Source organism: Sphingobium sp. D43FB, from assembly GCF_002312805.1.
Taxonomy (GTDB): domain Bacteria; phylum Pseudomonadota; class Alphaproteobacteria; order Sphingomonadales; family Sphingomonadaceae; genus Sphingobium.
Genome location: NZ_NMUA01000004.1, coordinates 1 through 55,551 on the forward strand (window position 1 = coordinate 1; position 55,551 = coordinate 55,551).

General features: G+C 64.1%; 54 protein-coding genes, 1 tRNA gene and 1 pseudogene (1 of these 56 only partly in view). 30 read left to right on the top strand and 26 right to left on the bottom strand.

The window, feature by feature from the left end:
• The 4 genes and pseudogenes from SxD43FB_RS04810 to SxD43FB_RS04825 all read left to right on the top strand — a co-directional run.
• A pseudogene (locus SxD43FB_RS04810) lies at window positions 1-133 on the top strand (IS5/IS1182 family transposase); the annotation flags it as partial.
• Between the two features lie 477 nt (window positions 134-610).
• Window positions 611-2,053, top strand: a complete 1,443-nt coding sequence (locus tag SxD43FB_RS04815; protein WP_255245601.1) for a hypothetical protein — start codon at window positions 611-613, stop codon at window positions 2,051-2,053.
• A 25-nt stretch (window positions 2,054-2,078) separates the two neighbouring features.
• Complete coding sequence (locus SxD43FB_RS04820) at window positions 2,079-2,585, top strand: hypothetical protein (RefSeq protein WP_141249456.1); 507 nt, start codon at window positions 2,079-2,081, stop codon at window positions 2,583-2,585.
• The gene (locus tag SxD43FB_RS04825) at window positions 2,582-4,621 is read left to right on the top strand and encodes a 3'-5' exonuclease (RefSeq protein WP_217988775.1); all 2,040 of its coding nucleotides are present in this window, start codon (window positions 2,582-2,584) and stop codon (window positions 4,619-4,621) included. Before SxD43FB_RS04820 ends, SxD43FB_RS04825 begins: the two co-directional genes overlap by 4 nt.
• Before the next feature lie 116 nt (window positions 4,622-4,737).
• Here the strand turns inward: SxD43FB_RS04825 and SxD43FB_RS04830 are convergent, their stop codons facing one another.
• On the bottom strand, window positions 4,738-5,337 hold the full coding sequence (locus tag SxD43FB_RS04830; RefSeq protein ID WP_096061222.1) for a thiamine phosphate synthase: 600 nt from the start codon (window positions 5,335-5,337) through the stop codon (window positions 4,738-4,740).
• A gap of 23 nt (window positions 5,338-5,360) precedes the next feature.
• Here SxD43FB_RS04830 and SxD43FB_RS04835 point away from each other — a divergent pair, with 23 nt between their 5' ends.
• Window positions 5,361-6,095, top strand: a complete 735-nt coding sequence (locus tag SxD43FB_RS04835; RefSeq protein ID WP_096061223.1) for a YggS family pyridoxal phosphate-dependent enzyme — start codon at window positions 5,361-5,363, stop codon at window positions 6,093-6,095.
• On the opposite strand, the gene SxD43FB_RS04840 is transcribed toward SxD43FB_RS04835, so the two are convergent.
• Together SxD43FB_RS04840 and pdeM are read right to left on the bottom strand one after the other, a co-directional pair.
• A complete protein-coding gene (locus SxD43FB_RS04840) occupies window positions 6,073-8,874 on the bottom strand; it encodes a TonB-dependent receptor (RefSeq protein ID WP_096061224.1) in 2,802 nt (933 codons plus the stop codon). The genes SxD43FB_RS04835 and SxD43FB_RS04840 overlap by 23 nt on opposite strands.
• 188 nt (window positions 8,875-9,062) lie before the next feature.
• The gene (pdeM, locus tag SxD43FB_RS04845; protein WP_096061225.1) at window positions 9,063-9,722 is read right to left on the bottom strand and encodes a ligase-associated DNA damage response endonuclease PdeM; all 660 of its coding nucleotides are present in this window, start codon (window positions 9,720-9,722) and stop codon (window positions 9,063-9,065) included.
• 67 nt (window positions 9,723-9,789) lie between these two features.
• Between pdeM and SxD43FB_RS04850 the strand changes: the two genes are divergently transcribed.
• Window positions 9,790-10,614, top strand: coding sequence for a rhodanese-related sulfurtransferase (locus SxD43FB_RS04850; protein WP_096061226.1), 825 nt, complete (start codon window positions 9,790-9,792; stop codon window positions 10,612-10,614).
• Between the two features lie 79 nt (window positions 10,615-10,693).
• Here SxD43FB_RS04850 and SxD43FB_RS04855 read toward each other — a convergent pair whose 3' ends face one another.
• The 4 genes from SxD43FB_RS04855 to SxD43FB_RS04870 are packed head-to-tail and all read right to left on the bottom strand — an operon-like array spanning window position 10,694 to window position 12,747.
• Window positions 10,694-10,954 carry a hypothetical protein gene (locus tag SxD43FB_RS04855; RefSeq protein WP_069065623.1) on the bottom strand — a complete coding sequence of 87 codons (261 nt, stop codon included), beginning with the start codon at window positions 10,952-10,954 and terminating at the stop codon, window positions 10,694-10,696.
• A 5-nt stretch (window positions 10,955-10,959) separates the two neighbouring features.
• Window positions 10,960-11,676 (bottom strand): SprT family zinc-dependent metalloprotease, encoded by a 717-nt coding sequence (locus SxD43FB_RS04860; protein ID WP_096061227.1) that lies wholly within the window; start codon window positions 11,674-11,676, stop codon window positions 10,960-10,962.
• Window positions 11,657-12,094 (bottom strand): YcgN family cysteine cluster protein, encoded by a 438-nt coding sequence (locus SxD43FB_RS04865; protein WP_037472073.1) that lies wholly within the window; start codon window positions 12,092-12,094, stop codon window positions 11,657-11,659. The genes SxD43FB_RS04860 and SxD43FB_RS04865 overlap by 20 nt, the downstream gene beginning before the upstream one ends.
• Window positions 12,082-12,747, bottom strand: a complete 666-nt coding sequence (locus tag SxD43FB_RS04870) for an SCO family protein (protein ID WP_096061228.1) — start codon at window positions 12,745-12,747, stop codon at window positions 12,082-12,084. The genes SxD43FB_RS04865 and SxD43FB_RS04870 overlap by 13 nt, the downstream gene beginning before the upstream one ends.
• Window positions 12,748-12,813: 66 nt before the next feature.
• On the opposite strand from SxD43FB_RS04870, the gene SxD43FB_RS04875 reads away from it, so the two are divergent.
• The gene (locus tag SxD43FB_RS04875) at window positions 12,814-13,401 is read left to right on the top strand and encodes an ankyrin repeat domain-containing protein (RefSeq protein WP_255245602.1); all 588 of its coding nucleotides are present in this window, start codon (window positions 12,814-12,816) and stop codon (window positions 13,399-13,401) included.
• A gap of 151 nt (window positions 13,402-13,552) precedes the next feature.
• Here SxD43FB_RS04875 and SxD43FB_RS04880 read toward each other — a convergent pair whose 3' ends face one another.
• From SxD43FB_RS04880 to SxD43FB_RS04930, 11 genes are all read right to left on the bottom strand, one after another.
• Window positions 13,553-14,047, bottom strand: a complete 495-nt coding sequence (locus tag SxD43FB_RS04880; protein WP_037472470.1) for an MmcB family DNA repair protein — start codon at window positions 14,045-14,047, stop codon at window positions 13,553-13,555.
• A 110-nt stretch (window positions 14,048-14,157) separates the two neighbouring features.
• Window positions 14,158-14,829 (bottom strand): cell wall hydrolase, encoded by a 672-nt coding sequence (locus SxD43FB_RS04885; RefSeq protein ID WP_096061229.1) that lies wholly within the window; start codon window positions 14,827-14,829, stop codon window positions 14,158-14,160.
• 179 nt (window positions 14,830-15,008) lie between these two features.
• On the bottom strand, window positions 15,009-15,356 hold the full coding sequence (locus SxD43FB_RS04890) for a DUF1491 family protein (protein WP_096061230.1): 348 nt from the start codon (window positions 15,354-15,356) through the stop codon (window positions 15,009-15,011).
• Window positions 15,349-15,846, bottom strand: coding sequence for a PaaI family thioesterase (locus tag SxD43FB_RS04895; RefSeq protein WP_096061231.1), 498 nt, complete (start codon window positions 15,844-15,846; stop codon window positions 15,349-15,351). Before SxD43FB_RS04895 ends, SxD43FB_RS04890 begins: the two co-directional genes overlap by 8 nt.
• Window positions 15,806-16,273 carry a PTS sugar transporter subunit IIA gene (locus SxD43FB_RS04900; protein WP_096061232.1) on the bottom strand — a complete coding sequence of 156 codons (468 nt, stop codon included), beginning with the start codon at window positions 16,271-16,273 and terminating at the stop codon, window positions 15,806-15,808. Before SxD43FB_RS04900 ends, SxD43FB_RS04895 begins: the two co-directional genes overlap by 41 nt.
• 129 nt (window positions 16,274-16,402) lie before the next feature.
• Window positions 16,403-17,008 (bottom strand): ribosome-associated translation inhibitor RaiA, encoded by a 606-nt coding sequence (gene raiA / locus SxD43FB_RS04905; RefSeq protein WP_037472063.1) that lies wholly within the window; start codon window positions 17,006-17,008, stop codon window positions 16,403-16,405.
• A gap of 68 nt (window positions 17,009-17,076) precedes the next feature.
• Window positions 17,077-17,778: a DNA polymerase III subunit epsilon gene (gene dnaQ, locus SxD43FB_RS04910; RefSeq protein WP_096061233.1), complete on the bottom strand. Its 702-nt coding sequence runs from the start codon at window positions 17,776-17,778 to the stop codon at window positions 17,077-17,079.
• A 33-nt stretch (window positions 17,779-17,811) separates the two neighbouring features.
• On the bottom strand, window positions 17,812-18,405 hold the full coding sequence (coaE, locus tag SxD43FB_RS04915) for a dephospho-CoA kinase (protein ID WP_096061234.1): 594 nt from the start codon (window positions 18,403-18,405) through the stop codon (window positions 17,812-17,814).
• Window positions 18,405-19,229 (bottom strand): shikimate dehydrogenase, encoded by an 825-nt coding sequence (aroE, locus tag SxD43FB_RS04920; protein WP_096061235.1) that lies wholly within the window; start codon window positions 19,227-19,229, stop codon window positions 18,405-18,407. Before aroE ends, coaE begins: the two co-directional genes overlap by 1 nt.
• A complete protein-coding gene (locus tag SxD43FB_RS04925; protein WP_096061236.1) occupies window positions 19,226-19,831 on the bottom strand; it encodes a Maf family protein in 606 nt (201 codons plus the stop codon). The genes aroE and SxD43FB_RS04925 overlap by 4 nt, the downstream gene beginning before the upstream one ends.
• Before the next feature lie 10 nt (window positions 19,832-19,841).
• Window positions 19,842-20,669, bottom strand: a complete 828-nt coding sequence (locus SxD43FB_RS04930) for a pyruvate, water dikinase regulatory protein (RefSeq protein ID WP_096061237.1) — start codon at window positions 20,667-20,669, stop codon at window positions 19,842-19,844.
• A gap of 296 nt (window positions 20,670-20,965) precedes the next feature.
• Between SxD43FB_RS04930 and hemE the strand changes: the two genes are divergently transcribed.
• Window positions 20,966-22,021 (top strand): uroporphyrinogen decarboxylase, encoded by a 1,056-nt coding sequence (gene hemE / locus SxD43FB_RS04935; protein ID WP_096061238.1) that lies wholly within the window; start codon window positions 20,966-20,968, stop codon window positions 22,019-22,021.
• Window positions 22,021-22,461, top strand: a complete 441-nt coding sequence (locus tag SxD43FB_RS04940) for a CopD family protein (protein ID WP_069065635.1) — start codon at window positions 22,021-22,023, stop codon at window positions 22,459-22,461. Before hemE ends, SxD43FB_RS04940 begins: the two co-directional genes overlap by 1 nt.
• Window positions 22,462-22,637: 176 nt before the next feature.
• On the opposite strand, the gene panC is transcribed toward SxD43FB_RS04940, so the two are convergent.
• A complete protein-coding gene (panC, locus tag SxD43FB_RS04945; RefSeq protein ID WP_096061239.1) occupies window positions 22,638-23,483 on the bottom strand; it encodes a pantoate--beta-alanine ligase in 846 nt (281 codons plus the stop codon).
• A gap of 111 nt (window positions 23,484-23,594) precedes the next feature.
• Here panC and SxD43FB_RS04950 point away from each other — a divergent pair, with 111 nt between their 5' ends.
• From SxD43FB_RS04950 to SxD43FB_RS05005, 12 genes are all read left to right on the top strand, one after another.
• Window positions 23,595-24,401, top strand: a complete 807-nt coding sequence (locus SxD43FB_RS04950; protein WP_096061240.1) for a division plane positioning ATPase MipZ — start codon at window positions 23,595-23,597, stop codon at window positions 24,399-24,401.
• Complete coding sequence (locus SxD43FB_RS04955; protein ID WP_096061241.1) at window positions 24,401-24,823, top strand: molecular chaperone DnaJ; 423 nt, start codon at window positions 24,401-24,403, stop codon at window positions 24,821-24,823. The genes SxD43FB_RS04950 and SxD43FB_RS04955 overlap by 1 nt, the downstream gene beginning before the upstream one ends.
• Window positions 24,820-26,193 (top strand): phosphomannomutase/phosphoglucomutase, encoded by a 1,374-nt coding sequence (locus tag SxD43FB_RS04960; protein WP_096061242.1) that lies wholly within the window; start codon window positions 24,820-24,822, stop codon window positions 26,191-26,193. The genes SxD43FB_RS04955 and SxD43FB_RS04960 overlap by 4 nt, the downstream gene beginning before the upstream one ends.
• Window positions 26,194-26,582: 389 nt before the next feature.
• Window positions 26,583-27,881: an outer membrane protein transport protein gene (locus SxD43FB_RS04965; protein ID WP_096061243.1), complete on the top strand. Its 1,299-nt coding sequence runs from the start codon at window positions 26,583-26,585 to the stop codon at window positions 27,879-27,881.
• Between the two features lie 179 nt (window positions 27,882-28,060).
• Window positions 28,061-29,221, top strand: coding sequence for a flavodoxin-dependent (E)-4-hydroxy-3-methylbut-2-enyl-diphosphate synthase (gene ispG / locus SxD43FB_RS04970; protein WP_096061244.1), 1,161 nt, complete (start codon window positions 28,061-28,063; stop codon window positions 29,219-29,221).
• An 8-nt stretch (window positions 29,222-29,229) separates the two neighbouring features.
• Window positions 29,230-30,138: a DMT family transporter gene (locus SxD43FB_RS04975; RefSeq protein WP_096061370.1), complete on the top strand. Its 909-nt coding sequence runs from the start codon at window positions 29,230-29,232 to the stop codon at window positions 30,136-30,138.
• The gene (locus SxD43FB_RS04980; protein WP_096061245.1) at window positions 30,135-30,620 is read left to right on the top strand and encodes a GNAT family N-acetyltransferase; all 486 of its coding nucleotides are present in this window, start codon (window positions 30,135-30,137) and stop codon (window positions 30,618-30,620) included. Before SxD43FB_RS04975 ends, SxD43FB_RS04980 begins: the two co-directional genes overlap by 4 nt.
• Window positions 30,621-30,880: 260 nt before the next feature.
• Window positions 30,881-33,205 carry a DNA translocase FtsK gene (locus SxD43FB_RS04985; protein ID WP_096061246.1) on the top strand — a complete coding sequence of 775 codons (2,325 nt, stop codon included), beginning with the start codon at window positions 30,881-30,883 and terminating at the stop codon, window positions 33,203-33,205.
• Window positions 33,206-33,306: 101 nt separating this feature from the next.
• Entirely contained in the window at window positions 33,307-33,942 is a 636-nt protein-coding gene (locus SxD43FB_RS04990) for an outer membrane lipoprotein carrier protein LolA (protein WP_096061247.1), read from the top strand.
• A 244-nt stretch (window positions 33,943-34,186) separates the two neighbouring features.
• Complete coding sequence (xth, locus tag SxD43FB_RS04995; protein WP_037477125.1) at window positions 34,187-34,984, top strand: exodeoxyribonuclease III; 798 nt, start codon at window positions 34,187-34,189, stop codon at window positions 34,982-34,984.
• Complete coding sequence (ribA, locus tag SxD43FB_RS05000) at window positions 34,984-36,045, top strand: GTP cyclohydrolase II (RefSeq protein WP_096061248.1); 1,062 nt, start codon at window positions 34,984-34,986, stop codon at window positions 36,043-36,045. Before xth ends, ribA begins: the two co-directional genes overlap by 1 nt.
• Window positions 36,042-36,545 carry a L,D-transpeptidase family protein gene (locus SxD43FB_RS05005; RefSeq protein ID WP_096061249.1) on the top strand — a complete coding sequence of 168 codons (504 nt, stop codon included), beginning with the start codon at window positions 36,042-36,044 and terminating at the stop codon, window positions 36,543-36,545. The genes ribA and SxD43FB_RS05005 overlap by 4 nt, the downstream gene beginning before the upstream one ends.
• On the opposite strand, the gene SxD43FB_RS05010 is transcribed toward SxD43FB_RS05005, so the two are convergent.
• A complete protein-coding gene (locus SxD43FB_RS05010; RefSeq protein WP_096061250.1) occupies window positions 36,542-39,304 on the bottom strand; it encodes a [protein-PII] uridylyltransferase in 2,763 nt (920 codons plus the stop codon). The genes SxD43FB_RS05005 and SxD43FB_RS05010 overlap by 4 nt on opposite strands.
• A 9-nt stretch (window positions 39,305-39,313) precedes the next feature.
• Window positions 39,314-41,956 (bottom strand): DNA mismatch repair protein MutS, encoded by a 2,643-nt coding sequence (gene mutS, locus SxD43FB_RS05015; protein ID WP_096061251.1) that lies wholly within the window; start codon window positions 41,954-41,956, stop codon window positions 39,314-39,316.
• Window positions 41,957-42,079: 123 nt separating this feature from the next.
• Here mutS and SxD43FB_RS05020 point away from each other — a divergent pair, with 123 nt between their 5' ends.
• The 4 genes from SxD43FB_RS05020 to SxD43FB_RS05035 all read left to right on the top strand — a co-directional run bounded on the left by SxD43FB_RS05020 (window position 42,080) and on the right by SxD43FB_RS05035 (window position 47,212).
• Complete coding sequence (locus tag SxD43FB_RS05020; RefSeq protein ID WP_037477139.1) at window positions 42,080-44,341, top strand: NADP-dependent malic enzyme; 2,262 nt, start codon at window positions 42,080-42,082, stop codon at window positions 44,339-44,341.
• A gap of 40 nt (window positions 44,342-44,381) precedes the next feature.
• Entirely contained in the window at window positions 44,382-44,879 is a 498-nt protein-coding gene (locus SxD43FB_RS05025; RefSeq protein ID WP_037477142.1) for a flavin reductase family protein, read from the top strand.
• Window positions 44,880-45,020: 141 nt separating this feature from the next.
• On the top strand, window positions 45,021-46,001 hold the full coding sequence (locus SxD43FB_RS05030; RefSeq protein ID WP_096061371.1) for a hypothetical protein: 981 nt from the start codon (window positions 45,021-45,023) through the stop codon (window positions 45,999-46,001).
• On the top strand, window positions 45,998-47,212 hold the full coding sequence (locus SxD43FB_RS05035; RefSeq protein WP_096061252.1) for a carboxylate--amine ligase: 1,215 nt from the start codon (window positions 45,998-46,000) through the stop codon (window positions 47,210-47,212). Before SxD43FB_RS05030 ends, SxD43FB_RS05035 begins: the two co-directional genes overlap by 4 nt.
• Here SxD43FB_RS05035 and SxD43FB_RS05040 read toward each other — a convergent pair.
• Both SxD43FB_RS05040 and SxD43FB_RS05045 read right to left on the bottom strand, forming a co-directional pair.
• Window positions 47,181-47,732 carry a phosphotyrosine protein phosphatase gene (locus tag SxD43FB_RS05040; protein ID WP_096061253.1) on the bottom strand — a complete coding sequence of 184 codons (552 nt, stop codon included), beginning with the start codon at window positions 47,730-47,732 and terminating at the stop codon, window positions 47,181-47,183. The genes SxD43FB_RS05035 and SxD43FB_RS05040 overlap by 32 nt on opposite strands.
• Before the next feature lie 26 nt (window positions 47,733-47,758).
• Window positions 47,759-47,850, bottom strand: a tRNA-Ser gene (locus SxD43FB_RS05045).
• Between the two features lie 226 nt (window positions 47,851-48,076).
• Between SxD43FB_RS05045 and SxD43FB_RS05050 the strand changes: the two genes are divergently transcribed.
• Window positions 48,077-48,853 carry a DUF1134 domain-containing protein gene (locus SxD43FB_RS05050; protein WP_096061254.1) on the top strand — a complete coding sequence of 259 codons (777 nt, stop codon included), beginning with the start codon at window positions 48,077-48,079 and terminating at the stop codon, window positions 48,851-48,853.
• Window positions 48,854-48,859: 6 nt separating this feature from the next.
• Here SxD43FB_RS05050 and dinB read toward each other — a convergent pair whose 3' ends face one another.
• From dinB to SxD43FB_RS05065, 3 genes are read right to left on the bottom strand one after another with little or no spacing between them, the layout of a single operon-like run.
• Window positions 48,860-49,948, bottom strand: a complete 1,089-nt coding sequence (dinB, locus tag SxD43FB_RS05055) for a DNA polymerase IV (protein WP_096061255.1) — start codon at window positions 49,946-49,948, stop codon at window positions 48,860-48,862.
• Between the two features lie 53 nt (window positions 49,949-50,001).
• Complete coding sequence (locus SxD43FB_RS05060) at window positions 50,002-50,532, bottom strand: DUF177 domain-containing protein (protein ID WP_096061256.1); 531 nt, start codon at window positions 50,530-50,532, stop codon at window positions 50,002-50,004.
• Window positions 50,529-51,056 carry a ubiquinol-cytochrome C chaperone family protein gene (locus SxD43FB_RS05065; RefSeq protein WP_096061257.1) on the bottom strand — a complete coding sequence of 176 codons (528 nt, stop codon included), beginning with the start codon at window positions 51,054-51,056 and terminating at the stop codon, window positions 50,529-50,531. The genes SxD43FB_RS05060 and SxD43FB_RS05065 overlap by 4 nt, the downstream gene beginning before the upstream one ends.
• A gap of 164 nt (window positions 51,057-51,220) precedes the next feature.
• Here SxD43FB_RS05065 and bamE point away from each other — a divergent pair, with 164 nt between their 5' ends.
• The 4 genes from bamE to SxD43FB_RS05085 form a co-directional block, all read left to right on the top strand.
• Window positions 51,221-51,733 carry an outer membrane protein assembly factor BamE gene (gene bamE, locus SxD43FB_RS05070; protein WP_037479027.1) on the top strand — a complete coding sequence of 171 codons (513 nt, stop codon included), beginning with the start codon at window positions 51,221-51,223 and terminating at the stop codon, window positions 51,731-51,733.
• 203 nt (window positions 51,734-51,936) lie between these two features.
• Window positions 51,937-54,789 (top strand): monovalent cation/H+ antiporter subunit A, encoded by a 2,853-nt coding sequence (locus SxD43FB_RS05075; RefSeq protein WP_096061372.1) that lies wholly within the window; start codon window positions 51,937-51,939, stop codon window positions 54,787-54,789.
• Between the two features lie 2 nt (window positions 54,790-54,791).
• Window positions 54,792-55,154, top strand: a complete 363-nt coding sequence (locus SxD43FB_RS05080) for a Na+/H+ antiporter subunit C (RefSeq protein ID WP_069066933.1) — start codon at window positions 54,792-54,794, stop codon at window positions 55,152-55,154.
• Window positions 55,151-55,551, top strand: partial view of a monovalent cation/H+ antiporter subunit D gene (locus tag SxD43FB_RS05085; protein WP_096061258.1) — the 5' portion only. The gene runs 1,111 nt beyond the window's last position; 401 of the gene's 1,512 nt are visible here — the first part of the coding sequence; its start codon is at window positions 55,151-55,153; its stop codon lies off the right edge, out of view. Before SxD43FB_RS05080 ends, SxD43FB_RS05085 begins: the two co-directional genes overlap by 4 nt.

Below are 55,551 nucleotides of genomic sequence, written 5' to 3' on the forward strand. Positions count from 1 at the left end.
CTGCTTCAAGCTGCTTGGTCAGCGCGTCATGGCCCGCACCTTCGAGCGTCAGATAACCGAGCTCAAAGTCCGTGCTGCAATCCTCAATCGCTTCTCGCAAATCGGCACACCAAATACTGTCCGCGTCTCGTAGTAATCTCAAATAAAGCCCGCAGCAAACCTATCAGGAGTTATGCAACAAAGCCCTTCTCAGCGGCCACCTGGCCGTTATCCAGTCGATTATCAAGGAAAAGTAAAGTGGCCCGGACCTCGGTATTGGTCGACTGGCGAAAATCAATTTCCTCGACTTATAAAATCAAATCGAGTCTGGCCGACAATAAATAGCTTGAAGTATATTCGTTTTCTCGACGATTTTCCGGTCATGCCGATCTCAAATTATTGGGATGATGTAAGTAGTGGTGCCAGTGCGTCAGACCCAAAAATTTACGTGGTTCAGACGACTGCTAGAATCATTCAACGGTGCATATTATTAGCAACCGATCCGGGTGATCTAGTCTTAGACCCCACTTGTGGGTCAGGGACTACCGCCTTTGTTGCTGAACAATGGGGCCGCCGGTGGATCACCATCGATACCAGCCGCGTTGCACTGGCGCTGGCGCGTGCGCGGATCATGGGGGCGCGCTATCCCTGGTATCTGCTCGCCGACTCACGCGAAGGGCAGGTGAAGGAGGGCGAGGTGACGCGCGTCGTTCCCGCCGATACGCCCACCTACTGCCGCATCCGGCAGGGATTTGTTTATAGACGCGTTCCCCGCATTGGTCTCAAATCCATCGCCAACAATGCCGAGATCGACACGATCTGGGAAAGCTATCAGGTGAAGCTGGAACCGCTGCGGCAGGCGATCAACGCCGCGCTGGGAACGGACTGGCAGGAATGGGAAATCCCGCGTGAATTGACAGACGCGCAAGCCAAAACCCCCGTTCGCCCTGAGCGTGTCGAAGGGCTTCCTTTCTCTGCGTCTGTCGAAGAGCAGAAGGACGGGGCTTCGACAGGCTCAGCCCGAACGGTTGAGGGGTTGCACGCCGCCTGGTGGCAACAGCGCATCGCCCGCCAGCGCGAGATCGACGCGTCGATCGCGGCCAAGGCGGACACCGAATATCTCTACGACCAACCCTATGAGGATAAGAGCCGCGTCCGCGTCGCTGGTCCCTTCACGGTCGAAAGCCTGTCACCGCACCGCGTCCCCGCGATGGACGTGGACGACAGCCTGTTCGACGAACTGGAGGCGGCCGAGGGTCGGCGTCAGGCGGGTGCAGCCGCCGAAAGCGTCGATTTCACCGCGATGGTGCTGGACAATCTCAAACGCTCCGGCGTGCAGCAGGCGCATAAGGCCGACCGGCTGGTCTTCTCGTCGCTCAAGCCCTGGCCCGGCCGCTTCATCTGCGCCGAGGGCGCGGTGCGACAGGCGTCGGAAGGCGACAGCGACACGCTGTCCGACAGTCCCACGCGCCGCGCCGCCATATTGATCGGCCCGGAATATGGCACCGTCGCCCGCGCCGACCTGACCGCCGCCGCGCGCGAGGCGATGGAGGCGGGGTTCGACCTGCTGATCGCCGCCTCGTTCAACTTCGACGCCCATGCGTCCGAGTTCGACCGGATGGGCGCGCTGACGGTGTTGCAGGCGCGGATCAACCCGGACCTGCACATGCCCGACCTCGCCAATACCGGCGCGGGCAATTTGTTCACCGTCTTTGGCGAACCCGACATCCAGGTGCATGACGAAGGCGATGGCTGCATCAGCATCGAGGTGGCCGGCATCGACATGTATAAGGGCGGCGAAATCGTCGCCAGCGACGCCGACGACATTGCCGTGTGGTTCATCGACACCGACTATAATTATGAAAGCTTCTTCGTCCGCCACGCCTATTTCCCCGGCGCGAACGATCCCTACAAGGCGTTGAAGACCACGCTGAAGGCCGAGATCGACGCCGACGCCTGGGAAAGCCTCAAACGCACCCGCTCCCGCCCCTTTCCCAAGCCCAAGGACGGCCGGGTGGCGGTGAAGGTGATCAACCATCTGGGCGATGAAGTGATGAAGGTTGTGGGGGTTTAGGGATTTATCTGAGGGAGAATTTGTAGTGCCTGATCCATTTGGAATTACCGCCGGTTCGACGCCTCCTGCCGGAATGGCAAAATATCACGTCGCCTTTCACGCGGTGCCGAAGCCGCATCCAGCGTTTCATAATTATTCGGGCGTCTGGACGCCAGCAGGCGGCATTGTCCAAGTCTTGGCATCTTCAAAAATATTTGCAGATGAAGCGGATTGCCGGTCGGCCCGCGATCTTTATGATCGTATCAAGCGCCAGTTGGCGCAGGTTTATGGCGCCCCAGAAACTTTTGAATTGATAGATGAGGAAGCGACTTGGCCGGACTTACATGAATTTTGGAATGCACTGAACCACGGTGAACGCACCCACTTCTCTCGGTGGACAAATCCCGCCAAGCTCGACGCCGATATCACGCAGATAGATTTGATGATCATCGCCGAAGACCAGTATGACTCCAGTCATGTCATGATAGTTTATCGATTTTCTGGGTATCAGGAACAGACACCCGGCGATGAATACGGCCTTGATAGCCTTTGACACTCCTCTACGCCTCGACCTTCACCAAAGCGCTGGATCGCCTGACCACCGCCGAGCAGAAGCAGGTGAAGATCACGGCGTTCGATCTGGCGCAGGACGAAAGCGGTAACGGGCTGTCGCTCCACCGGGTCGAGGCGACGCCCGGTTTCTGGACGGCGCGGGTCAGTCAGGATATTCGTATCGTCCTGCATAAGGATGGCGGCCATATGCTGCTGGCCTGGGTCGGGCATCATGACGAGGCCTATCGCTGGGCGGAACGGCGCAAGCTGGTGCCGCATGAACGCACCGGCGCGATGCAGCTGGTCGAGATTGTCGAGCGGACCGAAGAGCGTCTCGTTTCCGCCGAGACGCTTTATGATCAGGCCGCGCCTGAGCCTGTGGCGTTCCACCGCCCCTTTGCCAACCTGTCGGACGACGACCTGCTGAACGTCGGGGTGCCGCGCGATTGGCTCGACGCGGTGCGGGCGGCCGACGAGGCGAGCGTCGATGGATTGTTCGACGCCCTGCCTGACGAAGCCGCCGAAGCCCTGCTGGACTTTGCGACAGGCGGGAAGTTGCAGGATCATGTGGCGGTTCAGGCCAGTCCCGGCACCGATCCCTTTGCGCACCCGGACGCCCAGCGCAGGTTCCGCGCCGTCGATGGCGTGGAGGAACTCAAGGCCGCGCTGGACGCCCCCTTTGCCCAATGGGCGGTGTTCCTGCACCCGGCGCAGCGCGCGCCGGTGACGCGGGCGTGGAACGGACCAGCGCGCGTGTCGGGGTCGGCTGGCACGGGCAAGACGATCGTGGCGCTGCATCGCGCGGTGCATCTGGCGCGTCGGCCGGAGGCGCGGGTGCTGCTCACGACCTTCTCCAAGCCGCTCGCTGCCAGCCTCGCCAGCAAGGCCGCGTTGATGACCGAAGCGCTACCGGACGCGCGCGCTCGCCTGACCGTGCGCGCCATCGATCAGGCTGCGCATGACCTTTACACCAAGCTCTTTGGCCAGCCGAGCCTGGCCATAGCGGCGCAGGTGCGCAGCGCCATACAGGCTGCGATGGAGGCGGGCCTTGGTTCCGGGCACAGCGCACCCTTCCTCTACGAAGAATGGGACGAACTGGTCGACGCTTGGGGGCTGCATGATGCGCAAGCCTATGCGGCTGTGCCGCGGATCGGTCGGCGGACGCGACTGGGGCCGAAGCAGAGGGAGGCTGCCTGGGCTGTGTTTGCCTTCGTGCGCGACCGCCTTGCGGCGCGGGGCGTGGTGACGATCGCCGATGTCTATGGTCGGCTGGCGCGCTGGGCCATGGACGGTGGGCGGTTGCCCTTCACCCATGTGGTTGTGGACGAGGCGCAGGACTTGTCAGTGGCGCAGGCGCGATTTCTTGCGGCCGTTGGTCGAGTGGACAGTGCGGATGCGCTGTTTTTCACAGGCGATCTGGGGCAGCGCATCTTTCATCTGCCATTCTCATGGGCGAAGCTCGGCCTTGATGTGCGCGGCCGCGCGCAGCTGTTGAAAGTCTGCTACCGCACATCCCACCAAATCCGTCGCGCCGCCGACCGGCTTTTGACGCCGGAGATCGTCGATCAGGATGGGATCGAGGAAAGCCGACGCGGCACCGTATCGGTGTTCGATGGCCCCGATCCCACGGTCGCCCTATTCGACGACACTGCTCTCGAAGCACAGGCGGTTGCGGACTGGCTGCGCGCGCGGCTGGAAGAAGGCGTAGCGGCGTCCGAGTTGGTCGTGCTGGTTCGGGGCCAGCAGCAGTTCGACCGTGGTCGCGCCGCCGTGAAGGCGGCGGCCGCAGATGTGCCGGTCATGACCATGCACGCCGCCAAGGGCTTGGAGTTTCGCGCCGTCGCCGTCATGGCACTGGACGAGGATGTCCTACCGGACCCGGAGCGGCTTTCCGACATTGGTGATATGGCCGATCTCGAAGCCATCCAGGATGCTGAGCGACATCTCCTTTATGTTGCAGCGACACGGGCCAGAGACCATCTGATGCTGTCAGGGGTGGCACCGGGATGCGAGTTTCTCGACGACGTGATGGCGTGATGGCGTGATGGTGCGATCAGTCTGTCTGGCCCCTCAACCTTTGTCGCGTCGGCCTGACGACCGGATGTCCCGAATGCGCGCCAGCAGCTCCTCGAAATAGCCGACGTCCGGCTCTTTCAGCCGGGCATGCTGAGGATTGGCCGACGCGCCATAATGGGTCGTTCTGAAACCAGCCCATCGATCGCCGCCCAGCCATGCGCGCCGATCCCGCGCAGCATCCGCCGATGTCCCGGCTGCACCCCACCCAGCGCCATCACTGGCCTATCCGCCTGCCGCGCCAGGGCGGTAAAGCGCACCCGACTCAAGCTGGCCGCCCCCGGATGCGATCGGGTGGGGAAGAGGGGCGATACGAAGACCATGTCCGCCCTGCCCCGCCGCACGGCCATCATCTCGCGCGCGTCATGCGCGGCCATGCTGTGCAGCATCGGCCGCCCTGCCCGCCTGGTGTCGCGCCCATGCCAGCCATCGGCCCGCCACGCGGCCGCCGTCCGCCCATCGCCCGCCAGCAGCAGCACCAGCCGCCGCCGCCGCGCCACGCGCCGCACCGCCTCGAACAACGCCCGCCGCGCCTTCCCTTCCGTCCGGTAATGCCGGAACACGATTCCCGCTCGCCCCTTGGGCAAGCGCGCCACCGCCGCCAGCAACGCCGCGTCGGCGACCCGCTCGTCGGTCATCAGCCAGATCGTCGGCAGTTTTTTGCGGTGGCGGCGGGTCATGACCCTGTCCTATAGCAGCGCGCATGACGACCGACAGCTCGCAAGCCGCCCTCCGCCTTTCCGCCCTGCGCGACGCCATCGATCGGGCCGCGCGCCTGACCGATCGCAGCGGCGAGGATATCACCCTGATCGCCGTGTCCAAGACGCAAGAGGCCGACGCCATCCGCCCGCTGATCGCGGCGGGCCAGCGCGTGTTCGGCGAAAATCGCGTGCAGGAAAGCCAGGAGAAATGGCCCGCCCTGCGCGACGAGCATCCCGATATCGCGCTGCATCTGGTCGGCCAGTTGCAATCCAACAAGGCCGCCGATGCGGTCGCGCTGTTCGATGTCATTCACAGCCTCGATCGCCCCTCGCTGCTGACTGTACTGGCCAAGGCGATGGACGCAGCGGGCAAGCGCGTCCCCTGCTATATTCAGGTCAATATCGGCGCAGAGGAACAGAAGGGCGGTTGCGCCATCGCCGACGTGCCCGCGCTGATCGCCGCTGCGCGTGATGCGGATATTCCGCTGCTCGGCCTGATGGCCGTCCCGCCGGCGGACGTCGAACCCGCCCCCTATTTCGCGCTGCTCGCAAAAATGGCGCGGGAGGAGGGCCTCCCGCGCCTGTCGATGGGTATGTCGGGCGATTATGAAACCGCCATCATGCTGGGCGCGACCGATATTCGTGTCGGCACCGCCCTGTTCGGCAATCGTCCAACCCCCGCCCGCCCCGTGCCCAAGAGCGGGCGGGGAATGATCAGAAACTCCCCCGCAACGTGATGCCATAGGTGCGCGGTTCGGCGAGATAGGCGGAGATCAGCTGATTGGCCATCGGCGCACCCTGGGCGAACTGGCCGGTGGTCGATGTGGCCGGGCTGCTCGACTGGAGCGGGCTGCTGAACGCCACCTGGGTATAATCCTGGTTGAAGATATTCTGGCCCCAGAATTCGATCGCCCAGCGCTGGTTCGGCCCACGCAGCCCGACGCGCGCATTGACGACGGTGAAGCCGTCCTGATTCTTCTCCGGGAACAGGTCAGACCCGGTGTTGAAATCGCTGGTCATGCGGCCATCGACATAGAAGAGCGCCGACAGGCCGCTCGTGCCGATGTCCGGTGTCCAGGCGGCGCTGGCGGTCGTCACCATCTTGGGCGCATTGCTGTTGATGGAACCCGGCAACAGGAACAAGGCCGGGTCAAGCGGCACGCTGCCATCGCCGCTGCCGACCAGACGGCTGGCGAACTTGGCTTCCGCATAGGTGAAGCCGCCGGTCACGCGGAAATTGCGCGCAGGGGTGGCGGTCATTTCCAGTTCGACGCCCTGGCTGATCAGCCCAGGCCCGACATCGTCCGAGCCGCAGGTGCGGGCCGCCGATAGCGCGCTGTCGCAGCCATTGATATTCTGCACGACGAAGCTGGTGCCGTTAAAGGTGTTCAGCTGGAAATTCTTGAACTCCTGGCGGAAGGCGGCGACGTTCGCGCTCCATTTGGGCTGGCTGTATTTCAGGCCGATTTCGAATGCGTCGACCTTTTCAGCGGCGAAGCGCAGGCTGGCGACGTCGGCATTGCTGCGCGGCGAAAAGACCGCCGGAATGGCATTGAGACCGGTCGATCCCAGCTGAAAGCGGTCGAGGTTGAAGCCGCCCGCCTTATAGCCCTTCGAATAGCTGCCATAGAGCAGCAGATCGTCGGTCGCCTTCCACGACAGGACCGCCGTACCCGACAATTCGCCGTCGCTGATCTTGTCATTGAGGTCGAGCGCGTTGAGGCTGGTCGAGGCATTGCCGAGGCACCCCAGGGTCAGGATGCCGCCCGCCAGCGCTGCCGCGCTGCCCAGCGCCGGATTGGTGGCCAGGCCTGGCAAAGCAGAAGACTGGAACGCCGCGCAAGTCGCGTTATTATTGTTGAGGTCCGCCGAGAAGCGCTTGCTTTCATGGGTGTAGCGCAGGCCCAAGGTCAGATCGAGCCGGTTGGTGACGTGGATGATATTGTGGGTGAAGATCGCCCAATTCTCGCTCTTCTGGCGATAGATCGAGCCGGTATCGCCGGTGCCTGACGGAATGGCGGCCAGCGCGCGCAGGCCATTGCCCAGGCCCGTCGAGATCGCGCCCGCCTGGCCCGCGGCCACGGCGGCTGGCAGGCCAGCATTGATGAGCGCCGCGGTCAGCCCGGCGTTGAGATTGGCCTGCGTCCCTGCGATCAACGGCTGGGTGGCAAGGCCACTGCCGCACGCCGCGAGCTGCTGTGCGGTGAAATTGCTGTTCACCCCGGAACCCGCCATCAGGCGGCAGGCAGCAAAGCGGCCATAGTCCGCGCCGAAGCGGATATTATCCTGCAAGGTCAGCCGTTCATTGGCATAATAGCCACCGACCAACCAATCGAGCGCGTCGCCAAAGGCGGAACCCTGCGCGCGCAATTCCTGCGTGAAGGTCTTGAACTGACGATAGGTGTTGGAATCGCGATAGAGTAGGTCGGCGCGATTATAGTCATAATCGCCATAGTCGCTCGACTTGTAATCGCGATAGGCGGTGATGCTGGTCAGCTTCACGCCGCCCAGATCATAGTTGATTTCGCCCGAAACGCCCCAATCCTTGAGCTTGCTGACATAGTCGCGGCCGGGCGTGATGGTCAGTTCCCGATCATAGGGATCGGCGGCGATCACGCTGCCCTGCCCTGCCAGGATCGCGGCGATGCGGTTGAACGGCGCATCGGTATAGCCACCACCTGCGGCCGGGCGGCGCTCGCGCGCTTCGGTATAGGCCGCGCCGCAGCAGCTTTCGTCGCGATTGGTATAATCGCCGATCAGGCGGATCGACAGATCGTCATTCGGCTCGATCAGCGCCTGTCCGCGCAGGAAATAGCGATCACGGTCATTGGTGTCGCCCACGGTCGAGCCGGTCGTATCGACCAGCTTGTAGAAGCCATCGCGCTTGGACCATACGCCGTCCAGGCTAAGCGCGATGCCATCAGCGATCGGCCCGGTGACCCGGCCCGACAGCCGCCAATAATCATAATTGCCATAGGTGATCTCACCCTTGGCGCTGAACGTCTGTTCGGGGGCCTTGCTGATGATGTTGATCAGACCCGCCGACGCATTGCGGCCGAACAATGTGCCCTGCGGCCCGCGCAGCACTTCGACCCGCTCAATCTCGCCCAGTTCGTTGAGGCCCGCGCCGGTACGCGAACGATAGACGCCGTCGATAAACACCGCGACCGAGCTTTCGAGGCCGGGGTTATCGCCGACCGTGCCGATGCCACGGATACGCGCCGACGCATTGGCTTCGGACCCGGTGGACGAAACGAGCAGCGAAGGGGCGAGCTGGTTGAGGGTGCGGATGTCGCTGGCACCGCTATTCTGCATCGCTTGCGCGCTGACGGCGGACACGGCGATCGGCACGTCCGACAACGGACTGGCGCGGCGGGTGGCGGTGACGATGATCTCGGCCGCATCCTGCTCGGCGGCGGCCTGCGGTGCCGCGACGTCCTGCGCCTGCGCGCCGGTCGCACCCATGACGAGCGCAATCACCGCAGCGGTCGACGCCCAAAGGCTCTTGTTGGTCATGATGGTCAATCCTCTCCTGCCCGCGCGGCTTTTTGCCGGGTCGGGACGTGCGGGTGATTATGCTGCCACAGCAGGGTTAAGGCAATAGACCCTAGCTTTTCTGCGCTTTTTTGCGGATGCGATGACAGAATGTTCATGCCCTGTTGCTTATCGGCAACGGCTTAATTTCCGGTTTCCGTAGCGTCGCCTTACGATAACGGAAAGCGGAGCATTCGGTCGGCAACCGGCACCAGCGCGGCTGCACCCGGCCCCACGGCACGCCGAATCTCGCCATGACCCGCATCCAGCCCGCCGGTGAGCGCGCCGAGCGCAGGCAGAATCAGCTTGGTATCCGACGCGACGAAGCAGCGCCGCGCCACATGTCGCCCGCGCAGCGACAGGCGCAGCTTGGGATGAAAATGGCCGGATATTTCGGGCCGAACATCCTTGGGGGCTGCTTCATGCCGCAGCCAGATTCCCCCGACCTCCGCCTCAGCGACCCGGCGTCCCCCCGGCATCGCCGCCATGCCGACATCATGATTGCCAGTGATCCAGGTCCAGTCCAGCCGCTGCGTCAGCGCGTCCAGCCGCGCGCGCGCCTGCGGATCCAGCCGTGCCGCGCCATCGGCATCATGGAAACTGTCACCCAGGGACCAGACCGCCCGCGCGCCGGTCCGCGCCACCAGCGCCTCGATCACGTCCAGCGTCGCCTGGCTGTCATGGGGGGGCAGGAACTGGCCGAACCGGGCGTACCAACTCGCCTTCTCGAAATGCAGGTCGGCGACCAGCAGCGCACCGTGCAAGGGCCAGAATAGCGCGGCTTCCGGCAAAGCCAGAAAGTCGTGCCCCGCGAACGAAAGGGGAACCATGGCCCCGCCTATGCGCCTGTCCGTGCCCGCTTTCAAGAGGCGGCGCAAAGCCCTATAGGCCACCCCCATGTCCTATACCGTAGCTGCCCTCTACCGGTTCGCCACTCTGGCCGATCCCGACGCCATCGCCGCCGATCTCCGCGCGCGCTGCACCGATCTTGGCACCTGCGGCACGCTGATCGTCGCGCGCGAAGGGATTAACGGCACGGTGGCGGGCAGCGCCGACGCGATCGCAACGCTGGTCGCCCATATCCGCACCCTGCCCGGCTGCGCTGACCTGGACGTCAAATACTCCGCCGCCAACAGCGCGCCCTTCGCTCGGATGAAAGTGAAGGTGAAGCCGGAGATCGTCACGCTGGGCGTCGGCGACCTTGATCCCGCAAGCCAGGCGGGCACGCATCTCGACCCCGCCGCATGGAACGCGCTGATCGCCGATCCCGATACGATCCTGATCGACACGCGCAACGCCTACGAAGTCGCAATCGGCACGTTCGAAGGCGCGATCGACCCCGAAACCCGCGCCTTTCGCGACTTTCCCGGCTGGTTCGACGATTTCGCGCAAAATCTCCGCAACCAGGGCCGGACGCCCAAGATCGCGATGTTTTGCACCGGCGGCATACGCTGCGAAAAATCCACCGCGCTGGTGAAGGCGCGCGGCTTCGACGAGGTCTATCATCTCAAGGGCGGCATATTGCGCTATCTGGAGGAAATGCCAGAGAGCGAAAGCCGCTGGCAGGGCGATTGCTATGTTTTCGACGAGCGGGTCGCGGTGGGCCATGGCCTAAAGCTCGGCGACTATAGCACCTGCCGCGCCTGCGGCCTGCCCTATCCCAATGACGCCGAGCATATATGCGAGGCTGACGCCTCAGGTGCCTGGCCGCATCGGGGTTAGAGTCAACCACCTCCGTTCGTTTCGAGCGAAGTCGAGAAACCTGTGCGCTGGTTTCTCGACTTCGCTCGAAACGAACGGATTAAGGCACCGTCTCCACCAACTCCGCAATCTCGAACTGATAGCTTTTCCAGCCCCGCATACGCGCGCCGTCCTCGGCCGCCGCGCGTTTCTTCTTGGCCTCGGCCAGCGATCGCGCATGGCCCCAGAACACCTCGGTCTTGCCATTGTCGAGCAAGGCGACGATCCGCCAATAATGGGTGAAGGGGTCGGCCGTCGGCCCGATCGTCTTGACATAGCCGTCCGCCATCGTGGCCGTTAGATAGCGTTTCTTACGCGCCATGCCCCCTACCCCGTATAGCGATGCAGCCCGGTCCCATGCGTGCGCAGCCACGCGCGCGCAGGCTTCGGGTCAGCGCCATAGATGCGCGCATGGGCAGCGTGAAAGGCCGGGCTGTGGTCCATGTACAGCAGATGCGCCAATTCATGCGCCACCGTCGCCCGCCGTACCTCTGGCGGGCACAGGATCAGCCGCCAGCTATAGCGGATCGCGCCCGATGACGTGCAACTGCCCCAGCGGCTGCGCGGATCGCCCACGCCCACCGACGCGACGATCAGCCCATGGTCGCACGCCAACGCCTGCGTCTCGGTTTCCAGCACCGCTTTGGCCCGCCGCACCAGCCAGCGCAGCACCCGCGCGCTCACCGATTCCGCCGCGCCACCCAGCAGCAGCCGGTCACCCTCCAGCCGGATCGTGCGGCTCGCCCCCGCCTCCCAGCAGATGCGCACCTCGCGCCCCTCCAGCGGAAAGACCGCGCCATCGCTCAGCGGCGTCAGCACCGGTTGCCGCGCCAATTGCTGCCGCACCCAGCCCTCATGATCCTGCGCCCAGCCCAGCGCCCGCTTCAAATTCGCGCGCACCGGCATCGACAGCCGCACTTCGCCGCGAGCCCCGTCGATCGTCAGCCGATAGGCGCGCGCCCGTGCCGACCGGCGCACCCGCACCGGCGTCGGCACGCCATCGATCAGGATCGCGGCGTCGGGATCAGATATCCCGGTCGACAAGATGATTCTCCCAGTCGCCCGCATCGGCCTCCGCCACGGTCCACCCCCGCACCGATTCGCGCGCGCGATGCACCGCTTCCCGGTCGCCGGACAGCAGATAATGCCAGTCGGGCAGCGGCAACCCCTCCCCGCGCAGCCGATAGGCGCAGGTGCGCGGCAGCCAGCTGATCTGGCGCACCTTGGCCGGAGTCAGCCGCACGCAATCGGGCACGAATTTGCGGCGGTCCTTATAATTGCTGCACTGGCCGCTTTGCCGGTCGAGCAAGCGGCAGGCGACATTGGTGGGATAGATGCGCCCGCTATCCTCATCCTCGGCCTTGTGCAGGCAGCATTTGCCGCACCCGTCGCACAGGGCTTCCCATTCGGCCCGGTCGAGCTTGTCGAGCGGCTTTTCCCAGAAAGGCGTCACTTGATCCATTTTTGCAAGAAGGCCAGCACCTTGTCCGGCGCGCCCTCGTCCACGTCCGGCGTGCCGGGATCATCCACCGGGACCAGCGCCACCGGCTTGCCATCGGGATCGAACAGATAGGGCGTGCGGCTATGCCCGACCAGATAATCGCTCGCGCCCGCGACCTTCTCGCTATTGTAGATGACGACGAAATCCTTGGCGACCTTGGCGATCTGATCGGGCGTCCCGGTCAGGCCAATGAGACGCGGATGAAAGGCCGCGACATAGGTTTTCAGCACGGCGGGCGTATCGCGCGCCGGATCGACGCTGATCAGGATCGGCTGCACCTTGGCGGCGCGCTCCGGCGCGGCCTTCTCGAACTGGGCAAAGGCCTGCATGATCCGCTGCAGATCGACCGGGCAGACATCGGGGCAATAGGTATAGCCGAAATAGACGATCCGATACTGGCCCTTATAGTCGTCCCAGCGCGCAGGCTTGCCGTCCTGATCGGTCAGGGTGAAGGGCGCGCCGATCCGCGCACCGGCCAGTTCGCCCTGCACGCTGTCGTCGCTTGATGCCCCGCTTGATGCATTGCCGCCAGCGCCCATATTACAGGCAGCCAGCAGGGCGAGGCAGGACAGGGTGAAGAGCATCCGGGCTTTGTTCATGGCGTGGCCAGCCATGCCCTGCTAGGGATGGATTTGCAAATGCAACGGGGCGCGATGATGAAGACCAGGTTTGTTTCTGCCATGATGACCATGATCGCGGCGGCGCTGCTCGTGCCCGGCGCGGCGCAGGCGCAATTTTCCGACGCCTATAATTTCCTGAAGGCCGTCAAGGACAAGGATGGCGAGAAGGTCACCGACCTGATCCAGAAGCCCGGCTCCACCGTGATCAACAGTCGCGACATCAACAGCGGCGAAAACGCGCTGCATATCGTCGTCGCGCGTCGCGACGCGACCTGGCTCTCCTTCCTGCTCGCCAAGGGCGCGAACCCGAACCTGACCGACAGTGATGGCAACACGCCGCTGATGGACGCGGTGCAGGGCCGGTTCGAGGAGGGTGTGCAGACGTTGCTCGCCAACAAGGCGCAGGTCGACAAGACGAATGGCAGCGGCGAAACCCCGTTGATCCGCGCCGTCCAGTTGCGCGACCTCGGCCTGGTCCGCCTGCTGGTGGCGCAGGGCGCGAACCCGGACAAGCGCGACAGCATCGCGGGCATGTCCGCGCGCGACTATGCCGCCCGCGACGGCCGCACCCCCGGCCTCATCGAAGCGCTCGCCGCCGCCAAGCCAGCGGCCAAGCCCGCAGGCCCGGTGCAGGGTCCGGTTTTCTGACCCTCTAAGCTGCCCCCACAATAGCCGTCATTCCGGCCCTGAGCCGGAATCCATTAGCCTCTCTCCTGGAGAGAGGCTCAGCGGTAGAGCCAATGGATGCTGACTTTCGTCAGCATGACGGCCTGAATGGCACTCTGCGCGCATTCACGCCCTACCAGCCGATCTCCGCCGCATGATCCGGGTCGTTGATCGCGGTCAGCCGCCGTGCCGCGCGCCGGGCGAAGCGCAATGTCTCCGCCTTGCGCCGCGCCGCCGCCAGCGGCTCGATCGGCGCGGGCCGGACTAGCTCCGCATCATATTGATCCGCGACGATCAGCCCGGTGCGGGCGGGCCATAGCGCTTCGCTATCAAACAGGGTCACGTCGAACCCCATCGGCACCGCCCAGAAATAGCGGTCGCAATAGTCGAAATAATCGGGCCATTTCATGTCGCCGAGCAAGTCCGCCCGGCTGCACTTGATCTCGACGATGGTCAGCCGTCCCGCCCCGTCGATCGCCATAATGTCGGCGCGCCGCCCATTGGGCAGCGGCACTTCCATGATTCCGCTCATATCATGACGGAAGAACAGGCGCAGCGTCCCCCGCGCAACGGCCAAAGCGGTGCCGTCGGTCAAAGGGGAGCAAGTGTCGGATATCGCAGCGTTCATGCCGCAATCATAGAACAAGGCAGGAACAAAAGAAAAGGCCGATTCGGATTATCCGAACCGGCCTTTTTTGATGTGTGCCGCAAAATGTGCCTCAACACATTCCGCAATACTCAGCGATAGAAGATATGATTGTCGATCATCGCCAGCTTGGCCTTGCCCCAGCCCGGCGATACGCGGCGGGCATGGAAGAACAGCGCGCCTTCGGCCCGGCTGTCCCAAGCGTCGGCCATGGCGATCTGCGCAATGGCAACGGCCTGACGCCAGCTGCGGCTTTCGGTGCGGATCGGCGGCATGCCACCGCCGCGCACGAAGCTGAACTGGCTCGGCTGATAGACGACGCCGCACAGGCTGCTCGCGAACCGGCCGGACTCGGCGCGATTGATGATCACACGCGCGACGGCCAGCTGGCCTTCCAGGCTTTCGCCCTTGGATTCGAAATAGACCGCTCCGGCCAGGCACTGCATCTCGCCATCCAGCTGTTCGGGCGTGCCTTGGGCATCGACCAGCGCAGCGAGGCTATCGGCCTGCATCTCGGAGAAGGTGGAAGAAACAGTGTCGGCCTTAGGGGCCGAAGCCAGCGGCTGCACGATCTCGCGCGGCGCGGCAAAGGTGACGGCGGGCTTGGCACCGGCCGAAGGCGCTGTGGTCAGCGCATTGTCCCTGGATAGGGACACCGAAGATGGGATGGCTTCACCGGCCATCGACATGTCGGATGCCGTGACCGCTGCAGCGGCGGACAAAGCAAAGGCCGCGATAATCGCAGCTCTTAGACGAAAACTCATTTTTACTCAAAATCATGCGGTTCTTGGCCGGAAACGTCGTCTTTTTTAACCCACTCTGTCCGACGACCGGCCGCCCCCCGTCTGCGTGTTTACCGCGCCCGCCCCCCTTGGACGATTGCGGCAACCTGCGCGTTCAGCGTGGGCGGGCCTCTGCACGGGCCATTGCGATATGTCAACGATCAGCAGATTGTTTCAGCGGCGAGCCGTTCCGCTTCCGGGATGTCGAGTTCGATGACCCACAGATCGGGGTCCGACCGGCGGCGCCGCTCGACATAATGGACCATGGCTTGCGCGCCCTCCTGCGGGTCGGGTCCACAGCGCATTAACGCATGACCGCCGGAAAAGTTCGACACCCGCTCGAACAGCCCGGTTTCCTGACCTTTTTCGAGCGTCTGGACGAGAATCACGCCGCTGATGTCATCGCCTTTGACCAGGATCGTGGCAAAGCCCCCGGCCGCCGCCGCCCGCCGTCGCAACGCGCCGACCAGCATCCCGCTGGTCAGCCGGGCGGGCGGCTGTTCAGCCATGATAGCCGGGCAGCGATGACAGCGGGAATTGCGAGCGCATGAAGGTGCCGGTGCCCCGTCCGACCTCCTCTCCATGCGAATCGACCAAGCTGGCTTCGGCGACATAGACTCGGCGCTTGCCGCTGATCCAGCGCCCCTCGGCACGGATTCGCCCCGGCGCGATCGGTCGGGTGAACAGCAGGTTGAAGGCGGTGGTGAGCAGGAATCGATCGCTCACCAGGCTATTGGCGGCATAGAAGGCCGCATCGTCCAGCATCTTGAAATAAACCGTGCCATGAACGGCGCCTGCGGCATGGAACTGGCTTTCGTCGACATCGAAGTCGATGACGCAGCGCCCCGGCTCGCTGATCGCGATCTCCGACCGGAACAGCCGGTTGATCGGCGCGGAGCGGTAGAGATTTTCGAGCGCCCGGAAATGCGCGGTCTCGCCGCTGTCCGGTGCGCCGACGTCAGGCTGCGTCACGCGCCCCGCCACCGGCCAGCAGGGCATGGAGCGCCCCGGTCGAACGCGCGCCGCGCAACCGGGCGACCTGCGCCTCATCACGCAGATAGCGCGACACCCGCGCCAGCGTCTTCAGATGTTCCGCCCCACTGTCGACCGGCGACAGCAGCGCAAACACGATATCGACCGGCAGGTCATCGACCGCATCGAACGGCGCCGCCGGATCGAGCAGCACGACCACGCCGCACATCTTGTCGAGACCTGTGATCTTGGCATGGGGAATGGCGACGCCGCCGCCGAAACCGGTCGAACCCAGCCGCTCGCGATCGAACAGCGCGTCAGCGACCATGTCCGCGTCCAGCCCATAGGCATCGGCGGCGAGCGCCGCGATCCGCTGGAACAACTGCTTTTTGCCGTTCGCAGACAGGCCCGTGGCGAGCGCGTCGGGTGAAACGATATCGTTGAAATGCACCATCACATGTCCGATCCAACCGAGCCGCGCCCAGTCAGGACTTCATGCGCCTATGCTCAGGGAATTAAAGCCCGGCCCCATAAGCCGCCTGCGCCACAAGGTCAACAGGCGGCCCTTGGAACCGGGTAGCGCTCAGCTTGCCTGGATGCGCGGTTCGACCCAGCCGATCGTCCCGTCATGGCGGCGATAGACCATGTTGTAGGCCGCCGTCCCGGCATTGACGAACAACAGCGCGTTGGTGTTGCGCAGGTCCAGCATCATCACCGCGTCCGACACGCTCGCTTCGGGAATGTCGACACGGGTTTCCGCGACGATCAGCGGCGCGTCCTCGACCTGTTCCTCTTCATCCGCGGGCGAGGCGAAGATGGTATAGCCCGCCCCGTCAATATCATCGATGTTGAAGCTGCTCACCCGCTGCGCTTCTGCGGCGACAGCCTGGCCATGGCGGTCCTTCAGGCGGCGCATATAGCGGCGCAGCTGCTTTTCGATCCGTTCGGCCGCCTGGTCGAAGGCGGGATGCGCTTCCTGCGCCTCGCCCGCGCCTTTGAGGATCAGGCCAGTCATCACATGGCAGACGATGTCGCAGTGAAAGGCACCATGCGGGGCCGGTCGAAAGGTCACATGCGCGGAGATTGTGCGGGAAAAATATTTCTCGGCAATCGCTTCCATGCGGGTCGCGACATGCTCCTTGAGCGCCTCGCCCGTATCGACCTGATGCCCGGAAACACGAATATCCATATGCCTTCTCCTTGTTCTTGCGGGCCGCAGGACACGGCCCGGTTGACTGGGGGCATGCAGGCGGATTGTCAGTCCGCCAGTGCCCCCTCCAGCCAGAGCGGCTTGTCGAGCGTCCTGATGAACGCTCCATGCCGTTCCAGCTCCGTCGCGCTCGCCGCAAAGACGCGCGCGGGACGAACAGGGCGAACCACGGCCTGCGCCGCGAGTTCCGCCCCAAACCCTTCTTTTGCCACCTCCTGTGCCAGACCCAGGCCGATCTGACGGCCACCGGTCAGTTCGATGTACAGCTGCGCCAGCAATTCGGCGTCGAGCAGCGCGCCATGCTTGATGCGATGGCTGCGATCGATGCCATAGCGGGTGCAGAGCGCGTCCAGGCTATGCTTGGCGCCGGGATGCATGGTCCGGGCGATCGCGACCGTGTCGATCATCCGGTCGAGCGACACTTCGCCGCGTCCGCACAGCCGCAATTCATGGTTGAGGAAGCCGAAATCGAAGCGCGCATTATGCGCGACCAGCGGGCTGTCCTCCAGAAAGACGAGCAAGTCCGTCACGCCGCTGGCAAACAACGGCTTGTCCGACAGGAAATGGCTCGACAGCCCATGCACCGCTTCGGCGGCGGCGGGCATGTCGCGCTGGGGGTTGTAATAAGCGTGGAAGGTCCGGCCGCTGGGCACACGATTGATAAGCTCGATACAACCGATTTCGACCATTCTGTCGCCGGATGCCGGGTCAAATCCCGTCGTTTCGGTATCGAATATAATCTCGCGCATCGCCCTCTTCATATCGACTCTATGGGCCAACCCTTATCTGCCTGTTTTGCGGCCAAGGCAAGCGACCAGACGCCGCACCTGCGCGCGGGTTTCGGCAAAGGTCGTACCGGTCTGGATGAGATGATCGGCGCGGCGACGCTTTTCCGCGTCGGGCGTTTGCAGATGCAGGATCTGGCGGAATTTGGCGACCGTCATGCCCGGCCGCGCCAGGACGCGCTTGCGCTGTTTCCAAGCAGGAGCCGTCACCACGATCACGCCCGCCAGCCGCTTCTGCCCCCCCGTCTCGAACAGCAAGGGAATATCGAGCAGCACGAACTTGCGCGATCGGTGGCGGCGCAGAAACCGGCTCCGCGCCTCGCGCACCGCCGGATGGACGATCGCTTCAAGCGCCTTGCGTTCCTGCGGATGGCCAAACACCGCCGCGCCCAGTTTCGCGCGATCCACGCCCTTGGGCCCGGTCGTACCGGGGAAACGCGCCTCGATCGCTGGCAGCAACGCGCCGCCCGGCCCCTGCAACCGATGCACCTCCGCATCGGCATCGAACACCGGCACGCCTTCACGGGCGAACATCGCCGCGACCGCCGACTTGCCCATGCCGATCGATCCGGTCAGGCCATAAATCTTCATCAGTCCGCCGCGAGCAGCAGCGCGCGCAATTCGGCGTCCAGTTCACGGGGCGCATGCGCGTCGAAGAAAATGTCGAACGCCAACGCCGCCTGGCCGATCAGCATTTCCAGCCCGTCGAGCGTCTTGAGCCCACGATCCCGCGCCGCCTTGAGCAACCCCGTCTCTAACGGCGCATAGACGATGTCATAGACCGTGGCGCTCGGCGGCAACGGCGTTAGGTCCAGATTCAGCACCGGCTGCCCCACCATGCCCAGCGACGTCGAATTGACGAGCAGGTCGACGGCCGGCAGTGGATCGTCCATGCCGATCACCGCCCCCTTCACTCCGGCATGGTCGAGCATTGCCTGCGCCTTGGCCGTATCGCGCGCCATGATCGTTATGTCGGGCACGCCAAGGCTGGTGAGCGCGAACAATATCGCCCGCGCCGCGCCGCCCGCGCCGATCAGCACCGCGCTGCGCCCCTTCCATCGATCGCGCAGCAAGGGCTGGAGGAAGCCCCCCGCGTCGGTATTGGTGCCAATGAGCGGCCCGCCGGTTTCGCTGGCGATCGTGTTCATCGCACCGATCCGCTCGCGCACCCCACCCGGATCGTCGGTAAAGTCCATCACCGCCATCTTGTGCGGAATGGTGACATTGCACCCCAGCCAATCGGGGTCGGCCCGCCGCTGCAGGAAATAGCTGGCCAGCCCTTCGGGCGTCACATGCGTCTTGCGATATTCCGCCTCGATATCCAGCGCGTTGAGCCAGAAATTATGGATGAGCGGCGATTTGCTGTGCGCGATCGGATCGCCGATCACTTCGGCATAGGGAAGGCCTTGGGTCATGCCGTCAAAACACCCCGCACACGCAAAAAGTCAAGCAAGGGCAGCAGCGGCAGGCCCTGGATCGCAAACTGGCTGCCCTCGACCTTGGCGAACAATTGCGCGCCCGGCCCCTCGATCCGGTAGCAGCCGACGCACCAGCGGCATTCGTCCCAGTCGCCATCCAGATAGGAGGCGATGAAGGGCTCGGATAAAGGCCGCACCGTCATCCGCACCCGTTCGATATGCCGCCAGATCGGCTCGCCATTCAGCACGATCACCGCCGCGCTGTGCAGATGATGGACCCGCCCCGACAAGAGCCGCAATATGCGCTCGGCATCCGCGCGATCGACCGCCTTGTCGATCATCACGCCCCGGTCCTCGCCGCCATCCAGGCTCAGCGTCTGGTCGCATCCCAGCACCAGCGCGCCCGGCACCCGGCGCGACACTTTGCGCGCCTTGAGTTCCGCCAGCGCATCGGCCAGCGCCCGCGCATCCAGCCCATCGGCGCGCAACGCCTCCTTCGCCGCTTCCTCGTCCACGCCGGGCGACAGCGCCTCGAACGGCACCTGCGCCGCGCTTAGCAGCGCGCGGCGGCTCGCGCTTTGCGATGCCAGCACGATCATGCCCAAAACCTCATAAAGCGTCGCCTTCCGCCAATTCCCGGTCGTTGAACAGGTTGATGATCGCCGCCGCCGCTTCCTCGATCGACCGGCGGGTCATGTCGATCACTGGCCAGCCATTGTCGGCGAACATACGTCTGGCAAAGGACAGTTCCTCCTGCACCTTGTCATTATCGACATAGGCGGTTTCGGGCGTCTGGTTGAGCGAGAGCAGCCGGTTGCGGCGGATCTGAATCAACCGTTCGGGGCCGACCGTCAGCCCCACGACCAGCGGATGTTTGAGGCTGTAGAGATTGCTTGGCGGCGGCGATTCCGGCACCAGCGGGATATTGGCGGTCTTGTAGCCGCGATTGGCGAGGTAGATGGACGTCGGCGTCTTGGACGCGCGTGACACGCCCGCCAGCACGATGTCCGCCTCTTCCCAATTTTCATGCCCCACCCCGTCATCATGGGCGATGGTGAACTGGATCGCCTCGATCCGCGCGAAATAGGCTTCGTCCAGCACATGTTTGCGCCCCGGCCGCGTGCGGGTTTCCTGCCCCAATATGTTGGACAGCGCATCCGCTACACTATCAAGTGCCGCGACATGCGGCAGGCCGAGCGCCCGACAGCGCGTCTCCAGCCGCTTGCGCAACGGGTGGTTGGTCAGGGTGAACAAGACCAGCCCCGGATTGGCGGAAATCTCCTCCATGATCCGGTCGAGATGGACTTCGGATCGCACCATCGGCCAGAAATGGCGGATCGCATCGACATTTTCGAACAGACCGATCGCCGCCTTGGCGATATTCTCCAACGTCTCGCCGGTGGAGTCCGAAAGCAGGTGGAGATGGATGCGCGCCATGGTCCATATCTCTGTGCATAGGCTGTGGATAAAGCAAGGGACGAAATGGGGAGCAATGGACCCCCGATTTTCGTTCCACGCTGCCCGGACTCTTATCCACAGGCCCCCAACAGACCCGCTTTTTCCTCAACAACCTGTGGATAACGGGGATAAGTCAGGGGACTCGGACGGGTAAGGCCGGGCGGATCGGAGTCAAGCTGTTGGCAAAAGCGGGCACAACGCATAAACCCCGCTGCCAACGCCCCTACTATCTCCAACATTCCTATTTGAATCTTAATAGAAGAGAAGAGAGTCCGATGCTTGTCGACCCGAAGGCCGATCCCGTGGCCAAGCCGCTCCTTGGCGTCCTGCGGGGGGAACGCCCTGCCGTGCCGCCCATGTGGCTCATGCGGCAGGCCGGGCGCTATCTGCCCGAATATCGCGCGCTTCGGGCCGACAAAGGCGGCTTCCTCGAACTCGTCTATGACAGCGCGGCCGCGGCCGAAGTCACGCTCCAGCCGCTACGTCGCTTCGGCTTCGACGGCGCGATCCTCTTTTCCGACATATTGATCGTCCCCTATGCGATGGGACAGGATCTGTGGTTCGAAACCGGCGAAGGCCCGCGCCTCGCGCCGATCCTGAGCGACACCGACCTCTCGACCCTGAAACCCGATTATAGCCGTTTCGAGGCGGTCTACGAAACCGTGCGGCAGGTGAAGGCAGCCCTGGACCCCTCGGTCACCTTTCTAGGCTTTGCAGGCAGCCCCTGGACCATCGCCACCTATATGGTCGCGGGCCAGGGCAGCAAGGATCAGGGCGCGGCCCGTCGCCTCGCTTATGGCGATCCCGCCCGCTTTGGTGCGCTCATTGACGCGATCGTCGATGCGACCGTCACCTATCTGTCCGGCCAGATCGAGGCCGGGGTCGAAGCGGTCCAATTGTTCGACAGCTGGGCCGGCAGCCTCGCCCCGCTCCAGTTCGAACGCTGGGTCATCGCACCCAATGCCGCAATCGTGCGCCGATTGAAGGCGCTGCACCCCACTATCCCGATCATCGGCTTTCCCAAGGGTGCCGGCGCGAAACTCGCCGATTATGCGGCGGGCACGGGTGTCGATGCGATCGGCGTCGATGAAACCGTCGATCCGCACTGGGCCAACCGCGTGCTACCCAAGGGCATGCCGGTGCAGGGCAATCTCGACCCGCTTGCCCTCATTGCAGGCGGGCAGGCGGGGGAGCAGGCCGTGGACAATATCTGCGCCGCTTTCGCCGACCGGCCCCACATCATGAACCTTGGCCATGGCATTTTGCCCGACACCCCCATTGCGCATGTCGAAGCATTGCTTAGCTATTTGCGGCAGGAGGAAAAACGCTGATGGCCTATCTTGGTGCTGCCTATCTCTGGGTGAAGGCTGCCCATCTCATCTTCGTCATCTTCCTGATGGCGGGGCTGTTCATGATCCCGCGCTTCTTCGTCTATCATCAGGAATGCGCCGTCGGTTCGGACGAGGACCGCAAATGGATCGACCGCGAACAGCGGTTGCTCAAGATCATCCTTAATCCCTCGCTGGTTCTGGTCTGGGTCTTGGGCCTCATGCTGATGGTCGAAATCGGTGCGTGGAGCTTTGGCTGGTTTCACCTCAAACTGCTCTTCGTCCTCGGCCTGTCGGGCTATCATGGCTGGATCGCCAGCTATGCCAAGAAACTCGCCAGGGGCCAGCGGACGATGACCGATCGCCAATTGCGCCTGCTCAACGAAGTCCCCGGCGTGGCTGCGGCGGTGATCGTCATCGCGGTGATCGTCAAGCCGTTCTGATCCTTCCCTTGAAAATCCACCCACCCCCGTTCGGGCTGAGCCTGTCGAAGCCCCCTTCTTTTCTTTCGGAAGAAAAGCCCTTCGACAAGCTCAGGGCGAACGGCAGGCAGGGTGTGATGACGCTCCAAAACCCAGCAAAATGGCCATATTAGATAGTTAGCTAACTATCGAAAATCCTATTTCGGCTCGACCGCGATATTGTCGATCAACCGCGTCTTGCCGAGCTTCGCCGCCCCCAGCAACCGGGCCGGCCGGTCCAGCACCGTCATGGGTTCCAACGTCACGGCATCGCACAGCGTCACATAGTCGATCGGCCAGAACCCATGATTTTCCAGTATAATCATGGCCTTGGCAGTCGCGGATTCGACACTCTCGCCCTTTTCCATCAGCCGCTTGGCCTCGCCCAAGGCGCGCGGCAGCGCTAGCGCGGCCTTGCGCTCCGCTTCGCTCAAATAGGCATTGCGCGAGGAAAGCGCTAAGCCATCCTCGGCGCGCTGGGTCGGCAAACCGATAATATCGATACCTATGTCCAGGTCGCTGTTCGCTTGGCGGATCACGGCCAGTTGCTGATAGTCTTTTTCGCCGAAAATCGCGACGTCGGGCCGGACCTGATTGAACAATTTCGTGACCACGGTGGCGACGCCATCGAAATGGCCAGGCCGCGCCGCGCCATCCAATCCCTCGCTCACCCCGGACACGCTGACATTGGTGGCAAAGCCTGTCGGATACATGACTTCGACCGGCGGCAGCCACAGCAGGTCCACGCCCGCCGCCGCCAGCATCGCCGCATCCTTCGCCTCGCGCCGGGGATAGGCGTCCAGATCCTCGGCCGGGCCGAATTGCTTGGGATTGACGAAGATCGACACCACGACATGCCGCCCATGCCGCTTGGCTTCCTGCACCAATGCCATATGCCCGTCATGCAAAGCGCCCATGGTCGGCACCAGCGCCAACGGCTTTCCGTCGGCTTTCAACCCCGCGACGGCAGCGCGGAGGGCGGGCAGGTCAGACAGGGTTTGCACGGGGGGAACGGCTCCGATAAGGGCAGGGGAACAAGCGGTCGACCTGCTGGGCTGCGGCCTTGGCGGCCACCAGGAATCATGGCGACAATCAACGGGGTTATCAAGCGACCAATGGGCAATCCAACGCCGCATCTCATCGTCTTTGCCAATGAAAAGGGCGGCACGGGCAAGTCGACCACAGCGGTCCACACAGCCATCGCCCTGACGGCGCTTGGCCATCGCGTCGGCATGATCGATCTCGATCCGCGCCAGCGCACCGTCACTCGCTATCTGGAAAACCGCGCCGAAACCGCGCGCCGCCGTCAGATCGACCTGCCCGCGCCAGATTTCGCGGTGCTGCAAGGCGACACGATCGAAGCGCTGGACGCCGAAGTCGCCGCCATATCGCAGGACAAGGATTTCCTGATCGTCGACACCCCCGGCCGCGACGACGTCTTCGCCCGCCACATGGCCGCGCGCGCCAATACGCTGGTCACGCCGATGAACGACAGTTTTGTCGATTTCGACCTGATCGGTCAGGTCGATGCCGAAAGTTTCAAGGTCCGTCGCCTGTCCTTCTATTCCGAACTCATCTTCGAAGCGCGCAAGACCAGAGCCAAGGCCGATGGTGTCTCGATCGACTGGGTGGTGCTGCGCAACCGGCTCCAGCATCATGACGCCCGCAACAAGAAGCGGGTCGGCGACGCGCTGATGGAATTGTCGCGCCGGGTCGGTTTCCGCGTCATCCCCGGATTGTCGGAGCGCGTCATCTTCCGCGAACTCTTCCCCTCTGGCCTGACTTTGCTCGACAAGGGGCATCTGGGCGAACTGGGCGTCAGCCACATCGCCGCGCGCCAGGAATTGCGCGAAATGGTGTCGGGGCTTGCCCTGCCGACGCATGCGGGTGCGGTGCCCGTGGACATGCTCGGCGCGGCCTGATGGGCTGGCTGGCGCTGCTGCTCGTCGGCCTGGCCGGCTGGCTCATCTGGACCGGGAGGCTGCAACGCATGACGGCGAAGGATGGCATGGCGCTTGGTGCGGCGCTGGTGGGTGCGGTGCTGGCGGCCAAGGGCAAGCCAGTGATCGGCGCGCCAGTGCTGATCGGCGCGGGACTGTTTCTGTTGCGCCGCTATAAACCCCGTCCCCGCGCAACACCGGCCGCGCCGCAGCACCGGATCGATGATCTCGCCCAGGCCCGCGCCTTGCTGGGAGTCGGTCCCGATGCCGATCCCGCCGCCATCCGCGCGGCCCATCGCCGCCTGATTGCCTCGGTCCATCCCGACAAGGGTGGCACCGAAGCGCTTGCGGCACAGATCAATGCCGCGCGCGACCTGTTGCTGGCAGACCGGCAAGAGGGATGAGCCATCGGTTCGACCCGACGCTGCTGCGCGACTATGATCTGCGCGGCACGGTGGGGCGAACGCTCGACGCTGCCGACGCCTGGGCCTTGGGCCGCAGCTTTGGCACCATCATCGCGCGGGCAGGGGGATCACGGGTCGCGGTCGGCTATGACGGGCGGCTCAGTTCCCCGATGCTGGAGGCTGCGCTGGTCGACGGGCTGACCGCCAGCGGCATCGACGTGCTGCGCATCGGCCTTGGCCCGACGCCCATGCTCTATTTCGCCGAAATGACGTGCGAGGTCGATGGCGGCATTCAGATAACCGGCAGCCATAATCCCGGCGATCAAAATGGCTTCAAGCTGGTACAGCGACACGCGCCGTTTTTCGGGGCGGACATCGCGCGATTGGGTCGGATGGCGGCGGCGGGCGATTGGGATGGCGGGGCAGGGCGGGTAGACACGATCGCCCTGATGGACCGCTATGTCGCCCGGTTGATGCAGGATTTTGACGGCCGGGCCTGGCGTATCGGTTGGGACGCGGGCAATGGCGCGGCCGGGCCCGTGGTCGATGCGCTCGTACAATTGCTGCCGGGTGAGCATCATCGGCTCTTCACCCAGATAGACGGCAATTTTCCCAACCATCATCCCGATCCCTCCGTGGAGGCAAACCTTGCCGATCTGCGCGCGCTCGTCCTCGACAAGCAGCTCGATTTCGGTGTCGCTTTTGATGGCGATGGCGACCGGATCGGCGTGATCGACGGGCTGGGCCGCACCATAGCGGGCGATCAGTTGCTTGGTCTCTTCGTGGACGATCTGCTCGAAAAGCACCCCGGTGCCCGGATTATCGCGGATGTGAAGACTAGCCAGACCGTCTTCGACCGGATCACGGCACGGGGCGGACGGCCCGACATGTGGAAAACCGGCCACAGCCATATCAAGTCCAGAATGAAGCAGATAGGGGCGCTGCTCGCGGGCGAGATGACCGGGCATCTCTTCTTCGCTGATGATTATTATGGCTATGACGACGGTCTCTATGCCGCGATCCGGCTTATCCGCGCCGCAAGCGGGGCAGGGGGCAGCATCACCGACCGGCGCAGCGCCATGCCCGTCATGGCCGCGACGCCCGAACTGCACATTCCCGTCGATGACAGGCGCAAATTCGCCGTGATCGAAGAGATTTGCGCGCGCTTGGCGGCTTGCGGCGCGGATATGCAAACCATCGACGGCGCGCGCGTCACCACTGCCGATGGCTGGTGGCTGCTGCGCGCCTCCAATACGCAGGCGGCACTGGTGGCCCGCGCGGAATCCATCGATTCAGCCGGATTGGCGCGACTGATCGCCGAAATCGATTCGCACTTGGTGGCGTCCGGGCTGGATCGCGTAAAAATCTGATCCATTCGGCTTTTCGCTGACCTGGCTTCCCTTACGGAATAAAAGGCCTGATCAAACGATTGCAAGAAACGCAATCAGACATGTCCGTTTCGCATTTGCAACAAAGGCGTTGGCCCAGCAAAAGGAGCGGGCCTTTCAGGCATCCTCTCCTAAAACTTTATAAGCCGTCCTCCGGGGCGGCTTTTTTTTGTGCTGTCGCCATGGCGCTATCGCACCCGTTCGCCGTAACGTCAGCCGGCATCGCCGTCATAAACGGACCGAAACCCTGCCGGATATTCACCGCTAAACACTGGAATTTAACCATAGTGTTGGTAAGCGGCCTGCGTCAAAAGCCCGCGTCCTTGCCATATATGGCCGCGCAGGTTGAAAATAGCCGTAGAGGATCTGCCATGTCGTTCAGCCGCCGCCTCCCGTCCTTCCTGCTTGTCGCAGGTGCGATCGCCGCGCCCGTCCCGGCGCTGGCCGGGGGCTTCTATCTGCAGGAACAATCGCCCAAGGAAACCGGGCGTGCCCTGTCGGGCGGCGCGGCAGCGGGCGATGACCCCTCGACCGTCTATTTCAATCCCGCCGCGATGACCGAATTGTCGGGCATCCAGACCTCGGTCGGCGGCATCGCGCTGTTCGCCAAGGCGCAGCAGACCAATCGCGGCACCACCCGCACGATTCCCGGCGTGACGACGCAGGTGCCCGTCAGCGGCACCAACGGCGGCAATGCCTTTGAAAGCGTGATCCCCATCCCCAGCTTCTATGCCACCGGCCAGGTCAGCGACCGGCTGTGGGTGGGCCTGGGCGTCAACGCACCGTTCGGTCTGAAGCTGGAATATGAGGATGGCTATTTCGGGCGCTATGACTCGCTCTACACCGACCTCAAAACCTATAATATCCAGCCATCGGCCGCCTATAAGCTGACCGACAACCTGTCCGTCGGCGGCGGCGTCGATGTGCAATATGTCAAGGTGACGCTGACCAACGCGCTGCCGCAACTCTCGCCGCTGCTGGCCGATGGCCATGCCTCGGTCGAGGGCGACGACTGGTCGGTCGGCTGGAATGCAGGGCTGTTCTACCGGGCGGGTGACACCCAGTTCGGTGTCCATTATCGCTCGCGCATGAAGCACAGCCTTGAGGGCGAGCAGGTGATTTCAGGCCTCGCCGGGCCGCTGGCCGGTGCCAACGGCAGCTTTGCCGCCACCGCGCCGCTGACCTTGCCCGATATCGTCACCCTGTCGATGACTCACCGCCTGACACCGCAATTGCGCGCGATGCTGACCGCGCGCTGGTATAATTGGTCGGTGATGCAGGCGATCACGATCAATGCCGCCAACGGCACATCGGTCAAGGAACTGGAATATAGCGATACCTATAGTGTCAGCGCGGGCGGCGAATATGACGTCAACGACAAGCTGACGCTGCGCGCGGGCACGATGTTCGATCGTTCGCCGACCAATCCGCAGCATCTGACCACCCGCGTCCCTGATGGCGACCGGGTCTGGCTGAGCGGCGGCGCGACCTGGAACCTGTCGCAGTCCTTCGCGCTGAACCTCAGCTACGCGCATACCTTCGTGGAAAAGGCGAACATCATCCGCCCGGACAGCTATTTCCCAGCGCCGGCCACCGTCACCGCCACGACGCGGGCGCAGACGAGCGGCAATGCCGATCAGATCGCCGCATCGCTCACGATGCGTTTTTGAAGAAGCGGCACCGGCCCGCACCCCCACCCGGCCTCCCACAGAATATCCTGGATGGGAGGCCGGGTGGGGGTGCGGGCCGGTGCGGCACGTTTCAGCTCGGCTGAAACACCAAAAGGCAACGCTTCTAACCGTCACCAAACATCCCTATAGGGGCTTCGTAACCACGGAGCCCCTTTTTCATGTCCGACCATAATCCCGGCCTGCGCCCCTGGCGCGATATTGCCCGTCGGCAGAGCCGACAGATCATGGTCGGCAATGTTCCGGTCGGCGGTGATGCGCCGGTCACCGTCCAGACCATGACCAACACGCTGACCCACGACATTAAGGGCACGATCGACCAGATCCGCCGCTGCGAAGAGGCAGGCGTGGACATCATCCGCGTCTCCTGCCCTGACGAGGAATCGACGGCAGCGCTCAAGCAGATCGTGCGCGCCGCCCGCGTGCCGATCGTTGCCGACATTCATTTCCACTATAAACGCGCGCTGGAAGCCGCCGATGCGGGCGCCGCCTGCCTGCGGATCAATCCCGGCAATATCGGGTCGCAGGCGCGAGTGAAGGAAGTGGTCGACGCCGCCAAGGCCAATGGCTGCGCCATCCGCATCGGCGTCAATGCTGGCAGCCTGGAAAAGGACTTGCTCGAAAAATATGGCGAACCCTGCCCCGAAGCGCTGGTCGAAAGCGCGCTCGACCATATCAAGCTGCTCCAGGACCAGGATTTCCACGAATATAAGGTCGCGGTGAAGGCAAGCGACGTGTTCCTGGCGGTCGCGGCCTATATGCAACTGGCCGAAGCGGTCGATTGCCCGCTGCACCTGGGCATCACGGAAGCCGGCGGTCTGATCGGCGGGACGGTCAAGAGCGCGATCGGCATCGGCAACCTGCTCTGGGCCGGCGTCGGCGACACGATCCGCGTCTCGCTGTCGGCGGAACCCGAAGAAGAAGTGCGGGTCGGCTATGAAATCCTCAAATCGCTTGGCATCCGTACCCGCGGCGTGAAGGTCATCTCCTGCCCCAGCTGCGCGCGGCAGGGCTTCGACGTAATCCGCACCGTGCAGGCGCTGGAGGAACGGCTCCAGCATATCCACACGCCCCTGTCGCTCTCGGTCTTGGGCTGCGTCGTCAACGGCCCCGGCGAAGCGCGCGAAACCGACATCGGCCTGACCGGCGGCGGCAATGGCAAGCACATGGTCTATCTGTCAGGCATTACCGACCATACGGTGCAGGACGAAGCCTTGGTCGACCACATCGTCCGACTGGTGGAGGACAAGGCCGCCGAAATCGAAGCCGCGAAGGCGGAATCGGAAATGACCGACGCGGGCAAGGCGCAGGCGGCGGAGTGACGCCTGCCATGGGGGCGTCGCGCCCCGCAGTCGGTTTCGCCATCCCCTTTGCCGTCTGCTGCGCGGGCGTGGCGCTGTTTGCGGTGATGGATGCGGCGATGAAGGGGCTTAGCCTTGGCATCGGCCTCTATAATGCGCTGTTCTGGCGGGCGGTCGCGGGAACGCTGCTCGGCCTCGCGCTGATGCTGGTCACGCACCAGCGCTGGCCGTCGCGCGCGGTCCTGCGCATCCATTTGCTGCGCGGCACGGTGGTCGCGGTGATGGCCGGGCTATTCTTCTGGGCGATCATGCGGATGCCGCTGGCCGAAGCGATCGCCCTGTCGTTCATCGCACCCTTGATCGCGCTCTATCTTGCCGCCCTGCTGCTCAAGGAACAGATTGGCCGTCGCGCGATCGGTGCATCGCTGCTGGGATTGGTGGGTGTGGCCGTCATCCTGTCGGGACGGTTGCAGGGACGCTATGATGCCGATGCGCTGCTGGGCGCGGGGGCTGTGCTGGCGTCGGCCGTGCTCTTTGCCTGGAACCTCATCATCCAACGACAACAGGCGCAGGTCGCCTCGCCGATCGAGGTCGCTTTCTTTCAGCATCTGGTGATGCTCGGCGTCTTCGCGCTCGGCGCGCCCTTTCTGCTGGCCCTGCCGCCACGCCCGGCTGTTCCGCTCATAGTTTTGGCAGCATCCCTCGCCTTCACATCGCTCGCGGCCCTCTCCTGGGCCTATGCGCGGGCGGAAGCGCAGCGGTTGATCCCGGTCGAATATAGCGCGTTCGTCTGGGCGGCGATCCTGGGGTGGCTGGTATTCGGTGAACGGATCACGCTGCCGACGGTGGCCGGTGCCTTGTTGATCGTGGTCGCCTGCCTTATCGCGGCGCGCACGAAACGGGCCGATCTGGCCCATGTGGAAGCGGGAACCGCATGACCGACACCATCCTCATCCGCGCGGCCGAGCCGGGCGACATCGACACTATCTTGCAGTTCATCCGCGATTTGGCCGCCTATGAGAAACTCGCTCATGCGGTGAATACGGACCGCGACACGCTTGCCCGCTATCTGTTCGGCGCTCGCCCCATGGCCGAAGTGCTGATCGCGGAGCGGGAGGGCGACGCCATCGGCTTTGCGCTCTTCTTTCACAATTTCTCGACCTTCGAAGGGCGACCGGGCCTGTATCTGGAAGATTTATTCGTCCGCCCTGACGCACGCGGATCAGGCGCAGGCAAGGCGCTGCTCGTCCGGTTGGCGCAACTGGCCGTCGAACGCGACTGCGCCCGGCTGGAATGGTCGGTGCTGGACTGGAACGAACCGGCCATCGCCGTCTATCGCGCGATCGGGGCTGTGCCGATGGACGAATGGACCATCCAGCGGCTCGACGGTGCGTCGTTGCAGGCGTTGGCCCGCAGTTAGTTCTTCAGGCGATCCTCGATGCTGACATACAGCATGACGGCGGCGAAGGCGGCCATGGAGACGACGACCAGGGCGGGATAATAGGTAGCGAACATGGGACAGGTTCCTTTCTGCCGTCCTTTTTGCGCCGGTTGGCGCGTCCCCTGCCATAAGGGTTGTTACGGATAAGGCGGGACGAGCCGATCGGTCGCAGGCTTGACGCGGACTCGCGGTCCGGCGCATTGTGCCGAAACGGAACATTTGGGGGACAAGGGTTTAGCATGGCTGTCAGCCGCACCGTGAAGCGCACGCCGGAATGGCGCGAAATGCTCAAGCGCAGCCTGCTTCGCAGCGGCGCACTGATCGGCGCGATCCTGCTGATGCTGGCGACGCTGTTCGTGGCGCTGGCGCTACTCAGCTATACGCCCAGTGACCCGTCGATGAATACGGTGGCGGGTGATCATGTCGCCAACATCATGCAGGGGCCGGGTGCCTGGACCGCCGATTTCCTGCTCTGGTTGTTGGGCGTGCCGGTGGCGCTGATCTTGCCGCTGATGGCGGTCACTGCCCGCCGGATGTGGGGCGACCAGGATATGCGCAGCTGGAAGGGGCAGTTCGGCAAATGCCTGTTCGGCATCGTCCTCATCGGCATTGCCCTGTCGCTGTTTCAGGATGATCCGCTGGTCGGCCTGCCCGCGGGCTGGGGCGGAGTGATCGGTCTTGTCACGGCCAAGGGCGTGGCCAGTCTCACGGCGCAGGCACCCGCCGCTGCCCCCTGGATAACCGGCATATTGGTGGTCATGACGCTGATCGCTGGACTCATCGCCTGCTATCGCAGCCTGGCGTTGGAAAAGCCGATCATCGCCCTGCGCCGCCCATCCTTGCCCAAATTGGCGCTCCCCCGCCCGACCCTGGCGTTGCCGAGCGTCGGCAGCACCAGCAGCGACATCGAACCGGAGGTGGACGGGGCCGAGCGCGTTATCGCGCCCCGCAAGCAGGTCTCGAACGAACCCAAGCCGCCGATCACGATCCAGAGTCCCAAGCCCGCCGCGCCGCAGCGGCAGATGGCGCCGATCTCGCAGGACGATCTGTTCGGCCATAGCTCGCTACCCTCGCCCGACCTGCTCAATCCCATTCCCGTCAACCAGGGCGGCAAGATCGACAAGGCCGCGCTGGAGCGCAATGCGCGGCTGCTCGAATCGGTGCTCGATGATTTCCATGTGAAGGGCAATATCGTCGAGGTCCGGCCCGGCCCGGTCGTGACCATGTATGAGCTGGAGCCGGCCCCCGGCATCAAGGCAAGCCGCGTCATCGCGCTGGCCGACGATATCGCCCGCAATATGTCGGCGCTGTCGGCGCGCGTCGCGACGATTCCGGGGCGCACGGTGATCGGCATCGAACTGCCCAACGCGCATCGCGAGGGTGTGTCGTTCCGTGAACTCATCACCAGCGAACAATTTGGCGGCGAAGGGACGCTGCCGATCATCCTGGGCAAGAATATTTCCGGCGAACCGATCATCGCCGACCTCGCGCCCATGCCGCATCTGCTGATCGCGGGCACCACCGGGTCGGGCAAGTCGGTCGGGCTCAACGCCATGATCCTGTCGCTGCTCTACCGCATGACGCCCGATCAGCTGCGGCTGATCATGATCGATCCCAAGATGCTGGAATTGTCGACCTATGACGACATTCCCCATCTGCTCTCGCCGGTCGTTACCGAACCGCAAAAGGCGATCCGCGCGCTCAAATGGGCGGTCGAGCAGATGGAGGATCGCTACCGCATGATGGCGTCCATCTCCGTGCGTAACCTTGCCAATTACAATGAAAAGGTCCGCGCCGCCAAGGCGAAGGGCAAGCCGCTCGGTCGCCGCGTCCAGACCGGCTACGACCCTGAAAATGGCAAGCCCATCTATGAGGAGGAACAGCTCGATTTTCAGCCGCTGCCCCAGATTGTGGTGGTCGTGGACGAGCTGGCCGACCTTATGATGACGGCGGGCAAGGAAGTCGAATTCCTGATCCAGCGGCTGGCGCAAAAGGCGCGCGCAGCCGGTATCCACCTGATCCTCGCAACCCAGCGCCCGTCGGTCGACGTCATCACCGGCGTCATCAAGGCGAACCTGCCAACCCGGATCAGCTTTTTCGTGACGTCCAAGATCGACAGTCGCACCATTTTGGGCGAGCAGGGCGCCGAACAGCTGCTGGGCAAGGGCGATATGCTCTACATGCACGGCGGCAAGGGGTTGACCCGCGTCCATGGCCCGTTCGTCTCGGACGACGAAGTCCGCGTCGTCGCCGACCATTGGCGCGCGCAGGGCCAGCCCGATTATATCCAGGCGGTGACCGAAGAGCCCGAAGAAGGTAGTTTCGCGCTCGACGGCGTGGACCTTGGCGACGACAGCCCCGACGCGCAACTGTTCCGCAAGGCGTGCCAGCTCGTGTTCGAGAATCAGAAGGCTTCGACTAGCTGGCTGCAACGCCAGCTCCGCGTTGGCTATAATAGCGCCGCACGCCTGATCGAGAAGATGGAAGAGGAAGGCCTGGTCGGCCCGCCGAACCATGTCGGCCGTCGCGAAGTGCTGCGCGACGAAAATGGCAATCCGCTATAACGGTTCAGACAAGTTGCTGAACGGCAGGGAACGGCTGGGTTCACAGGTCGTTCAAGCCGCGCCGCCTAAACCGCATCCGTAACAACCGGAGTTTCTGTCTGATGAAGCGCATCTTTCTGGCGCTGGCCATTGCGCCAGTCGCCCTTGCCCTGCCGATCGCCGTGCCTGCTTTGGCCCAGGCGAACCAGTCCGATCTCACCAAGGTCAACGCCTATATCCGTGCCGTGACGACGATGACGGCCGATTTCACCCAGACCGACCGCAACGGCCAGACTCTGACGGGGCAGTTAACGATCAAGCAGCCGGGCAAGATCCGCTTTCAATATCAAAAGGGCGTGCCGCTGCTGATCGTGGGCGATGGCAAGGCACTGACGATGATCGATTATGAAGTACGCCAGGTGCAGCGCTGGCCGATCGGCAATTCGCCGCTGGGTGCGCTGCTCGACCCGTCCAAGGATTTGTCCAAATTCGGCAAGGTTGTACCAACCGGCGACCCCAGCATATTGAGCGTCGAGGCGCGCGATCCCAAGCGCCCTGAGTTCGGCACGATCACGATGATCTTCAAGCGGGATGCGGGCAGCCCGGCAGGCCTGCAACTTTATGGCTGGGTCGCGCTCGATTCGCAGAATAATCGCACCGCGGTTCGGCTGACGAACCAGCGCTATGGTGTGACGGTCGCGGATTCGACCTTTCGCTGGACCGACCCGCGACCGCGCGGCCGCTCGGCCGGGGGCTGAACCGAGCGCTTGGTGCGGCAGATCGATCGCTTTTCAAAACCGTTCATCTGCCGCTCATATGGCGGTCGCTAATCATAAACCAACGGCGCGAAACGGCATCGGGATTTCCCCCCTGTTACCCGGTCCGCTCTCGCCGCGAAGCGCTTCAAGGGCGCGATCGAGACCCCCGTTCCATGCCCCCGGAGCGGGGGTCTTACTCTGTCTGGCGCTTGCGCGCGCCACCGCGGCCTTCTAGGGCAAACCCATGGCCGACACTCTCTCCATTTGCTCCTGGAACATCAACAGCGTCCGTGCGCGCATCGACATCGTCGAACAGCTGCTGCAGCAGGAAGCCCCCGACATTCTCTGCCTTCAGGAAACCAAGGTGGTGAACGAGATTTTCCCCACCGACATGTTCCGGCGCATGGGCTATGTCCATCAGGTGCTGAATGGTCAGCGGATGCATCATGGCGTGGCGATCATGAGCAAAGTGCCGATTCACGAAGATGACCGGTTCGACTGGCAGGCCAATGGCGAAGCGCGCCATGTGGGCGTGCGCCTCGACAATGGCGTGCGGATCGAGAATGTCTATGTACCCGCCGGCGGCGACATCGCCGACCGCACGGTCAATCCCAAATTCGGGCAGAAGCTCGACTTTCTGGAGCGGATGATCGAATGGTCGAGCGCGCTGGACAATAAACCGACCATCCTGACCGGCGACTTCAACATCGCGCCGCTGGAAAGCGATGTGTGGAGCCACAAGCAGTTGCTCAACGTCGTCAGCCATACGCCCGTCGAATGCGAGATATTGGCGCGGTTGCAGGCGTCGAACGACTGGGTCGATATCGGCCGCCATTTCCATCCTGCGCCTGCGCGTCTCTATACCTGGTGGAGCTATCGCGCCAAGGATTGGGCGGAGTCGGATCGCGGACGTCGGCTCGACCATATGTGGATGACCCGCGACGTCGCGGACAAGGCGGTCAGCCATCGCGTGGTCGAACCCGCGCGCAGCTGGATCAAGCCGTCCGACCATATCCCCATCATCACCGACTTCGTCTTCTGATGCGCGCGCGCGACGCTGCCCGTGCGATCGACGCGCTACGGCGCGGCTGGGCGATCAGGATTGCCGGGGCGGATGGGGCAATCCGGCTGATGGCGATCGAAGGGGCGGATGCGGTAACGCTGACCGCATTCGACCCGGACGCGCGCGCCAACATCCTGATCTCCGCCGCGCGTGCCGAAACGCTCAAGCTGGCGAACCAACTGGCCGCTGCCGATCCCGATCTGCCGGTACTGGTGGAGCGCGCACCGTGGATCGACGCGGACGTCGCGACCGCCATGTCCGACCCGGTGCTCGACCTCGCCTCGCCGCTCAAGGGGCCGTTCCGCGCCCGCCCGCTCGCCGCGCCCCAGGCGGCGAAGGCGGCGCTGCGGCTCGCCCGCCTCGCCGGCATCCTTCCCGCCTATTTCCTGACGGAAGGCGATGAGGCCGTGGATGTCACGGTGCAGGCTGATGATATCGACGCCTATGATGATGCGATTCATCTCGCCATCGCCACGCGCGCCCGGCTGCCGGTATCGGCCAGCGAGACGGCGGAGATCATTGCCTTCCGTAGCCCCGACGAACCGCGCGAGCATGTCGCGCTGGTGGTGGGCAAGCGCGATGCCTCGCCGCCCGTTGTCCGCCTGCACAGCGAATGCCTGACCGGTGATGTGCTGGGCAGCCTCAAATGCGATTGCGGCCCGCAACTGCATCAGGCGCTGCACCAGATCGCCGACGCGCCCTGGGGCGTGCTGCTCTATTTGCGGCAGGAAGGGCGGGGCATCGGCCTCGTCAACAAGCTGCGCGCCTATGCGATGCAGGACCAGGGCTTCGACACGGTCGACGCCAATGTGCGCCTCGGCTTTGCGATCGACGCGCGCGATTTCTCCGTCGCGGCGCGGATGCTCGACCTGCTCGGCGTCGCGCAGGTGCGACTTTTGACCAACAACCCTAATAAGGTGGCGGGGCTGGAAGCGGCAGGCATCGGCGTAATCGAGCGCTTGCCGATCATCCTGCCGACCAACCCGCATAATGAACGCTATCTCGCCACCAAGCGCGACCGGACCGGCCATCAGCTATGAGCCTGATCCGCGTCGATAGTGGCGCGGGTCGCCTGACCTTCGGCGCTATGACCGTGGATTGCACGATCGGCCGGGGCGGCACCTGTGCGGCCGCGGACAAGCGCGAAGGCGATGGCTGCACCCCGCTTGGCCTCTGGCCGATCCGTGGTGTCCTGCTGCGGCCTGGCAAGGTCGACGCCGTCGCTATCCGATTGCCCTGGCGCTGGATCAGACCTGGTGATGGGTGGTCGGACGATCCCGTCGATCCCGCCTATAACCGCCCAGTTCGCCTGCCGCGCGGCTTCTCGGCCGAAAGCCTGATCCGTGCCGACGATGCCTATGACATCATCGTCGTGCTGGGCCATAATGACGGGTCACCCGTGCAGGGGCAGGGCAGTGCGATCTTCTTCCATTTGTCCGAAGGACGCCCCACGGCGGGCTGTGTCGCCATCGAACGCAACGACATGCTCCGGCTATTACCGCTGCTCGCGCCGGGTGACAGGATGGAGATCGTCGCCTAGGCTCGCGCCAGCGCCTCGCCAACCTCGCCGCCAGCGCCCTCCAGCAATCGCCGCTCCAATGTCTGGAGCCGCGCCTTGCTCTCGATCTTGCCGCCGAACAGGTCGGTGACGTAGAATGTATCGACCGCGCGTTCGCCATAGGTGGCGACATGCGCGCTATGCACCGTCACCTTCGACTGGAACAGGGCGTTGGCGAGGCTGAATAGCAGCGCAGGCCGATCGCGCGCATTGACCTCGATCACGGTGAAGCGATTCGACGCCTTGTTATCGATCAGGACATTGGGCTCGATGCGGAAGGCTTCGGCGCGGGTCCGGGTGAGCGGGCGCGCGCTCAACTTGGTGATCAACCGGTGGCGGTTCGACAGCGAATCCTCGATCGCGTTGCGGATGCGGGCCAGCTGATCGGGACTGTGGAACGCGCCACCCATCGGGTCCTGCACCAGGAAATTGTCGATCGCCACGCCATCGCGCGTCGTGTGAATGCGCGCGTCGATGATGTTGCCGCCCGCCAGATGGATGGCGCCTGCAATGCGATAGAATAGCCCTGGATGATCGGCGGCATAGACGGTCACCAACGTCGCGCCACGCTGCGGATAATAATGCGCCGCGATCGACAGCGGCGCGTCGCCCGCCGCCAGCATATGTTCGGCATTATGGATCAAGATATCGTCGGGTTCGGCGATCCAGTAGGATTCAGGGAGTCGCTTGCTGAACGCCTCGAACGTCGCTTCGTCCATATGGAGCGCCTGGCGCAGCGTCTTCTGCTTGGCGGTCACCCGCTCGCTGCGGCCCTTCTGCTTATGGCCCAGGCGCAGCAGTTCCTCGGCCGAATCATAGAGATCGCCCAGCAACTGCCGCTTCCAGCTGTTCCAGACGCCGGGGCCGACCGCGCGAATGTCCACCACGGTCAGGCACAGGAGCAGCCGCAACCGTTCGGGGCTTTGCACCACGTCGACGAAATCGACGATCGTCTTGTAATCGGCTAGGTCGCGCTTGAACGCGGTCGCCGACATCAGCAAATGATAGCGCACCAGCCAGGCGACCGTTTCGGTTTCCGCTGGGGTGAGGCCAAGGCGCGGGCAGAGCTGCTCAGCCACCTGCGCGCCCAATATGCTGTGATCGCCGCCACGCCCCTTGGCGATGTCATGCAACAACACGGCGATATAGAGCACCCGGCGCGAGAGCAATTTGCCCATCAGGTCGGTGGCCAGCGGATGATCCTGCGCCAGTTCCCCCTTCTCGATCCGCGACAGCAGGCCGACAGCGCGGATGGTATGCTCATCGACCGTATAATGATGATACATGTCGAACTGCATTTGCGCGACGACCCGGCGGAAGTCGGGCACGAAGCGGCCGAACACGGTCGATTCGTTCATCCAGCGCAGCACCGTTTCCGGGTCGCGCGGCGACGTCAGTACATCCATGAAGGCGGCGTTGGCACGTGGGTCTTTACGGATCTTGGCGTTGATCAGCCCCGCGTCCCGGCTCGCCGCACGCATCGCGGCGGGGTGGATGGACAAGCCATGGCGATCGGCCAGTGCGAAAATCTCCACCAGCCGCACCGGGTCGGCCTGAAAGAAATCATCGCTCGGCAGCGCCAGCCGCCCCCGGTCCAGCACGAACCCGTCGAGCTTCTTGGGCCGCCGGAAGATGGCGGGAATATAGCGCCGCCCCTTCGGCCCCATCTGGTCATCCAGATGCGCCAGGAACACCGCGGTCAGGTCGCCGACGATCTTCGCGTTCAGGAAATAATAGCGCATAAACCGCTCGACCCCGGACTGGCCATGCCGCCCGGTAAAGCGCATCCGAGTCGCCGTTTCGAGTTGCAGGTCGAAGGTCAGCCGGTCTTCTGCACGCCCGGTGATGGTGTGCAGATGACAGCGCACCGCCCAGAGGAAATCCTCCGCCTTTTGAAACTGGCGCAGTTCGATCTGCGTCAACAGCCCGACATCGACCAGCTCGGCGACCGACCGCACCCGGTTCACATATTTGCCGATCCAGAACAGCGTATGCAGGTCGCGCAGCCCGCCCTTGCCTTCCTTCACATTGGGCTCGACGACATAGCGGCTGTCGCCCATTCGCTTGTGGCGCTCGTCGCGCTCGACCAGCTTTTCGGTGACGAAGGCGCGGGCATTGCCCTGCATCACCTCCGCATCGAAGCGGACCGAAGTCTCCTCATACAGCGCCCGGTCGCCCCAAACATAGCGCGCTTCCAGCAAAGCGGTGCGCACCGTCAGGTCGGCCTTGGCCATCCGCATCGTTTCATCGATCGACCGGCTGCTATGCCCGACCTTCAGCCCCAGATCCCACAGCGAATAGAGCATCGATTCGATCACCTGCTCGGTCCAGCCGGTGGGCTTCCAGGGGGTGATGAAGCCGATATCGACGTCGCTATGCGGCGCCATCTCGCCCCGGCCATAGCCTCCCACCGCGATCAGCGCGATGCGCTCGCCGGTGCTGCGATTGCCTGAGGGGTAAAGATGATGTGTCGTTGCGTCATAGAGCAGGCGCAGAATCTGGTCGATCAGGAAGGCGAAGGCGGTCACCGTCTCGCGCCCGCGCGTAGGGCGCTGCTCCAGCCGCCGGGCCACTTCCACCCGCCCCTCTTCCAATGCGGCCTTGAGTTCGCCGACGATCAGCCCGCGCAACCGCATGGGATCGCCCTTGTGCTCGTGCGCAAGGGCGTTGATGCTGTCGGAAATCGCGCGCCGGTCGATGATCGCACGGCGCGATCCCAAAGCGGGGAACTGCATGACCATGCGCGTTCTCTAGTCGGGCGTCGCGTCGGCTGCCAGTTGTTTCAATCGATATATGTGATCGAGTGCCTCACGCGGGGACAGAGCATCCGCATCGATCGCGGCGATGGCCGCGCGCACCGGATCGGGCGCAGCCTCTTCCTGCGCAGCCGCCGCCGCGAATAGGGGCAGATCGTCCAGTCCCGCCGCGATACCGCCGGTCTTCGCCTTGCCCGCTTCCAGCCGCGCCAGCACATCCTTGGCGCGCTTGAGCACCGGCGCGGGCAGCCCCGCCAGCCGCGCGACGGCCAGGCCATAGCTGCGGTCGGCCGGTCCCTGTGCCAATTCGTGCAGCAGCACCAGATCGCCCTTCCACTCCCGCGCGCGGACATGGTGGAGCGATAGGGCAGACAGGCTTTCGGCCAGCCGCGTCAGTTCATGATAATGGGTGGCAAACAGACAGCGGCAACGATTGACCTCATGCACCGCCTCTACCACCGCCCAGGCGAGCGCCAGCCCGTCATAGGTGGACGTGCCGCGCCCCACTTCATCGAGAATGACGAAACTGCGCGTCGTCGCCTGCGCCAGGATGGCGGCAGTCTCGACCATCTCAACCATGAAGGTCGACCGCCCCTTGGCCAGATTGTCCGACGCACCCACCCGGCTGAACAGCCGATCGACCAAAGTCAGCGTCGCCGATTGCGCCGGGACATAGGCACCCGCCTGCGCCAGGATGACGATCAGCGCATTTTGCCGCAGGAAGGTCGACTTGCCGCCCATATTGGGGCCAGTGACCAGCCACAGCCGGTCGTCGGCGACCAGGCAGCAATCATTGGCGACGAACGCCTGGCCGTCGCGGCGCAGCGCATCCTCCACGACCGGATGCCGCCCGCCGCTGATCGACAGGCAGGGGTTGGACCCGTCGTCTGCGATCAGATGGGGCCGCTGCCAGCCGCCCTCTGCTGCCCGTTCGGCGAGCGCCGCTGCCACGTCGAGCCGGGCGAGCGCCTGGCCCGCCCGTGCGATGTCGGCCTTGCGGTCCAGCACGGCGGCGATCAACTCTTCGAGATGCGCGGCTTCGGCGACCAGCGCATGGGCCCCCGCCTGCGCCACGCGCCCGGCTTCCTCATGCAGATCGACCGAATTGAAGCGCACGACGCCGGCCAGCGTCTGGCGGTGGGTGAAGCCGCTGGTCGGCACCATCAGCGCATCGGCGGAACGGGCGGGCACCTCGACATGATAGCCCAGCACGCCATTATGGCGAATCTTGAGCGCGGCAATGCCCGTCTGTTCGCGATATTTGGCCTCCAGCGCGGCGATCGCGCGGCGACCGTCACCGGCCATCCGGCGCAGTTCGTCGAGCGCGGGATCATAGCCATCGGCGATATAGCCGCCGCTCGCCGTCTCGGTCGGCGGGGCAGGCACCAAAGCGCGCGACAGCGCATCGACCAGCGCGCCATGGCCATCGAGCGCGGGCAGCAGCCGCACCAGCAACAGCGGCGGATCAGGCAGGTGCCCCAGCCGTTCGCGCAAGAGCCGCGCTTCGCCCAGACCGTCGCGCAATTGCCCCAGATCGCGAGGGGAGCCGCGCCCCACGGCAACCCGCCCCAGCGCGCGGCCGATATCGGGCAGCGCCCGCAGCGCCGCGCGCAACTGGTCGCGCAGCCCCGCATCGTCGTGGAACAGCTGCACCAGCCCCAGCCGCGCTTCGATCCGGTCGAGATCCATCAGCGGCGCGGCCAGATCCTGCCCCAACAGCCGCGCGCCCGCGCCCGTCACGGTGCGATCGACCGCCCCCAGCAGGCTGCCAGCGCGCGCGCCGCTGGTGGTCGCGACGATCTCCAGACTCTCGCGCGTCGCCGCGTCGATCGCGACATGGCCGCCGCTCGTCTGGCGCAAAGGTGGCGCCAGAAAGGGCAGGGTGCCCTTCCCCGCATGGTCGAGATAGGCGATCAGCCCACCCATGGCTGCCAGCTCCGCGCGGCCGAACTGGCCGAATCCATCGAGCGTCGCGACCGCGAACAGCCGCTTGAGCGCTGCTTCGGCACGGCTGCTGGAAAAGGCCGTGCGATCGAACATATGCATGTCGGGCAGGTCCAGCGACGATCCTTCCGCCACCACCGTTTCACTGGGGCGCAGGCGCGCAAGTTCGGCATGAAGATCGGTGGCGCGGCATGTCATCGTCTCGAACCGGCCGGTCGAAATATCGGCAGCGGCGATCCCGATCTCGCTGTCTCCGCCCACCTGCGCCAGCGCGACGAGCATATTGTCGCGCCGAGAATCAAGCAACGTCTCCTCGGTCAGCGTGCCCGCCGTCACGTATCGCACGATGTCGCGCGCCACGAGCGTCTTGCCCCCGCGCGCCTTCGCCTGCGCCGGGGTTTCCGTCTGTTCGGCAATGGCGACGCGATGGCCCGCCTTGATCAGCCGCGCGAGATAGCCCTCCGCGCTGTGGACCGGCACGCCGCACATCGGGATCGGTGCGCCATCATGTTCGCCCCGACTGGTCAGCGCGATGTCGAGCGTGGCCGCCGCCGCCTTGGCATCATCGAAGAAGAGTTCGAAGAAATCGCCCATGCGGTAGAAGAGCAGGCAGCCCTGCGCCTGTGCCTTGAGCGTCAGATATTGCGCCATCATAGGCGTAAGGGGTGAGGACGTGTCGGGGGCGCTGCGCATCCCGCCCGGATAGCGGCAAGGCGGCGCGCAGGAAAGAGCGCGAAAAAGCGGCCTTCTCGCACTTGCCCCCAAGCATGGCTTGCCGCTAGGGCCAAGGCAACGGACAGAAGAGGCGGATAATCGATGACCGACAAGTCGAGTGTGGAATTTTCCGAGCGCGAGGCGCTGTTTTTCCATTCGACCGGTCGCCCCGGCAAGATCGAGATCATCGCGTCCAAACCGATGGCGACGCAGCGCGACCTCAGCCTCGCTTATTCCCCCGGCGTCGCGGTGCCGGTGCTGGCGATCGCAAAAGACCCGGCCCTCGCCTATGACTATACCGCCAAGGGCAATCTGGTTGCGGTCATCACCAATGGCACGGCGATCCTGGGCCTTGGCAATCTCGGCGCCCTGGCGTCCAAGCCGGTAATGGAAGGCAAGGCGGTCCTCTTCAAGCGCTTTGCCGATGTGGATTCCATCGATATCGAACTCAAGACCGAAGATGTCGATCGCTTCATCGACGCGGTCGAATTGATGGAGCCGACCTTCGGCGGCATCAACCTTGAAGACATCAAGGCACCCGAATGCTTCATCATCGAACAGACGCTCAAGGAGCGGATGAACATTCCGGTCTTCCATGACGACCAGCATGGCACCGCGATCATCGCGGCGGCGGGCGTTATCAATGCCGCGATGCTGACCGGTCGTGAACTCAAAGACCTCAAGGTCGTGGTCAATGGCGCGGGCGCGGCGTCGATCGCCTGTACTGAACTCATCAAAGCCTTGGGCGTCGCCGGTGACAATGTCATCATGTGCGACAGCAAGGGCGTGATCTATCAGGGCCGTACCGAGGGCATGAACCAGTGGAAGTCGGCCCATGCGGTCAAGACCGACGCGCGCACGCTCAAGGAAGCGATGAAGGGCGCGGACGTGTTCTTGGGGCTGTCGGTCAAGGGCGCGGTGACGCCGGACATGGTCAAGGATATGGGCGACAAGCCGATCATCTTCGCCATGGCCAACCCGGACCCCGAAATCACCCCGCCCGATGCCAAGTCGGTGCGCCCTGAAGCGATCGTGGCGACCGGCCGGTCGGATTATCCCAACCAGGTCAACAATGTCATCGGTTTCCCCTTCATCTTCCGCGGCGCGCTCGACGTGCGCGCGACGACGATCAACGAAGCGATGAAGGTCGCCGCCGCCCATGCCATCGCCGAGCTGGCGCGCGAGCAGGTGCCCGAAGAAGTGGCCAAGGCCTATGGCCGCTCGCACAGCTTCGGCCCCGACTATATCATCCCCGCCCCTTTCGATCCGCGCTTGATGGAAGTGGTGCCGTCCGCCGTCGCGCAGGCCGCGATGGACAGCGGCGTGGCGCAAAAGCCGATCACCGACATGGCGGCCTATCGCCAGTCGCTCAAGGCCCGCCTCAACCCGACCACCTCGGTCCTGACTACCGCCTATGAAGTCGCGAAGGCCAATCCCAAGCGCGTCGTCTTCGCCGAAGCGGAGGAGGAAGTGGTGCTGCGCGCCGCTATCCAGTTCCGCGACCTGGGCTATGGCGTGCCGGTGCTGGTGGGACGCGGCGACGTGGTGGACAAGCTCAAGGCGCTGGGTGTGCGTGACCCGGATAGCTTTGAACTGCACAATAGCGTCAATTCGCCGCTCGTCCCCGAAATGGTCGATCTGCTTTACGCCCGGCTCCAGCGGCGCGGCTATCTGCGCCGCGATTGCGAACGGATGGTCAACCGCGATCGCAACATCTTCGGCACGTTGCTGGTGAAGATGGGCGTGGCCGATGCCATGATCACCGGCATGACCCGCCCCTATGCGCAAACCCTGCGCGAGGTGAAGCGGGTGATGGACCCGGCCGCCGGTCGCACGCCGTTCGGCATCCATGTCATGGTGGCCAAGGACAAGACGGTTTTCCTGGCCGACACCACGGTCAATGAACGCCCCACGGCGAGCGAACTGGCCGACATTGCCGAGGGCACCGTCGCGGTCGCGCGGCGCATGGGCCACGACCCGCGCGTCGCCTTCCTCTCCTACTCCAATTTCGGCAACCCGCCCGGCGCTTTCCTCGAAAATGTGCGCGGCGCGGTGAAATTGCTCGACGAACGCAATGTCGATTTCGAATATGAAGGCGAAATGACCGCCGACGTGGCGCTCAATCCCGCTGTCATGAAAAACTATCCGTTCAGCCGCCTGTCCGGGCCCGCCAATGTGCTGGTGATGCCGGGCCTGCAATCGGCCAATATCTCGGCCAAGCTGTTGCGCGAACTGGGCGGGACATCGATGATCGGGCCGGTATTGGTCGGCATGGAAAAATCGGTCCAGATCGCGACGATGGCGTCCAACGCCTCCGAGTTGCTGACGCTTGCGGTGCTGGCGGCGGGCGGGATCGCGCTCTGACCGACGCAGTCTATGGAATAAGTTGAAGGAGCGAGCGGGCATGAGCGACATGGTGAGTTTCGACAGCGCCACTTTCCGGCGCGTGCTCGGCCATTATCCCACGGGCGTCTGCGTCGTGACGGCGATGGAAGCCAGCGGGGCACCGGTCGGCATGGTGGTAGGGTCTTTCACCTCGGTATCGCTCGATCCGCCACTGGTGGCCTTCTTCCCCGCCAAATCGTCGAGCAGCTGGCCCCGGATCGAGGCGGTCGGCAAATTCTGCGTCAATATTCTGGCCAGTGACCAGCAGCCGTTGTGCCGCCAGATTGCCGCGCCAGGGCCGGACAAATTCGCCGGCATCGTGCATCGCGTGTCCGCCAATGGCTCCCCGATCCTCGATGATGTCGTCGCCTGGATCGATTGCGCGCTCGATGCGGTGCATGAGGCGGGGGACCATTATATCGTGCTGGGCAAGGTCGTGGCGCTGGAAGTCGACAGGCCGGAGCGGCCACTGCTGTTCTTCCAGGGCAGCTATGGCGAATTTTCGCTGATTGCCTGACGGTCGGGCGGGATGCCTGCCGTCTGGTCGGGAAAGGGGCTGTTCTTTCCTTTTGCGGCGGCCCAGACATAAGCGGGACATATTACGGGTCCTTAACGCCTTCTTCCTATGCAGGTGCGTTGCCCTCTGACCGGACTGCCCATGACCGCGCTGCTCATCACCGTCGATACAGAGCTGTCCTCTTCGCTGCATCAGCGCGGGGTGAGCCTGACCGACAATGTCAGCCGCTCGATCTGGGCGGAAGCAAAGGGAGAGGGGCATGGTATTGGCTGGCAGATGGACATGCTGGAACGCCATGGCCTTAAAGGCGTCTTCTTCCTCGATCCCATGCCCGCGCTGGTGCATGGCGCGGATTTCCTCGCACCCATCGTTAAGGCGATCGAGAGCCGAGGGCATGAAGTGCAGATGCATATCCACACGGAATGGCTCGCTTGGGCAAAGGAGCCACCCGTGGGTGGGCGGCAAGGGCGCAATATCGGCGATTTCTCGCTGGATGATCAGATCACCCTGCTGAGTCTTGCCAAGATGCTGTTGGAGCAGGCGGGCGCGCCGTCCATCACGGCCTTTCGTGCCGGCAATTTCGGCGCGAACGACGATACGCTGCGGGCGCTGGCCGCGATCGGCGTGGCGTGGGACAGCAGCGTCAATCCCGCCTATCTGGGACGCGAATGCGGCATTACCGCCGATCCGGCGCAGATCGGCGCGCAGCGGATGCAAGGCGTGGTCGAACTGCCGGTATCAGGCATCCATGACCGGCCCGGCCATTTCCGCCCGGCGCAAATCTGCGCCATGTCGGCGGCGGAAATGCGCGCGGGCCTGCGCCATGCCGTGCGTGAGGGGCACGACGCTTTCACCGTCGTCACCCATAGTTTCGAAATGCTCTCGCGGGATCGGCAGCGCCCCAATGCCATGGTCAAGGCGCGGTTCGTGGCGCTGTGCCGCGAAGCCGCGCGCATGCCGCAGGTGCGGGGGGTCGGCTTCCGCGACCTGTCCCCGGCGATGGCCGATGATTCGCCACCATCGCAAAGCCGTGTTTCGCCCAGCCGGATACGCACGGGGCTGCGACTCGCACAGCAGGCCTGGGCGACCTGGCGCTACGAACATCGACTGGTTCCTGCGTGAGCCGCTATCCCGTCGCGCTCGTCCTCGGTCTGGAAAATGCCATCGGCCTGACGGTCGTGCGCGAACTGGGCGAAAAGGGCGTACCCGTCCATGGCATCGCCCGCGAAGCGGCGCCCGTGGCTGCGGCGTCGCGCCATTGTGCTGCCATGACGATGCGCCCCTCTGGACCGATGGCCGAATGGTTGCCCGATCTGATCAGCACCACGGGGGCAGGGGCGGTCTTGGCCATTTCCGAATCCGACCTGCTGGAGCTTTCGGCTCTGCCGCCGGTGATCGGTGGCTGCCATGTGCTGGTGCCTCGGCCAGAGCCGCTGGCCAAGGTGCTGGACAAGCTTCGCACGCTGGAGATCGCGGCGCAGGTCGGATTGTGCATCCCACAAACCTGGCAACCGCGCGCGGGTGAGGATTTTGCCGCCCGTGTCGCGGCCATGCGTTATCCGCTGGTCGCCAAATGGGCCAATCCCCCCGAAATCATGCCCATTTTGGAGCAGGCGGGGCTGGAATGGCTCAAGACTGAGTATATCCGCACGCCCCAGGAATTGGCGGCCTTGCTCGACCGCTACGCCCCGGTCGGTCATTGGCCGCTGATCCAGCAATATTGCCGGGGCGTCGGCCTTGGCCAAATGCTCTATATGGACGGCGGCCATGCGACCTTACGTTTCCAGCATCGCCGCCTGCACGAATGGCCGCCCGAAGGCGGCGTGTCCACGCTCTGCCGCGCCGAGCCGGCCGACGCACATGCGGCGCAAATGCTGCTATCGGAAGCCCTGTTGCGCGCGCTCGATTGGCAGGGCCAGGCGATGGTCGAATATCGTTATGAAGCCGAAAGCGGCCGATATTGGCTGATGGAAGTCAATGGCCGCTTCTGGGGCAGCCTGCCGCTGGCGCGCCATTGCGGCGCGCTGTTCGCCTGGGAGGCCTATCGCCGCACTGTCCTTGACCAAACCGATGTCGCGCCGACGCCCCGTGACACGCTCCGCGCCCGCTATATGGTGCCCGAAACCAAGCGGCTTGCGCGCGTGTTGCTGTCGCCATCGCGGATCAGCGATCCCTTCTTGCAGCGTCGCCCACTGGCGGACCTGACCGCCTATCTGCTGACCTTCTTCGATCCGCGTGCGCGCTATTATGTGTTCAGCCTGTCCGATCCGCGCCCCTGGCTGCGCGACATGGCGCAGATGTTCAGGAAAGCCGTGCGCCGGGGAAAGCCCTGACCAGCGCGCCCACGGCCTGTTCGATCCGGGCAAGGCATTGCGCCATATAGCGGTCATCAAGCATATAGGGGTCATGCAGATGCGGTAGCATCGGCCGGGTCCAGCGACCCAGCAACATACGGGGCAGGGCCGCCAGCCGCTGATCGGCAGCCAGCCGGTGCAATTGCCGCACCTCCATCGCCAGCAACAGGTCGCCGGATTCTGGTATATAATCCGCCAGATCGATGGCGCGATGTGCACTCAAATCATGGCCCAGCGTCCGTGCGGCGGCGATAGCGGGACCATGCGCCGGCCGCCCGCTTGTCGTCGATAGCCCAAAGGATGCGCTGTTCAGCCCGACGCTATGCGCCACCACATCGGCAAAGGCACTGCGACAGATATTCCCCTGACACACGAACACCAATCGCCGCACCTGCGCGGGATCAGGCGCAACGCTGGCGGATCGGCCAAGCGCGAGTTGCGGATAGGACAGAGCAAGCCGCACCAGTCCGCGGAAAGTACCGAACCGGGAGCGGATCATGATGGAACAGCCTTGCCGCAAAAAATTGGCGGAGACGCCGGGATTCGAACCCGGGGAGCCCCATTCAGGGCTCGACGGTTTAGCAAACCGCTGGTTTCAGCCACTCACCCACGTCTCCGCACGAATTGTCTGCCGGGTAGGCGGACAATGGCTGGGGAGGGGCTATAGCGATGGCCTTCCTGCATGGCAACGGGTCTGTCACAGCTATTTTGCGGGCATCACCCCCATGCGCATTCGTTCCGGCGCAGAATCGACTCAGATTGGCGTTCGTTCATTGGCCTTTCAGCTTGAAAGCCGATAACCGGGGAAATGATTGAGCGCAGATTTTTCGGGGAGCAACGGGCATGAACAGCAAAATGGGGCAAATGGCCGCCCGTGTTGCGCGCGCGGGCACATGGGTCGTGGCGCTTGCCGGACTGGCGCTGACGCCCGTCGCGACACAGGCGCAGGTCCGCACGATCGATCCAAACACGGCCATCGATGCCGATCTCGCGCCGCCGCCGCCCGCCAATAGCCAACCGACCGCGCCGGGTGTCGATTCCAGCGTCTATGATGGCCCACCGGCGATCGAAGATCCAGCGACGGCAACCGGCGCGCCGGTAACGGCCAATTCGCCGCCCGCCGCGCCCGATCCCACCATCTCCTACCAGGAAGACGATTTGATCGGCGCGGCCGAGGGCGTGTTCGGCAAGGGTGCCGAGGGGCTGGCTGGCCTCATCGAGAAGGTCTTGAAGGATCAGGGTCGTCCCAACGCCTATATCGCCGGGCGCGAGGCGTCGGGCGCGTTTGTCGTCGGCCTGCGCTACGGGTCGGGCACACTAAATCATAAGGTCGAAGGCAAGCGCGAAGTCTATTGGACCGGGCCGTCGATCGGTTTCGACGTCGGCGGCAATGCGTCCAACACCTTCGTCCTGGTCTATAATCTCTACGATACGCAGGATCTCTACCATCGCTTCCCCGCCGCCGAAGGCACGGCCTATCTGGTGGGCGGATTCACCGCCAGCTATCTGCGGTGGGGCAATGTCGTGTTGATCCCGATCCGGCTCGGCGTCGGCTATCGCTTGGGCGGCAATGCGGGCTATATGAAGTTCAGCGAAAAGCGGAACTGGATGCCCTTCTAACCCGGTCTATAACGACAGGGCGAGTTGTTCGCCCTGCTCGACCGCTTCCTCCGCCTCCAGATTATGCACGCCCAGGCCCAGCAACCGCGCACCCATGCGCAGGGGCAATTGCGCCAGCAGCAATTCGCGCGCGGTCTGCGCCAGCAGGTCCGGCGATCGCACTGGCGCGGTGAAGCTGCGCGACCGAGTGATGATGCGGAAATCGGCGAACTTCACCTTCAGCACCACCGTCCGGCCCCAGGCCTGCGCCTTTTCGATCCGGACCCATAGGCTGGCGGCGATCCGGTCTATCTCCGTAACCAACGCAGCCCGATCGGTCAGGTCGTCGGAAAATGTGTCCTCCACGCTGACGGATTTACGCCCTTCACGCTCGCGCACGGGCCGGTCATCCTCGCCCCGCGCCGCGCGATAATAATAGTCCGCCGAACTGCCGAAATGGGCCTGGAGAAAGCGCAGGTCGCGCGCGCGCAGGTCCGCCCCCGTCTCGATCCCCAATTCATGCATCCGCCGCGCGGTCACTGGCCCAATGCCGTGGATGCGCCGTACCGGCATCGCCGCGATGAAGGCGGCGCCCTCGCTCGGCCGCACCACACACACGCCATCGGGTTTGTTCTGGTCTGATGCCAGTTTGGCGATCAGCTTGTTGTAAGACACGCCGGCCGAGGCGGTGAGGCCCGTTTCGATGCGGATCAAATGCCTTATCTCTTCGGCCACCTGCGTTGCCGAGGCGATGCCCGGCTTGTTCACCGTCACGTCGAGATAGGCTTCATCCAGCGACAGCGGCTGAATGATGTCGGTATAGCGACTGAAAATTTCGCGAATATGGGTGGATGCCGCGCGATAGGCATCGAACCTGGGCGTGACGAAGATCAGACCAGGACAGAGCCGCCGCGCCCGTGCGCCGGGCATGGCCGATTTGACCCCGAATGTGCGTGCTTCATAACTGGCCGTCGCCACCACGCCGCGCGGACCACCTCCGCCCACGGCGATCGGCTGGCCGCGGAGCGCAGGGTCATCGCGCTGTTCCACCGACGCATAGAAAGCATCCATGTCGATATGGATGATCTTGCGCAGCGGTGGCGGCACGGGGTCCATGGCCCAATTCTATGGCATAATCAGAACAAAAGAGAAACGAAATTGCGCTGCATCTATGTCTTGTTCTTGAGCGCTAGCAGGGCCGCGAAGGGGCCGGTCTGATCCTCGTTCAACACGCCGACCTCCTTGAGATAGGCGTCGGCGTCCGGCGAGCGGGGATAGGGGGCCATGACCAAAGCCATGGTTTCGGCCACCGCTTCGCCCATGTCGATGACCTGGCCGTCATAGCCGATCGTGTCGCAATCCTCGACATCCAGCTCCAGTTCGTCGCTGTCGATCACGTCGGTCCCTTCGACAATGAAGCGCAGCAGGAAATCGCTGTCGATCTGCTCCGGCACCGGCAGGCCAGTCGCCACGCAGGGTTGCGACAGCGTGGCGCGTATCCGGCCCCGCGCGACGATCGCGCCATTGTCCTCGCCAATCCCGTAATCGGCTTCCAGCCGGTCGAGCGCGATCAGGCCGAAACGGCGCATCAATGCCATGCGCTCTTCGGCCTTGGCCGCGATATGCACGCTGCCCGCGAGCCGACCGATCTGATCGACCTTGATCGGGCGCGAAAATTCAGGCGCAGGGACGGGGCTCATCCGATATCTCCTGCCAGCAAGGCATCGCGCGACAGGCTGCCCAGCCGCGTCCAGCGCGCCCGCAGCGCGCCTTCGACATGGGTTAGCGCCGCGTCCGACACCTCCCCGCCGCGATAGAGGTTGCGCACCAGCGCCTCGCGCAAATCCGCTTCGCCCGCCAGTGCCGTGCGATAGGCGCTGATCCGCCCGCCAAGCGCGCTCATCATGCGGCCGACATGCTTGCCGACCACGACATCGCCAATTCCTTCCTGGCGCAACTGCCCATCCATATCGTCGACGAAGACTTCGGTCAGCCAGACGCTTTCCTGTGTCGCACCCTGTTCCTGCAACCGGACCAGCACCTGGCTCAAAATCGCGACGATCATGTCGAACCGGCCGTCCAGCGTGTCGGGCACGGCACCGTCCAGATACCAGTGCGGCTGGCGGCCTTCCGCGACGATGGCATGATAGAGCGGCATCAGACTGTCTTTGGGGTCGGTACGCCCGAACAGTCTTTGCAGGAAGGAAGGGGAGGTGGTGGACATGCGGCAACGTCTTTTCATGGTGGATGGGCGGGCGGCGCGCGTCGCCCCATATTTCGCGCCCCTTGCCGGGGGCGGCGCATTTCCATATTGATCGCTGCGTCGCCCAATGCAATGGCGGCGTCATGTTTCTTGGGTTCGCGGGTTCGCCCCCGCAGGAGAAGTCGATGCGTCCGTTCAGCCGTCATTCCGCACAGGGGCGCATCCTGCTCGCCATAGGCCTTGGCGCGCTCGTACTGGGCGCTTCGGGCTGCACCCGCGTTCGCACCCATCAGGGCTATCAGGTCGACAAGCTGCTGGTGGATTCGGTCCAGCCCGGCATCGACAATCGCGCCTCGGTCGAAGGCACGCTGGGCCGCCCGACCTTCACCTCGCAGTTCGGCGAGCAGGAATGGTATTATATTTCGCGCAGCATGCGCGCGCTGGCCTTCTCGAACCCCAAACCCGTGGAACAGACCGTGCTGCGCGTCCGCTTCGATGCTGCCGGCAATGTCGCGGCGGTCGATCGCATGGGGCTGGAACAGGTCGCCAATATTTCGCCATCTGGGGACAAGACCCCGACTCTCGGCCGCAACCGTAGCCTGTTCGACGAGATTTTCGGCAATATCGGCGCGGTCGGTGCCGGTGGCATGGGTGGTACCGGTGCAGGCGGTGGCGGCCCCGGCCCTAACGGCAGCTAAACCCTAGCCGCGCGGACCATCTAGCGGCTCTGGCGCCCGACTGGACAAGACACTATTGGCCTCTACGCAGCTTCCGATCGACAGATCGGGAGAATGATGTCGCTTTAGGGTTGCCTACCGGCATAGGAATGGGGAAGACGGTCATCATCATCGGATAGGCCTGCCATCCTCGTGCCCGCATGGGTGTCGACCCGGAGAAGAATTTGTTTTTGGTCCTGCTTTGCCTCCTGCCATTCGTCGGCACCTTGCTGCTGTCGATCATGGGTAGGGCAGGCCGCAACGCGCAGGCCGCGATAGCCGTCATCCCCGCCATCGCCGGACTTGCCCTGCTGGGATGGTTCGCGCCGCTCGTGCTGAGCGGCGGGGTGGTGCAATGGCATATGGCTTGGGTGCCGACATTGGGACTGGAACTCAGCCTGCGCCTCGACGCGCTGGGCTTGTTGTTTGCGGGCCTGATCCTGGGCATCGGCCTGCTCATCATCCTCTATGCGCGCTTCTATCTGTCCGCCAAGGACGCGATGGGCCGGTTCTTGGCGATGCTGCTGCTGTTTCAGGGGGCCATGCTGGGCATCGCCCTGTCGGGCAACATCTTGCTGTTGCTCATCTTCTGGGAACTGACCAGCCTGTCCTCCTTCTTGCTGATCGGCTTCCGCAGCGACACGGCGGAGGGGCGGCAGGGCGCGCGCATGGCGTTGGCGGTGACGGGCGGCGGTGGCCTCGCGCTCATTGGCGGTCTGGTGTTGCTTGGCACGATCGCGGGATCGTTCGAACTGGCAGACATATTGGCGAGCGGCGACCTCATCCGATCGTCCACCCTCTATCCCGTGGCGCTGATCCTGATCTTGCTGGGCTGCTTCACCAAGTCGGCGCAGTTCCCGTTTCACTTCTGGCTGCCCCACGCCATGGCTGCCCCGACGCCGGTCAGCGCCTATCTGCATAGCGCGACCATGGTGAAGGCGGGCGTGTTCCTGCTCGCGCGCTTCTGGCCGGTGCTGTCGGGGACCGACCTGTGGTTCTATCTGGTGACGACGACGGGGTTGGTCACGATGATCCTCGGTGCGGCCGTCGCCCTGTTCCGTCATGATCTCAAAGCGATCCTCGCTTACTCCACCATCAGCCATCTCGGCCTGCTGACCATGTTGTTCGGCTTCGGCACGCCGGTCGCCGCTATGGTCGGCGTTTTCCATCTGCTCAACCATGCCGTCTTCAAGGCCGCCTTGTTCATGAACGCGGGGATCGTCGATCATGAAACGGGCACGCGCGACATTCGCCTGCTGGGCGGGCTGGCGACGCTGATGCCGATCACCGCGACGCTGGGCATCGTCGCGTCCGCCTCCATGGCGGGCCTGCCCCCGCTTGCCGGTTTCCTGTCGAAGGAAATGATGCTGGAGGAAGCCGGGCATACCCTATGGGCAGGGCAGTCGTGGATCGTGCCGCTCGGCGCCGTGATCGGAGCCACGCTGTCGGTGGCCTATTCGCTACGCTATATTGTCCATCTCTATTTCGGGCCTCGCCCGGCGTCCTATCCTGCCCAGCCACATGATCCGCCGTTCGGTCTATGGGCACCGTCCGCCTTGCTGGTCGTGCTGACCATCCTGGTCGGCCTGTTCCCGCAGACATTGACGGTGGGTCTCGTCACCCCCGCCGCCGCCATCGTCACCGGCGGCACCGCGCCGCCATTCAAGCCCGCCCTCTGGCATGGCGTGACCCCGGCGCTGGTGATGAGCATCGTGGCGGTCGCGGTCGGGGCGTTGATGCTGTGGCTTCATGCCCCCTTGCTGCGGACCTGGGATGCCTTGCGCCTGCCCGATGCCAAGCGGATGTTTGACCGGGCGCTGGAATGGCTGGTCGATCGGGCCAGCGACATGACGCGCGCCATCCACAATGGCTCGCTCCAACGGCAACTCAGCCTGCTGTTCCTGGTCGCGATCCTGGTCGGCGCGCTGGGCGTGTGGACCGGCGGCTACAGCCCCGGCACCCGCCCCACCATTCCCGCCCATCCCGTGGCGATCCTCGCCTGGGGCTTGCTGGTCGCGGCGGTCATCGCGGTCGTGAAGGCGCAGCGCCAACGCTATCTGACGCTGGTCTATATCAGCGTCGTCGGCCTCGTCGTTTCGCTCGCCTTCGTCTATCTGTCGGCCCCGGACCTCGCCCTCACGCAAATTTCGGTGGAGGTGGTGACGATCCTGCTGTTGCTGCTGGCGCTCAACCTGATGCCCAAACAGCCGGTGCGCCTCTCCAGCAACAGTCTGCGGTTGCGCGACGGTCTGATCGGGCTGACCGGTGGCACGGTCGCGGGCCTGGCGGCCTGGGCCGTGATGACGCGCGAGCCCAATGATCCGATCTCCGCCTATCATTGGGCAAACAGCTATTCGGGTGGCGGCGGGACCAATGTGGTCAATGTCACGCTCGTCGACTTCCGTGCCTTCGACACGTTCGGCGAAATCACGGTGCTGGGCATCGCCGCCCTCACCATCTTCGCGCTGCTGCAACCGGTGGCGCGTGGACCGTCGGGCCAACGCCTGCGCGAGTGGGTCGCGGATCTGCCCCGGTCGCCCGAACGCCATCCCATGATGTTCGCAGTCGCCGCCCGGCTCTTGCTGCCACTGGCGACGATGATCGGCCTCTTTATCTTCCTGCGCGGGCATAATCTGCCGGGCGGCGGCTTCATCGCCGGGCTGGTCGTCTCCATCGCGATGCTGATGCAATATATGGCGTCGGGCTTTGAATGGGCGGACCAGCGGCGACGTATCGACGAACATATGCTGATCGGCTTGGGCGTCACCATCGCCGCCTTGACCGGCCTTGGCTCGCTCTTCTTCGGCGCGCCGCTCTTCACCAGCGCTTTCGGCTATGTCACGCTGCCGCTGGTCGGAACATTTGAACTCGCGACGGCGATGCTGTTCGACGTCGGCGTTGCCATGACGGTGATCGGCGCGGTGATGCTGGCGCTGGCCGAACTCAGCCATATCGCCCAGCGCGCGGAAAAGGCGCTGGTGGAGGATGATGGCCCGATGGATATCGACCCGGCCAAATTGCGGGGACGCCGGGCATGAGTATCGAATTTCTGGTCGCCTCCGCCATTGCCGTGCTGACAGCGGCGGGCATCTATCTCGCTTTGCGCGGGCGCACCTTCCCAGTGGTGCTTGGCCTCGCCATGCTGTCCTATGCCATCAACCTCTTCCTCTTCGCCATCGGTCGCCTGACGGTCAACCGTCCGCCGCTCTATGAAAAGGGCGTGACCGACTATGCCGACCCCCTGCCGCAAGCTCTGGTGCTGACCGCCATCGTCATTTCCTTCGCCATGACCGCGCTTGCCGTCGTGCTGTCGCTGCGCAGCTTCCTCGAAACCGGCACGGATCAGGTCGACGGCATCGTCGAGGCGGACCCGCCCCAGCCCGATCGGGAGGCGGCGCCATGATCGATGCGCTGATCGCTGCGCCCTTGCTGCTCCCTGCCTTTGCCGGAACCGCGACTTTGCTGTTCCGCCGTCGGCGGCGCTGGATCGGTGCGGCCATCTCGGTCGGATCGGCGGCGGGACTCGTTCTGCTGGCAATGATCCTTATGGGGCAGGCCATCGCAGGCGGACCGACCGCCTATGCGCTGGGTAACTGGCCCGCCCCCTTCGGCATCGTGCTGGTGCTGGATCGGCTGGCGGCGCTAATGCTGCTGCTGACCGCCGTCCTCGGCTTTGCAGTGGCGGCCCATGCGACCTTGACCGGGCTTGATCGCAAGGGCTGGCATTTCCACCCGCTCTTCCAATTCCAGCTGCTCGGCATCAATGGCGCATTCCTGACCGGCGATCTGTTCAACCTGTT

Bases quoted from the DNA above. Each gene is read 5' to 3' on its own strand.
- SxD43FB_RS04815 (WP_255245601.1), top strand. From the start codon at position 611: ATGGGGGCGCGCTATCCCTGGTATCTGCTCGCCGACTCACGCGAAGGG.
- SxD43FB_RS04830 (WP_096061222.1), bottom strand. From the start codon at position 5,337: ATGACCCGCCGCCACCGCAAAAAACTGCCGACGATCTGGCTGATGACC.
- SxD43FB_RS04835 (WP_096061223.1), top strand. From the start codon at position 5,361: ATGACGACCGACAGCTCGCAAGCCGCCCTCCGCCTTTCCGCCCTGCGC.
- SxD43FB_RS04840 (WP_096061224.1), bottom strand. From the start codon at position 8,874: ATGACCAACAAGAGCCTTTGGGCGTCGACCGCTGCGGTGATTGCGCTC.
- pdeM (WP_096061225.1), bottom strand. From the start codon at position 9,722: ATGGTTCCCCTTTCGTTCGCGGGGCACGACTTTCTGGCTTTGCCGGAA.
- SxD43FB_RS04850 (WP_096061226.1), top strand. From the start codon at position 9,790: ATGTCCTATACCGTAGCTGCCCTCTACCGGTTCGCCACTCTGGCCGAT.
- SxD43FB_RS04855 (WP_069065623.1), bottom strand. From the start codon at position 10,954: ATGGCGCGTAAGAAACGCTATCTAACGGCCACGATGGCGGACGGCTAT.
- SxD43FB_RS04865 (WP_037472073.1), bottom strand. From the start codon at position 12,094: ATGGATCAAGTGACGCCTTTCTGGGAAAAGCCGCTCGACAAGCTCGAC.
- SxD43FB_RS04870 (WP_096061228.1), bottom strand. From the start codon at position 12,747: ATGGCTGGCCACGCCATGAACAAAGCCCGGATGCTCTTCACCCTGTCC.
- SxD43FB_RS04875 (WP_255245602.1), top strand. From the start codon at position 12,814: ATGATGACCATGATCGCGGCGGCGCTGCTCGTGCCCGGCGCGGCGCAG.
- SxD43FB_RS04880 (WP_037472470.1), bottom strand. From the start codon at position 14,047: ATGAACGCTGCGATATCCGACACTTGCTCCCCTTTGACCGACGGCACC.
- SxD43FB_RS04885 (WP_096061229.1), bottom strand. From the start codon at position 14,829: ATGAGTTTTCGTCTAAGAGCTGCGATTATCGCGGCCTTTGCTTTGTCC.
- SxD43FB_RS04890 (WP_096061230.1), bottom strand. From the start codon at position 15,356: ATGGCTGAACAGCCGCCCGCCCGGCTGACCAGCGGGATGCTGGTCGGC.
- SxD43FB_RS04895 (WP_096061231.1), bottom strand. From the start codon at position 15,846: ATGCCCTGCTGGCCGGTGGCGGGGCGCGTGACGCAGCCTGACGTCGGC.
- SxD43FB_RS04900 (WP_096061232.1), bottom strand. From the start codon at position 16,273: ATGGTGCATTTCAACGATATCGTTTCACCCGACGCGCTCGCCACGGGC.
- raiA (WP_037472063.1), bottom strand. From the start codon at position 17,008: ATGGATATTCGTGTTTCCGGGCATCAGGTCGATACGGGCGAGGCGCTC.
- dnaQ (WP_096061233.1), bottom strand. From the start codon at position 17,778: ATGCGCGAGATTATATTCGATACCGAAACGACGGGATTTGACCCGGCA.
- coaE (WP_096061234.1), bottom strand. From the start codon at position 18,405: ATGAAGATTTATGGCCTGACCGGATCGATCGGCATGGGCAAGTCGGCG.
- aroE (WP_096061235.1), bottom strand. From the start codon at position 19,229: ATGACCCAAGGCCTTCCCTATGCCGAAGTGATCGGCGATCCGATCGCG.
- SxD43FB_RS04925 (WP_096061236.1), bottom strand. From the start codon at position 19,831: ATGATCGTGCTGGCATCGCAAAGCGCGAGCCGCCGCGCGCTGCTAAGC.
- SxD43FB_RS04930 (WP_096061237.1), bottom strand. From the start codon at position 20,669: ATGGCGCGCATCCATCTCCACCTGCTTTCGGACTCCACCGGCGAGACG.
- hemE (WP_096061238.1), top strand. From the start codon at position 20,966: ATGCTTGTCGACCCGAAGGCCGATCCCGTGGCCAAGCCGCTCCTTGGC.
- SxD43FB_RS04940 (WP_069065635.1), top strand. From the start codon at position 22,021: ATGGCCTATCTTGGTGCTGCCTATCTCTGGGTGAAGGCTGCCCATCTC.
- SxD43FB_RS04950 (WP_096061240.1), top strand. From the start codon at position 23,595: ATGGGCAATCCAACGCCGCATCTCATCGTCTTTGCCAATGAAAAGGGC.
- SxD43FB_RS04955 (WP_096061241.1), top strand. From the start codon at position 24,401: ATGGGCTGGCTGGCGCTGCTGCTCGTCGGCCTGGCCGGCTGGCTCATC.
- SxD43FB_RS04960 (WP_096061242.1), top strand. From the start codon at position 24,820: ATGAGCCATCGGTTCGACCCGACGCTGCTGCGCGACTATGATCTGCGC.
- SxD43FB_RS04965 (WP_096061243.1), top strand. From the start codon at position 26,583: ATGTCGTTCAGCCGCCGCCTCCCGTCCTTCCTGCTTGTCGCAGGTGCG.
- ispG (WP_096061244.1), top strand. From the start codon at position 28,061: ATGTCCGACCATAATCCCGGCCTGCGCCCCTGGCGCGATATTGCCCGT.
- SxD43FB_RS04975 (WP_096061370.1), top strand. From the start codon at position 29,230: ATGGGGGCGTCGCGCCCCGCAGTCGGTTTCGCCATCCCCTTTGCCGTC.
- SxD43FB_RS04980 (WP_096061245.1), top strand. From the start codon at position 30,135: ATGACCGACACCATCCTCATCCGCGCGGCCGAGCCGGGCGACATCGAC.
- SxD43FB_RS04985 (WP_096061246.1), top strand. From the start codon at position 30,881: ATGGCTGTCAGCCGCACCGTGAAGCGCACGCCGGAATGGCGCGAAATG.
- SxD43FB_RS04990 (WP_096061247.1), top strand. From the start codon at position 33,307: ATGAAGCGCATCTTTCTGGCGCTGGCCATTGCGCCAGTCGCCCTTGCC.
- xth (WP_037477125.1), top strand. From the start codon at position 34,187: ATGGCCGACACTCTCTCCATTTGCTCCTGGAACATCAACAGCGTCCGT.
- ribA (WP_096061248.1), top strand. From the start codon at position 34,984: ATGCGCGCGCGCGACGCTGCCCGTGCGATCGACGCGCTACGGCGCGGC.
- SxD43FB_RS05005 (WP_096061249.1), top strand. From the start codon at position 36,042: ATGAGCCTGATCCGCGTCGATAGTGGCGCGGGTCGCCTGACCTTCGGC.
- SxD43FB_RS05010 (WP_096061250.1), bottom strand. From the start codon at position 39,304: ATGGTCATGCAGTTCCCCGCTTTGGGATCGCGCCGTGCGATCATCGAC.
- mutS (WP_096061251.1), bottom strand. From the start codon at position 41,956: ATGCGCAGCGCCCCCGACACGTCCTCACCCCTTACGCCTATGATGGCG.
- SxD43FB_RS05020 (WP_037477139.1), top strand. From the start codon at position 42,080: ATGACCGACAAGTCGAGTGTGGAATTTTCCGAGCGCGAGGCGCTGTTT.
- SxD43FB_RS05025 (WP_037477142.1), top strand. From the start codon at position 44,382: ATGAGCGACATGGTGAGTTTCGACAGCGCCACTTTCCGGCGCGTGCTC.
- SxD43FB_RS05030 (WP_096061371.1), top strand. From the start codon at position 45,021: ATGACCGCGCTGCTCATCACCGTCGATACAGAGCTGTCCTCTTCGCTG.
- SxD43FB_RS05040 (WP_096061253.1), bottom strand. From the start codon at position 47,732: ATGATCCGCTCCCGGTTCGGTACTTTCCGCGGACTGGTGCGGCTTGCT.
- SxD43FB_RS05050 (WP_096061254.1), top strand. From the start codon at position 48,077: ATGAACAGCAAAATGGGGCAAATGGCCGCCCGTGTTGCGCGCGCGGGC.
- dinB (WP_096061255.1), bottom strand. From the start codon at position 49,948: ATGGACCCCGTGCCGCCACCGCTGCGCAAGATCATCCATATCGACATG.
- SxD43FB_RS05060 (WP_096061256.1), bottom strand. From the start codon at position 50,532: ATGAGCCCCGTCCCTGCGCCTGAATTTTCGCGCCCGATCAAGGTCGAT.
- SxD43FB_RS05065 (WP_096061257.1), bottom strand. From the start codon at position 51,056: ATGTCCACCACCTCCCCTTCCTTCCTGCAAAGACTGTTCGGGCGTACC.
- bamE (WP_037479027.1), top strand. From the start codon at position 51,221: ATGCGTCCGTTCAGCCGTCATTCCGCACAGGGGCGCATCCTGCTCGCC.